Origin of the sequence: Actinomyces radicidentis (assembly GCF_001553565.1) — a bacterium.
Lineage (GTDB): Bacteria > Actinomycetota > Actinomycetes > Actinomycetales > Actinomycetaceae > Actinomyces > Actinomyces radicidentis.
On the sequence record NZ_CP014228.1, the window covers coordinates 2,989,429 to 3,046,915 of the forward strand.

The following is a 57,487-nucleotide window of genomic DNA, read 5'->3' on the forward strand; positions in this document are numbered from 1 at the left end:
CTCGGTTGCTGCTCGCAGACCTGCGCCGTCACGCCTCCTCGTGGGCCTGGACGGTGGTCGTCGCTCTCATGGCGGGTGCCTGCGTGGCCGGTGAGCTGCAGGTCCTGCACGGCTCGCTGGCCTCCGCGGCCGGGGCTACGGGGACGACCTCCCAGGGCGCACCGGTGTCCGCTGACCTCACGGACGCGGCCCGGACCGTCTTCGGCTTCATCGTCACCGGGGTCGTCCTCGCCGCGGCGAGCGTGCTCACGGCGACGGCTTCGCTCGTCATCGAGTCCCGCGGCCGCGACCACGGGCTGTGGCGCGCGCTCGGGATGCGCCCCGGCGCGCTGCGCGCCCTCCTCCTGGGGCAGCTCGCGCTCGTCGGGGCCGTGGGCTCCCTCGGCGGGGTCGCGCTCGGTCGGCCGGTCGCGTCCCTCATGCTGCCGCTGCTCGTCGACCAGCAGGTCGCGCTGCCAGGCACGACACCCGACTGGCAGCCGCTGGACCTGGCCTGGACGGCGCTCGTCGTCGCCGGCGCCGTCCTCCTGGGCGGCTGGAGCCCCGCGCGAAGGGCCTCCCGGGCCCCCGAGTCCGTGCTCCTCGCGGGCCGGTCCGGGCCCGTGGGCCGGGGCGCCGGCCGGGTGCTGGCGCTGCTCGCCCGGCTGGCGGTGGCAGCGGGCTGCGCGACGGGCCTCGTGGCCGCCGTCGTCGCCCTGCACCGCGGGACGCTCAGCGCCGAGAACACGGCGAACGCGGCCGTCGGCGGGGCCTTCACCGCGCTGACCCTCGTGTGCGTCCTCGCCCGCTGGCTCGTGCCCACCCTCGAGCGCCTGCTCGCGCTGCTGCCCGTCCCAGGGCCGTCCTGGCTCGTCGCGGCGAGGACGGCCGCGGTCGAGTCCCGGCGCTCCGCCGCCACGGTCCTGCCCTTCGTGGTCGCCATCGGGCTCGTCGCCGTCATGTTCGGCATCCGCTCGGCGGGAGTGGGCAACATGCGCCTGTCCGGCTTCGTGTCCATGTTCGGGCTCGCCTTCGCGACCGCCTGGACGGGCGGCGTCGCCGCCATCGCGATGAGCGCGAGCCGTCGACGTCGCGACGCGGCGCTCCTGCGGGCCGCCGGGGCGCAGGAGCGGGACGTGCTCACCGCCCAGGTCCTCGAGGGAGTGCTCCACTCGCTGTGCGCGGTGGTGCTGGGCCTGGTGGTGTCAGTGGCGACGAGCACGCTGCTCGCGGCGGCACTGGAACGACCGACGGGCGTCGTGGTCCGTCAGGGGCCGTGGGCCGCGCTCGGCGTCGTCGGGGCGATGACCGTCGTGACGACCTGCCTCGCCGTACTCCTCTCCGCGCGCGCCGGGGGCGGAGAGAGCGTCGGGGAGGTGCTGCGCGGCCGGGACTGAGGCCTCCCCGGCGCGAGCACGGTGCGCCGTCGACAGCCCGACCGCATACTGGGAGCACCAGACCGCGACCCGAGGAGGACGCCGTGCCCGCACCGCGCTGCGACAAGTGCCGCAGGAGGATCCGGGGGGGAAGGTCTACCGCTCCCCCATGGCGCAGCCCCTGTGCGCCGACTGCCACACGCGGGTCAACGGCCAGATCTCCGGCTACATGACCGGCGGCTACAAGGGCGCGCTCGCCGGCCCGGGCATCCTGTCCTGGATGCGCAAGGCCATAAGCTGCGACGATGCGAAGTGAGCGTCCTCCCGTGGCCTCCTTCCACCACGTCGAGATCTGGCTCGAGCACCCGGCCGCCGAGCTCCTCGCCTGGCGCTGGCTGCTGGACGCCATCGGGCTGACGCTCGAGGCGCGCTGGGACGAGGGCGAGTCCTGGGCGACCGCCGAGGACGGCTACCTCACGCTCACCGCGTCGCCGAACACGCGGCCCGGTGGTCACGACCGCCGTCGCCCCGGCGTCAACCACGTCGCCTTCGCCCTCGGGGAGGCGGACGCCGTCGACGCCGTCATGGAGGCGGCACCGGATCACGGTTGGCAGCCGCTCTACCAGGAGCGCTACCCGTGGGCGGGCGGCCCCGACCACTACGCCGGCTGGTTGGAGAACGCGCAGGGCTTCAAGATCGAGCTCGTCGCCAAGCGGGCTCCTCGCCATCATCGGAGCGGCGCTGCTGCCGCGCTGACCGGGGAGCCTCCGTCCGGCTGCGCAGGAGGCCCAGGAGCCGTCACAGCCTCACGGAGCGCAGCCGCGCTGCGTTGCTGATGACGCTCACGCTGGACAGCGCCATGGCGAGCGCGGCCAGCATCGGGGAGAGCAGGACCCCGAGCCACGGGTAGAGGACGCCCGCGGCCACCGGGATCCCGATCGCGTTGTAGATGAAGGCGAAGACGAGGTTCTGGCGGATGTTGCCCATCGTCGCCCGCGACAGGCGGCGGGCGCGCGCGATGCCGGTGAGCTCGCCGGACAGGAGGGTCACGCCGGCCGACTCCATGGCGACGTCGGTGCCGGTGCCCATGGCGAGGCCGACCGCGGCGGCGGCGAGCGCGGGGGCGTCGTTGACGCCGTCACCCGCCATGGCCACGACGTGCCCGGCACGGGTGAGCTCGGTGACGACGTCGGCCTTGTCCTGGGGACGGACGTCAGCGCGGACCTCGTCGATGCCGAGGCGCTCAGCGACGGCGCGGGCCGTGGCGGCGTTGTCGCCGGTGAGCATGACGACGTGGACGCCCTCGTCAGCGAGGTCCGAGAGGGCCTGCGGGGTGGACTCCTTGACCGGGTCGGCGATGGCGAGGATCGCGGCGGGGGCGTCGTCGACGGTGAGGAAGACCGCGGTGGCGCCGGAGGCGCGCAGGGCGTCGGCCCGCTCCTGCAGCTCGGCCCGCTGGGCGTCGTCGGAGGCGGCCAGAGCGAGTCCGGCGTTGCCGACGGTGACGGCACGACCCTCGACGGTGGCGGTGACGCCGCCGCCGGAGGTGGAGGCGAAGTCGGTCGAGGCGGGGACGTCGAGGCCGGCGTCGGCGGCCGCCTCGACGACGGCGCGGGCGAGCGGGTGCTCGGAGCCGCGCTCGACGGCGGCGGCCAGCCGCAGGGCATCATCGCGAGTCGTGTCACCGAGGGTGACGACCTCGGTGACGGTGGGGCGCCCCTCGGTGAGGGTGCCGGTCTTGTCGACGACGAGGGTGTCGACCTTCTCGAGGGTCTCGAGGGCCTCGGCGTCGCGGACGAGGACGCCCTCCTTCGCGCCGCGGCCCACGCCCACCATGATCGACATGGGGGTGGCGAGGCCCAGCGCGCAGGGGCAGGCGATGATGAGGACGGAGACGGCGACGACGAGGGCGTGGGCGAGGCGCGGCTCAGGCCCGACGGCGAGCCAGATCGCGAGGGCGAGGAGCGCGATGCCGATGACGACGGGGACGAAGACGGCCGAGACCTTGTCGACGAGGCCCTGGATGGGGGCGCGAGAGCGCTGCGCGGAGGCGACGAGGTCGACGATCTGGGAGAGCATCGAGTCGCTGCCGAGCTTCTCGGCGCGCACGAGCAGCGAGCCGGAGGCGTTGACGGTGCCGCCGACGACCGCGTCACCCTCCTCCTTGCTCACGGGCAGGGACTCGCCGGTCACCATGGACTCGTCGACGCTGGAGCGGCCCTCGGTGACGGTGCCGTCCACGGGGATCTTGTCCCCGGGGCGGACGCGGACGACGTCGCCGGGGACGAGCTGCTCGACGGGCACCTCGGACTCGGTGCCGTCCTCACCGACGCGGATCGCGGTGGCCGGGGCGAGGTCCATGAGGGCGCGGATGGCGCCGGAGGTGGTCTCGCGGGCGCGCAGCTCGAGGACCTGACCGAGGGCGACGAGGGCGACGATGACGGCGGCGGCCTCGAAGTAGACCTCGACGCGACCGTCCTCGCGCATCGACGCCGGGAAGAGGCCGGGGGCGAGGAGACCGACGAGGCTGTAGAGGTACGCGGCCGCGACACCGAGCGAGACGAGGGTGAACATGTTGAGCGAGCGGTGACGCACGCTGGCGACGCCGCGCTGGAAGAAGGGCAGCGCGGCCCACAGGACCACGGGGGTCGCGAGGGCGAACTGGATCCACTGCGAGACGGCGGCCGGGATGGCGGCGTCCCAGGCCGGGACGAAGGGCACGAGCATCGTGAGGACGAGGATCGGGACCGCGAGGGCCGCGGAGATCCACATGCGGCGGCGCATGTCGGCGAGCTCGGGGTTGGGGCCGTCGTCCGAGCTGGGGGCGATGGGCTCCAGCGCCATGCCGCACTTCGGGCAGGAGCCCGGGTGGTCCTCACGGATCTCGGGGTGCATGGGGCACGTGTAGACGACGCCCTCCACGGCCGGCGTGGCGACTGTGGGCTCCCCCGTGCCGGTGTCGTGCTGGTGGGCATGGTGGTGAGCGTGGTCGTCACCGGGGTGGTCGTGGTGGGCGTGCTCACCGTGCGAGTGCGAGCCGGGGGCGGCGGCCTCGTCAGCGGGAGCCAGGTTCATGCCGCACTCGGGGCACTGCCCGGGGCCGTCCTGCCGCACCTCCGGGTGCATCGGGCAGGTCCACACCTCCGGCGTCGGTTCGTGGTGGGCGTGCGAGTGGGTGCTCATGCGGTACTCCTTCGGTCGTTGGACAACCACTATAACCCCTACCCCCTACGGGTATATTCCCGAGCGATCCGCCTGACGCGACGGCGGCGTCGTCACCCGGCGCGGGTGGCGGCGCCGCCGTCGAAGGACCCGTACTCAGCCGATGGCGTCGACCTCGTGACAGCCGTTGGCGCGGAAGATCGCGCGCATCGCCTCGTTGCGAGGGTCGGTGGAGTCGACGTAGCGCTCGGCCTTGACGGCGCGCAGGCGCCCCATGCCCCAGCGGTGAAGACGGCGCCCAGCGCCCTGCCCGCGCCGCTCGGGGACGACGCCGAGGTAGAAGATCGTGCCGGTCTCGGGATGCCCCGGGAAGGTCTGAGGCAGGACGACGCCGATCTCGCCGTCGTCGTCGGAGAGGACGACCCAGCGCTCGGCGACGAAGGCCGGCCCGGCCGCCTCGATGAGCTCGCGCAGGTCCGAGACCGCGGACTCCGGCGTGCTCGTCTCGAAGGGGTCTCCCTCGCTCGCGCGGAGCATCACGCCGGAGAATGCCTCCTCGCCGAGCTCGGCGAGGCTGGTCGTGCGCCAGCCCGCGGGAAGCGGCTCGAAGTCGGGCAGGTGGGCGATGGAGCGCTCGACGCGGATCTTCTCAGTCATCGCACCCATCGTCGGCGGGGGCGCGAGCCCGGTCAAGCCGGGCGCAGCAGGACCGTCAGAGGATGCCCGTGCGCGCGAGGTGGGCGCGGGTCGCGGCGAGCGCCGTCGCGAGGTCGGTGGCGTGGAAGCCGTGCTGGGCGCCGTTGACGCGCAGGAGCCGCGCGTCCGGGATGACGTCCGCGGCCCGCTCGGACCACGTGAGCGGGACGAGCGGGTCGTGCGTGCCGTGGACGAGGAGCGTGGGCGCGGTGACGCGGGCGAGCTCGGCGTCGACGTCGAGGTCCCAGACGTCCGCGGCGTAGCGGCGTCCGAGGAGCTGCCCCATCCAGGTGAAGGTCTCGCCGACGGCGTCGAGGGAGCCCAGGCCCCGGTGGAGGTCGTCGGTGATGCACAGGGCCGGGTACCAGGCGACGACCGAGGCGACGGACTCGGGCCGCCGCGCGGCCGTGTACAGGCTGACGGCGCCGCCCTGCGACTGACCGACCAGCGCGAGCCGGGTCGCGTCGACGGCGCCCCACTCACCCTCGCCGGAGGCGGAGCCGGCGAGCGCGGCGTCGATGACGTCCGCGAGGTCGGCGATCTCGGTGAGGACGGACATGCCGGTCATGTCACCCGCGGCGGAGCCGCCGCGGAAGGTGAAGCGGTAGGTGGCGGCGCCGGCCTCCGCGAGGTCGTCGGCGACCGGCTGGGTGCGGGTGAGGTCGGAGCGGAAGCCGTGGCTGACGACGACGAGCGGCGGGCGTGCGCCCGACGGCGCGGCCACCGCGTCCTCGCCGGTGAGCGCCAGCTCGGCCGGGCGGCTGAGGACGCCGTCGAGGACGCCGCCCTCGCGGGTGGGGACGGTGAGCGGGACGCGGAGGACGGGCACGGAGGGTCTCCTCCGCGCTCAGATGGTGCGGGGCTCGGACAGGGCGGTGCGTCCGCCCATGTCCGGGGCGCCGACGCGCAGGGTCGGCAGGCCCAGGCTCACCGGGGCGGAGTCGGGCTCCGGGGTCGCGCAGGCCTCGGCCTGGTGGCGTTCCCAGGCGTCGCCGGCGCGGGTGCGGCGCACCTCGAACAGGGCCGGGCCGTCGTCGTACCAGACGCGGTCGCCGGCCTTGAGGGCCTCGTTCGCTGCGCGCTCCTCCTCGCTCAGCGCGGTGCCGCACAGGGCGGAGTCGGCGATGAGATTGTGCGGGGCGCCGTGCGTGACGCGCACGGTCACCATGTCGCCGGGGCGCGGGGCGCCGCCTGCGTAGTCCTCGGCGTCGAGTCCGGCCGGAAGGGCGACGTGGACGAGGCGGTTGTCGGCGGCGCGGCCCGAGACGCGCGCGGTCGTGGCGTCACGGCGGCCCTCGCCCTCGGCGACGAGCACCTCGACGACCTTGCCCTCCTGCTTGACGTTCTCCTCGTGCGTGATGCGGCGGACGAGCTCGTCGAGACGGCGGTAGCGGTCCTTGACGACGTCGACGGGGACGGGCGGCAGGTCGGCGGCGGGAGTGCCGGGGCGCGGGGAGTACTCGAAGGTGAAGGCGGAGGCGAAGCGGGCCTTCTCGACGACGTCGAGCGTGGCCTGGAAGTCCTCCTCGGTCTCGCCGGGGAAGCCGACGATGATGTCGGTCGTGATGGCGGCGTCGGGCATGGCAGCGCGGACGTCGTCGAGGATCCGCAGGAACTTGGCGGAGCGGTAGGAGCGGCGCATGGCGCGCAGGACCCGGTCCGAGCCGGACTGCAGCGGCATGTGCAGGCTCGGCATGACCTCCGGGGTCTCGGCCATGGCGTCGATGACGTCCTGGGTGAAGGCGGCCGGGTGGGGGCTGGTGAAGCGGACGCGCTCGATGCCCTCGACGCCGCCGGCGGCGCGCAGGAGCTTGGCGAAGGCGCCGCGGTCGCCGAAGCCGACGCCGTAGGAGTTGACGTTCTGGCCGAGCAGGGTGACCTCGACGGCGCCCTGGTCCGCGACGGCCTCGATCTCGGCGAGGACGTCGCCGGGGCGGCGGTCGCGCTGCTTGCCGCGCAGCGAGGGCACGATGCAGAAGGTGCAGGTGTTGTTGCAGCCCACGGCGATGGAGATCCAGGCGGCGTAGACGGACTCGCGGCGGGTCGGCAGCGTGGACGGGAAGACCTTGAGGGACTCCGCAAGCTCGACGGCGGCCTCCGCGTTGTGGCGGGCGCGCTCGAGGAGCGCGGGCAGGACGTCGAGGTTGTGGGTGCCGAAGACGACGTCGACCCACGGGGCCTTCTCGACGATCCCCTCGCCCATCTGCTGGGCGAGGCAGCCGGCGACGGCGATCTGCATGCCGGGGCGCTCGCGTTTGACCGCGGCGAGCTGACCGAGGTTGCCGAAGAGGCGGGTGGCGGCGTTCTCGCGCACGGAGCAGGTGTTGATGATGACGACGTCGGCGCCGCTGTCACCGGCCTCGGTGGCTCGGGCGGCCGCGGCGGGCACGTCCTCGACGCGGCTGTAGCCGGCACCCTCGAGGAGACCGGCCATGTGCTCGGAGTCGTGGACGTTCATCTGGCAGCCCAGCGTGCGCACGTGGTACGTGCGGGGCAGGGCGCCGGCGGTCCCCGCGGCGGCGCCGTCCGTCGTCGCGGGGAGAGTCTCGGTCAGCGCGGTCGGAATCGTCTCAACGGTCGTCATCGCTAGGCAGTCTAGGGTTCGCGCCCCGGCGCCCCGAAGTCCCGGGGCACGAGACCTCGCCCACGCGGTCCCGCGGGCACGATCGGGGGGGCGGCCGCGGGCGCTCCGCCCTAGGATCGGAGCATGAGCAAAGACGCTTCCCTCATCCTCATCGACGACCCGGTGCGGCACGGCGACGGCGAGGACGCGCGCTGCCCGGAGGGCCGCCGCCTTCGCCACGTCCCCTTCACGGAGCCGGCCCTCACCGTCCTCAACCTCGGCCTCGTCCGCGGCGACGGGATCTTCGAGACCGTGAGCGTCGTCGACGGGGCCATCCAGGCCGCCGACGCCCACCAGGCGCGGTTCCTTCGCTCGGCGCGGATGCTCGACCTGCCCGAGCCGGACATCGAGGTCTTCCACAGCGCCGTCCTCACGGCCGCGGAGGACCTCGAGCACGTCACCGCCGACACGCAGGTGCTCGTCAAGGTCGTCATGACCCGCGGCCTGGAGCCCCTCGACCCGGCCGGCCCTCCCCCGGCGCCGGTCGGCTGGGTGCTCGCGTGGGTCCCCGAGGGGCTCGAGGGGCCACGTGTGAGCGGACGCGACCTCGTCACCCTCAACCGGGGCCTCCCGCTCGGCGTCGGCGAGTCCGCGCCGTGGCTCCTCGTGGGCGCGAAGACCCTCTCCTACGCCGTCAACCAGGCGGTCACGCGCGAGGCCCGGCGCCGCGGCGCCGACGACGCCCTCCTCGTCACCTCCGACGGCTACGTCCTCGAGGGGCCGACGTGGAACGTCGTCCTCCTCATCGACGGCGTCGCCGTGACGCCCCGCCCCGAGGGCGGCCTCCTGCCGGGCACCACCCAGCGGGACCTGTTCCGGGTGCTCGAGGCGCGCGGGCTGCGCACCGAGCAGCGTGACGTACGCGTCGAGGAGCTCGAGCGGGCGAGCTCGGCGTGGATGACGGGCTCGGGGATCTACGCCGTCCCGGTGCGGCACCTCGACGGGCGCGAGCTCGTCGTCGACGACGCGCTGACGGCGGGGCTCAACACGGCCCTCGCGGCGCGGCGCTCCTGAGCGCTCGGGACAGGCGGGGCGCCGCCCCGGGGCCCGGGCCGATGACGGCCCCGGTGGGGGCCAGGACGGGTCCGCCGGGGCCGTCCCGGCCCAGCCCGGAGGCCGGCGACGGGCGCCTGCGGAGCCTTGCACGGGACCCCGCAGGTGATTAGTTTTGCCCCGGAAAGAACTCGGCGGAGCCCGCCGACACCCCACGGAGGAACACCGATGCCCCTCGCCCACCTGCGTGCCGCCGGCACCTCCCTCGTCCTCGACCTCCTCGAGGACCGCCTCCCCGTCGTGCGCCACTGGGGCGCCGACCTCGGGGACCTCAGCGCCGAGGCCCTCGCCGACGTCGCCACCGCCTCCCGCACCGCCCTGGACGGCAACGCCCAGTGGATGGCCAACGACCTGCCCGTCCTCCCCCTCGCCTCCCTCGGCTGGTCCGCCCGCCCCGCCGTCGCCGTCGCCCGCGAGGACGGGTCCGGCACCTCCCCGCACCTCGGCGCCGTCACCCACGAGGTCACCGCCGAGGAGGGCCCGGCCGGCACCGTCCAGATCGTCCGCTCCTCCGGCACCGACGAGGCCGACGCCATCACCCTGTCCACCGAGATCCGCCTCGAGCCTGGCGGCCTCGTCCGCGTGCGCGCCGCCGTCACCGACGAGCGCCCCAGCACCGACGCCGCCACCCCCTTCGGCGGGCACGGCGACCTCCTCGTCACCGAGCTCACCCCCTACCTGCCGGTCCCCGACGCCGCCGACGAGCTCCTCGACATGGCCGGGCACCACATCTACGAGCGCCACCTCGTGCGCTCCGCCTTCGTCTCCGGCACGCACCTGCGCGAGTCCTGGGAGGGCCGCCCCGGGCACGACGCCGCCACCTGGCTCGCCGCCGGCCGCACCGGCTTCGGCTTCCGCACCGGCACCGTCCACGCCGTCCACCCCGCCTGGAGCGGCAACACCCGCTTCGCCGCCCTCAACCCCATGCAGGGCCGCCGCCTCCTCGGCGCCGGCGAGGCGCTCCTGCCCGGCGAGATCGTCCTCGGCCCCGGCGAGACCTACGAGACCCCCTGGGTCGCCTTCTCCTGGGGCGAGGGCCTCGACGCCGTCTCCCACCGCTCCCACGACTACCTGCGCAGCCTCCCCGCGCACCCGACCACCCCGCGGCCCGTCATCCTCAACACCTGGGAGGCCGTGTACTTCGACCACGACCTCGACAAGCTCAAGGCCCTCGCCCACCGCGCCGCCAGGGTCGGCATCGAGCGCTTCGTCCTCGACGACGGCTGGTTCGGCTCCCGCCGCGACGACACCTCGGGCCTGGGTGACTGGCAGGTCTCGGAGGAGATGTGGCCCCAGGGCCTGGAGCCCATCGCCTCCTACGTGCGCGACCTCGGCATGGAGTTCGGCCTCTGGTTCGAGCCCGAGTCCATCAACGTCGACTCCGAGCTCGCCCGCCGCCATCCCGAGTGGATCCTCTCCGACGGCGGCGAGGGCACCCCCGAGCACCGCCAGCAGCGCATCCTCGACCTCAACGCCCCCGGCGCCCTCGACTACCTCCTGGGCGAGATCTCCGACCTCGTCGAGCGGGTCGGCATCGACTACATCAAGTGGGACCACAACTCCCCCGCCGTCGGCGTCTCCCACATGGTCGAGCCGCGCTCGGTGCGCCACGGCCGCAGCGGCGCCTCCGCCGTCCACGAGCAGACCCTCGCCCTCTACGAGCTCATGGACGCCCTGCGCGAGCGCCACCCCGGCCTCGAGATCGAGTCCTGCGCGGGCGGCGGCGGCCGCATCGACATGGGCGTCCTCGAGCACAGCCAGCGCGTGTGGACCTCGGACTCCATCGACGCCCACGACCGCCAGGACATCCAGCGCGGCACCGTCCTCCTCATCCCGCCGGAGGTCATGGGCACCCACGTCGGCACCGCCCGCGCCCACACGACCCTGCGCGACCTCGACGTCACCTTCCGCGCCGGCACCGCCCTGTGGGGCCACATGGGCGTCGAGTGGGACCTCACGAGCGCCGACGACGCCACGCTCGACCTGCTCACCTCGATCATCGCCCTGCACAAGGAGCACCGCGACCTCCTGCACTCCGGGCGCACCGTCCACGCGGACACCGCCGTCGACGACGCGCTGCGCGTCGAGGGCGTCGTCGCCACCGACGGCTCGGAGGCGCTCTACGAGCTCGCGGCCATCGGCCAGACGGTCGCCTGGCCGGCCTCGCCGCAGCCCCTGCCCGGCCTCGACCCCGAGCGCAGCTACCGCGTCGAGCTCGCAACCCCGGCCTACCCGGAGCTGAACAGGCCCGCCGGATGGATGGCCGAGGGCGTCACGCTGCCGGGCGCCTACCTCACGACGGTCGGCATCGGCCTGCCCGGTCTGCACCCGGACCACCTCGTCCTCGTCCGCGCGACCGCGGTCTGACCCCGCCTGCGGGGACCGCTCCGAAGGCGGGGCGCCGGTGCCGCCGTCGGGTCGGGCCCGCGAGCGCCGCGGCCTCACCGCCGGTCCCGCCCTGCCTGGCCACGCCGGGACGGCGCGCATCCTTATGCGCGCCGTCGCAGCGTTTCCCAGGTGCGTCACCTGTCACACGGAGGACATGTCCGACCTTAGGATGTGACCCGGTTCATCCCCGACCGGAGGTCACGATGGCACACCCCGCCACCCCGCACGCCCCGTTCGCCAGCCGCCACGTCGGAGCCCACCAGGCCCTCCACGACGCGTCCGGCGCCGGTGCCGGCACCCGCTCAGCCTCGCCGATCCTCGGTGTCCTCGGCGTCGGCTCCCTCGAGGAGCTCGCCGACGCCGTCGTCCCGGCCGGCCTGCCCCGTCTGGATCCCGCCGCGCACGAGACGCCCGAGGAGCGCCGGGCCCCCACCGGCGGGCTCTCCGAGGCGCAGGCCATCGAGACCCTGCGCCGCCTCGCCGCACTCAACGACCCCCACACCGAGATGATCGGCCGCGGCTACCACCCGACCGTCACCCCGGCCGTCATCGTCCGCGACGTCCTGTCCGACCCCGCCTGGACCACCGCCTACACCCCCTACCAGGCCGAGATCAGCCAGGGCCGCCTCGAGGCGCAGCTCCTCTTCCAGACGGTCGTCTCCGACCTCACCGGCCTGCCGGTGGCCTGCACCTCGCTGCTCGACGAGGCCACCGCCGTCGCCGAGGCCGTCCTCCTCATCCACCGCGGCGTGCGCAGGCCCGAGGGCCGCGCCATCGTCCTCGACGAGGGCCTCCACCCCCAGTGCCTCCAGGTCGCCGAGGCGCGCTGCGAGAGCCTCGGCCTGCCGACCGTCCGCGCGAGCGCCCAGGCCGTCGCCGCCGGCACCGCCCTGCCCGAGGGCTCCGCCCCGGTCCTGGGCGCCGTCCTCGCCCACACCACCACGCGCGGCGCCGTCCAGGACCTCGCCGCCGCCGTCGCCGCCGTCCACGAGGCCGGCGGACTCGTCGCCGTCGACGCCGACCCGCTCGCCCTCACGCTCCTCACCGAGCCGGGCGCGATCGGCGCGGACATCGCCGTCGGCTCCGCCCAGCGCCTCGGCGTCCCTCTGTTCTTCGGCGGCCCGCACCCCGGCTTCATGACCGTCACCACGACGCTCCAGCGCCAGATCCCCGGTCGCATCGTCGGCGTCTCCCACGACGCCGAGGGCCACGAGGCCTACCGCCTCGCCCTCCAGACCCGCGAGCAGCACATCCGCCGCGAGAAGGCCACCTCCAACATCTGCACCGCGCAGGCGCTCCTCGCCGTCGTCGCCGCCTTCACGTGCGTCCACCACGGCCCCGAGGGCCTCACCGCCATCGCCGAGCACGTCCACCGCCAGGCCGCGAGGATCGCCGTCGGCGCGAAGGACGCCGGGCTCGCCCTCGAGCACGAGTCCTTCTTCGACACCCTCAGCGTCGTCGTCCCCGGCGGGGCCGAGGCCGCCGTCGCCCGCGCCGCCGAGCGCGGGCTCAACCTGCGTCTCCTCGACGCCGACCACGTCGGCCTGTCCACGAACGAGACGACGACGGGCACCGACGTCACCACCGTCATCGAGGCCCTGGCCGGCCTGCGCCCCGGCGAGCTCGAGTGGGAGCCCACCGACGAGCAGGCCGAGAACCTCCCCCTCCCGGCCGGACTGGCCCGCACGAGCGGGTTCCTCACCCACCCGTCCTTCCACGCCTACCGCTCCGAGCCCGCCCTCGTGCGCTACATCCGGCGCCTCGGGGACCGCGACCTCGCCCTGGACCGCACGATGATCCCGCTGGGCTCGTGCACCCTCAAGCTCAACGCGGCGGCCCAGTCCGCCGTCTGGCTCGAGCCGGCGCTCGCCGGGATCCACCCCTACGCCCCCGCCGAGCAGACCATCGGCTGGCGGCTCATCCTCACCCAGCTCTCCGAGCGCCTCGCCGCCCTCGCCGGCTACGACCGCGTCACCCTGCAGCCGGCCTCCGGCGCCCAGGGCGAGCTCACCGGCCTGCTCGCCATCAAGCACTACCTGCACGAGAACGGCCAGGGCCGGCGCGACGTCTGCCTCGTGCCCGCGAGCGCGCACGGCACCAACGCCGCCTCCGCCGCCGGCGCGGGCCTCGCCGTCAAGGTCGTCGCCACCGCCGAGGACGGCTCCATCGACGTCGAGGACCTCAAGGCCACGCTGGCCGAGCTCGGGGACCGCGTCGCCGCCATCATGCTCACCTACCCCTCGACCCACGGCGTCTTCGAGCCGCAGGTCACCGAGGTGACGCGCCTCGTCCACGAGGCCGGCGGCCAGGTCTACATCGACGGCGCCAACCTCAACGCGCTGACCGGGCTGCTGCGCCCGGGCGACCTCGGTGGCGACTGCTCCCACCTCAACCTGCACAAGACCTTCGCCGTCCCGCACGGCGGCGGCGGCCCGGGCGTCGGCCCGGTCGCAGTCAAGGAGCACCTGGCCCCCTACCTGCCCGCCGGCCCCGAGGGCTCGGCCCTCCCCGACGAGGACGACCCCGACGCCGGCTTCGGCGGCGCCCCCGTCATGGGCACCCGCTTCGGGTCGGCCGGCGTCATGCCCCTGTCCTGGACCTACCTGGCCCTGCTCGACGACGCCGACCTGCGCGAGGTCTCCCTGTCCGCGATCGCCAACGCGAACTACGTCTCGCGCGAGCTGGCGGAGGCCTTCCCGACCCTCTACACGGGTCCGGGCGGCTTCGTCGCCCACGAGTGCATCCTCGACCTGCGCGAGCTCACCGCCGCCACCGGGGTGACCGCCGAGGACGTCGCCAAGAGGCTCATCGACTACGGCTTCCACGCCCCGACGCTCTCCTTCCCGGTGCCCGGCACCCTCATGGTGGAGCCCACCGAGTCCGAGCCCCTCGAGGAGCTCGACCGCTTCATCGCCGCCATGCGCGCCATCCGCGCCGAGATCGACGAGGTCGCGGACGGCCTCGACCTCGAGCAGTCCGTGCTGCGCCGCGCCCCGCACACGCTCGCGCAGGTCGCCGGCGACGAGTGGGACCGCGTCTACCCGCGCTCCAAGGCGGCCTTCCCGTTGCCGGGGATGGATCGCGACAAGTACTTCGCCCCGGTCGGCCGCATCGACAACGCCTGGGGCGACCGCAACCTCATGTGCACCTGCCCCGCCCCGAACGCCTTCGAGGACGCCGAGGCAACGACCACCACCAGCGCGAAGGAGAGCTGAGATGACCACCGCCGACACGATCACCGCCGTTGAGAACGCACCGCGCCGCACCGCCCTCCACGTCGTCCACGAGGCCCTCGGCGCCTCCTTCACGGACTTCGGCGGCTGGGACATGCCGCTGCGCTACGCTTCCGACCTCGCCGAGCACCACGCCGTGCGCCGCTCCGCCGGCATCTTCGACCTCTCCCACATGGGCGAGGTCAAGGTGACCGGCCCGGGCGCCGCCGCCGCGCTCGACCACGCGCTCGTCGGCACGATCTCCAAGGTCGGCCTCGGACGGGCCCGCTACACCATGATCGTCGCCGAGGACGGCGGGATCCTCGACGACCTCATCGTCTACCGCGTCGGCGACGAGGAGTACCTCGTCGTCCCCAACGCCGGCAACCGCGAGCGCGTCGCCGCCGCCCTCGCCGAGCGCTGCGCCGGCTTCGAGTGCGAGGTCGAGGAGATCTCCCTGCGCACGAGCCTCATCGCCGTCCAGGGGCCGCGCGCCGAGGAGATCCTGCGCGGCGTCGTCGAGTCCGGCGCCGCCATCCCGGCCGCCCTGCGGCCCGTCGAGGGCGGGGACGCCGACGGCGACTGCGGCCCCGACGTCCTGTGCGGGGACGGGATCCTGGCGCGCCTGCGCTACTACGCCGCGGTGCGCGCCACGGCCGCCGGCCACTCGATCCTCCTGGCCCGCACCGGGTACACCGGTGAGGACGGCTTCGAGCTCTTCTGCGGCTCCGAGGACGCCGAGGACCTCTGGCGCGTCATCACCGAGCACGCCGCCACCCTCCCGCCCACCCCGGGCGAGGAGGGCGCCGGCCCCGACGCCGCCGAGCTGCCGGCGCTCACGCCCTGCGGACTGGCCGCCCGAGACTCCCTGCGCCTCGAGGCCGGGATGCCGCTCTACGGCCACGAGCTCACCGAGGGCATCACGCCCTTCGACGCCTCGCTCGGCGCCGTCGTCAAGCTCGACAAGCCCGAGTTCGTCGGCCGCGAGGCCCTGGCCGCCCGCGCCGAGCGCGAGGGCGAGCCGGGCACGCGCGTCCTCGTGGCCCTGACCGGCGAGGGCCGCCGCGCCGCCCGCGCGGGCTCCACGATCCTCGTCGAGGACGGCGAGGCCGGGACCCGCGAGCTCGGCGCCGTCACCTCGGGCCTGCTCTCCCCCACGCTCGGCCACCCGGTCGCCCTGGCTCTCCTCGCCCCGTACTCGGGCGACGAGCCGACCTGGCCGGTCGGCACGGTCCTCGCCGCGGACGTGCGCGGGAAGCGCCTGCCGATGACCGTCGTCGCCACCCCGTTCTACAAGCGGGCGCGCTGAGCGCACCGCCCCCTCCACCAGCCCCACGAGAGAAGGACACCACCCATGGCACAGCCCATCCGCCCCGACCTGCGCTACTCCGTCGACCACGAGTGGCTCTCCGCCGAGCAGCCGCCGCGCGTCGGCATCACCGCCGTCGCCTCCGACGCGCTCGGCGAGATCGTCTTCGTCGACCTGCCCGAGGTGGGCGCCGAGGTCGAGGCGGGCGAGCCCTGCGGCGAGCTCGAGTCCACGAAGTCCGTCTCCGACCTCGTCTCCCCGGTGACGGGCACCGTCGTCGAGGTCAACGAGGCCGTCGTGGACGAGCCCGGCACGATCAACGCCGACCCGTACGGCGCCGGCTGGCTCTTCACCGTCCAGGTCGCCTCCGAGGGCGAGCTCCTCTCCCCCGAAGACTACGCCGCGAAGTTCGACGCGGAGATCGTCGCGGGCTGAGCCTGCGGCCCCGGGGCCCGCCGACGAGGTGGTCACCCGCGGGCTCCCGAGCACGACGCAACGCGGGCGGGGCCCGCACGGATCGCTCCGTGCGGGCCCCGCCCGTCGTCGTGCCGTCCCGGGCGCTCCCGGGACCGCCTCAGTGGTCCGAGCCGAGGTCCGGCTCGATGGTGGGCTCGGGGTCGACGAGGACCCGGCCGTCGCTCACCTGCGCGGTGAAGACGGCGATCGGGTGCTCTCCTCGGCCGGCGGTGTCGATGACGGCGCCGGTGTCGAGGTTCCAGACCTGCTTGTAGATCGGCGAGGTGAGGATGAGGACCTCCGTGCCCTCGCCCTCGGTCTCGCCGGGCAGCCAGTGGGTGCCGACGATCCCGCGGGAGAGCACGTTGGCGCCCGCGTAGGGGTCGTGGAGCTGGACGACGCGGACCGAGTCGTCGGAGAGCCGGAAGACGGCCACCTGGTGGGGTCCGACGAGGGCCCCGGCGCCGCGCTCGACGCCGAGGTCGGTGAGGGCGCAGACGTTGACGAGGCCGTCGGCGGTCGGCGTGGCGTAGGTGTAGGTCGTCGTGGGGGCGGTCATGTCTCAGTCCTCCTGGGCGCCGGCGAGCGCGGGGGCGGGGACGCGCACGTCGGGGCGTCCAGGGGCGGGGTAGGAGCCGTCGGCGAGGCCGAGGGCGCGGGCGCGGCGCAGGTCGTGGTCGACCGCGGCGTCGCCGTCCTGGGCGGGGCGGACCTGCCCGCGCTCGGGGGCGAAGGCGAGGTCGGGGTCGGCCAGGCCGGGGGCGTTGACGTAGGCGACGAAGCGGGAGAGCTTCTCCGGGTCGGCGAGGGTGTCGGCCCACTCGTCGGAGTAGTTGACGACGTGCTCGTCCATCTGCTTCTCGAAGCCCTCGGCCAGTCCCAGGGAGTCGTTGACGATGACCTCCCGCAGGGCGTCCATGCCGCCGGGGTACTCCTCGACCCAGCGGGCCGTGCGCTGCAGGCGGTCGGCCTCCTGGATGTAGTACATGACGAAGCGGTCGATGTAGCGCACGAGGGTCTCGTCGTCGAGGTCGGAGGCGAGGAGCTGAGCGTGGGCGGGGGTCATGCCGCCGTTGCCGCCGACGTAGAGGTTCCAGCCCTTGTTCGTCGCGATGACGCCGATGTCCTTGCCCTGGGCCTCCGCGCACTCGCGCGCGCAACCGGAGACGCCGAACTTGAACTTGTGGGGGCTGCGCAGGCCGCGGTAGCGCATCTCGAGGCGCACGGCCATCGAGGTGGAGTCCTGAACGCCGTAGCGGCACCAGGTGCGTCCCACGCAGGTCTTGACCGTGCGCAGGGACTTGCCGTAGCCCTGGCCGGACTCGAGTCCGACGGCGATGAGCCGCTTCCAGATCTCGGGGAGCTGGTCGAGGCGGGCGCCGAAGAGCGCGAGGCGCTGGCCGCCGGTGACGCGCAGGTACAGGCCGTACTCCTGCGCCACCCTGCCGATCTCGATGAGCTGCTCGGGCAGGACCTCGCCGCCGGGCATGCGCGGGATGACGGAGTAGGTGCCGTTCTTCTGCAGGTTCGCCATGACGTGGTCGTTGGTGTCCTGCAGGGAGCCGGTCTCGCCATCGAGGACGTGTCCGCGGCCGAGGGTGGCGAGCACGGAGGCGATGGTCGGGCGGCAGATGGCGCAGCCGCGGCCCTTGCCGTGCTTGGCGATGATCTCGGAGAAGGCGGTGAGGCCCTCGTCGCGGATCGTCTTGTAGAGCTCGGAGCGGGTCATCTCGAAGTGCTCGCACAGCGCGGAGGAGACCTCGATGCCGGCCTTGGTGAGCTCGGTGTTGAGGGTCTTGGTGACGCTGGTGACGCAGGAGCCGCAGACGGTGCCGGCCTTCGTCGTGGCCTTGATGTCGCCGACGGTGTGGGCGCCGCCCGCGATGGCCTCGCGGATGGTGCCGGCGGTGACGTTGTTGCAGGAGCAGATGACGGCGTCGTCGGGGGCCTCGAGGTCGACCGCGCCGGCGCCCTCCGGGGCGATGAGGGCCGAGGGGTCGGCGCCGAGCGGGCGGCCGAGGAGCGGGCGCAGCTGCGGGTAGAGGTCGATGTCGCCGACGAAGACGCCGCCCAGGAGGGTCTTGGCGTCGTCGGAGACGACGAGCTTGCGGTAGAGGTTGTGGACCGGGTCGACGAAGGTGACCTCGAGGGCGCCGGGGGCGACGGCGTTGACGTCGCCGAAGGCCGCGGCATCGACGCCCACGCCCTTGAGCTTGGTGGAGGCGTCGGAGGGCTTGTGGACGCGGGACGAGCCGAGCCAGCGGGCGACGACCGTGCCCGCCATGTCGTTGCCGGGCGCGATGAGGCCGGCGCAGCGGCCCTCGTAGGAGGCGCACTCGCCGATGGCCCACACGAGCGGGTCGGAGGTGTGACAGGTGTCGCCGACGACGACGCCGCCGCGCTCGGCGATGGCCAGGCCGGCCTCGCGGGCGAGGCGGTCCCGGGGGCGGATGCCGGTGGAGAAGATGACGACGTCGATGGGCAGCTCGGAGTCGTCGGAGAGGTGGGCGCGGCCGATGGCGCCGTCGCCGGCGGGCGTGAAGCGGGTGGCGCCGACGCCGGTGCGCACCTCGATCCCCATGCCCTCGATGAGGCGGCGCAGGACCTCGCCGCCGCCCTGGTCGAGCTGCACGCTCATGAGACGGTCGGCGAACTCGACGACGGTGGTCTCGGCGCCGAGGTCCCTCAGGGCCGCGGCGGCCTCGAGGCCGAGGACGCCGCCGCCCACGACCATGCCGCGCACGGGGCGGCCGAGGACCTTGCCGCGCAGCTCGACCCACTCGGCGATGGCCTCGACGTCGGCGAGGGTGCGGTAGGAGAACGAGCCCGGCAGGTCCTTGCCCTCGGCGCGCGGCGCCCAGGCCCAGGAGCCGGTGGCGAGGACGAGGCGGTCGTAGCCGACCTGGCGCCCGGAGGCGAGGGTGATCTGCTGGTTCTCGCGGTCGAGGGTCTCGGCGGCGTCGCCGGTCACGAGCGTGAGGCGCGGGTCGTCCCAGACGGTGGGGTCCATCTCGAGGGCGGCCGGGTCGCGGTGCTCGAACCACTCGGAGAGGTGGACGCGGTCGTAGGGGCGCTCGGGCTCGTCCCCGATGACGGTGAGGGACCAGGCGCCCTCGGGGTCCTGCTCGATGAGTCGGGAGGCGAACCGGTGCCCGGTCATGCCTCCTCCGACGACGACGATGTGCTGTCCCGTCAGGTCCTGCCTGGTGCGGACTGGCATCGTGAGTGGCATCGTTCCTCCGCGGCTGCGACGTCTTGTCACGGTAGGTTCCGTGAAAGCTCCGGGGCCCATCCTCCGGGTCCCGGGACTGCTCGCGGAGGACGATAGTCCCGGGGGATGACGGGACAACGCGAGGGCGGTGCGACGCCGCCGCGGATCGCGCGATCGCGCCCCTGCGGGGCGACGGCGCCGCCCGCCTCGCCCACCGCGGGCGACGCGCATTCCGTCGCGCTCCCCTCACTGATTCCCGCCCTGCGACGGGGAGGACCCCGTCGGCTCCCCGGGACGACGCGACGGGGCTCCCGCGGCAGCGCCGAGGGAGCCCCGTCGACCGTGAGGAACCGGTCCGCTCAGCCCTGCTGCGCGGCGCGGTGGCGCTCGGCGAGGCGGGCGTCGTTGCTGGCGGCCTTGGCGAAGGCGGCGCCGGGCTCGGCGACCGATCCGAAGGAGGCGAGGTCGCGGCCGAAGACGACGGCCGCGAACCAGTCCATCATGATGCGGGTCTTCCGCTCGAGTGTCGGCATCGCGTAGACGTGGTAGCCGCGGTGCGCGGTCCAGGCGGCGAAGCCGCGCAGGTTGACGCCCATGATGTGGGCGACGCCCTTGGAGATGCCGAGGGAGGCGACCGTCCCCATGTTCTCGTGCTCGTAGCTCGTCAGCGCCGGGGCGGCGCCGTCGGCGGTGAGGACGGCGGCGAGGTTGTCGGCGAGGACCTTCGCCTGGCGCACGGCGTGCTGGGCGGTCGGGGCGCAGGTGGCGTCGGCGTCCTCGCTCGTGAGGTCCGGGACGGCGGCGTTGTCGCCGGCGGCCCAGGCGTTCTCGACGACCTCGCCGTCGCGGGCGACCTGGAGGGTGGCGAGCGTGGTGACGCGGCCGCGGCCCTCGATGGGCAGGTCGGAGTCGGCGAGGACGGGGGCAGCCTTGACGCCGGCGGTCCACACGATGGTGTCGGCGTCGAGCTCGGTGCCGTCGGAGAGGACGACGTGCCCGTCGACGCAGGAGTTGAGGAAGGTGTTGAGGCGGACGTCGATGCCGCGCTCGCGCAGCTGCTCGAGGCCGTAGCCGGAGAGCTCCTCGGTGAGCTCGGGCAGGATGCGGCGCGAGCCCTCAACGAGGATGAAGCGGACGTCCTCCTGGTCGACCGAGGGCATCCTGGTGACCTCGGCGCGGGCCATGTCCTCGAGCTCGGCGATGGCCTCGACGCCGGCGAAGCCGCCTCCGACGAAGACGAAGGTGAGGAGGCGGCGACGGCGCTCGGCGTCCCAGGTGGAGGCCGCGTCCTCGATGCGGGTGAGGACGCGGTTGCGCAGGGCGAGGGCCTCCTCGACGTTCTTGAAGCCCATGGCCTGCTCGGCCAGTCCCGGGATCGGCAGGGTACGGGCCTCGGCGCCGAGGGCGAGGACGATGTGGTCGTAGCTGAGCTCGTAGGGCTCGGGGACCTCGTGCGTGGACTCGGGGACGGGCGGCGTGATGGTGAGGGTGCGCGCGGCGTGGTCGATGCCGGTGACGGAGCCGGTGAGGACGGTGACGCCCTCGAGGTTGCGGCGGTGCGAGGCGATGACGTGGCGCGGGTCGATGGAGCCGGCGGCGACCTCGGGCAGGAAGGGCTGGTAGGTCATGTAGGGCCGCGGGTCGACGACGGCGATCTCGACCTCGTCGGTGTCGAGGCGGGCGCGCAGGGCGCGGGCCGTGCAGAAGCCGACGTAGCCGCCGCCGACGATGACGACGCGCGGGGGCCGGGTGCCGCCGAACTCGGAGGACACGGCGGGCACGTGGCGGTGGGCGGGGCGCGACGCCAGGGCGAGCGCGGCGCCGGCGGCGGTGAGGCCGGCGGTCGTGAGGGCGATGGCGTTCTTGCGAGTCATGGCGCCATCGTATTGGGACCTCAGTCCCGGGTCACGCGGGGTTCCGCCGGTCGGGCGCGGCGTCCCTCACAGAGCTCCGGGCTCTCAGCGCAGGTTGAGGATCTCGCCGGTGTCGACGTCGACGTCGATGCGCTCGGCGGCCGGGCGGCTCGGCAGGCCGGGCATCGTCGAGATGGACCCGCAGACCGCGTAGACGTACCCGGCTCCGGCGGCCAGGCGCACCTCCCTCACGGGCAGCCGCCAGCCGGTGGGCACGCCCTTGAGGGCGGGGTCGGCGGACAGCGACAGCGGCGTCTTGGCCACCACGACGGCGAGGCCGCCGTAGCCGTCGGCCTCGAGCCGGTCGAGGAAGCGGGCGGCGGCGGGCGCGTAGTCGACGCCGTCGGCGCCGTACATCGCGGCCACCTTCCCGATCTTGGTGCGCAGGTCGTCCTCGGGCTCGTAGAGGGGGCGCCCCACCGCCGACGGGGAGCCGCTGCCCCGCCGCACCCCGGTGCAGGCGGCGACGACGGCGTCGGCGAGCCCGGTGCAGCCGGGGCCACCGTCGGTGACGGGGCGGACGGCGGCGACCTTGGCACCGGCCGCGCGGGCGATGCGCTCGACCTCGGCGACCTCGGAATCGTGGTCCGTGGGGAAGACGTTAACGGCGACGACGGGCTCGAGGCCGAAGCCGCGCACGATCTCGAGGTGCCGGAGCATGTTGCCGGCGCCGGCGCGGACGTCGTCGAGGTTCTCCTCGAGCATCCCGGCGGGCAGGTCCTTGCCGGAGACGACGCGGTAGCGGCCGGAGTGGGCCTTGAGGGCGCGGACGGTGACGACGAGGACGGCCGCCTCGGGGCGCATGCCGGAGACGCCGCACTTGAGGTCGAAGAAGCGCTCGAGTCCCATGTCGGCGCCGAAGCCCGCCTCGGTGAGGACGTAGCCGGGCCCGGTCGCGCGCCCGTCGGCGTCGGAGCGGGGCGTGTCGGGATCGGCGGTGCCGCCGGTGCCGCCGGCGAGCCCCCGGGCGGCGACGAGGTCGGCGATGACGGAGGAGCAGCCGGTGGCGATGTTGCCGAAGGGGCCCGTGTGGATGAGGGCCGGGGCACCCTCCCCGGTGCGCAGGAGGTTGGGCTCGAGGGCGTCCCGAAGGACGGCCGCCATGGCACCGGCGGCCCGGAGGTCCTCGGCGGTGACCCACCGGCCGTCGAGGTCGCGGGCGACGACGATGCGCCCGAGGCGGGCGCGGAGGTCGGCGAGGGAGGTGGCGAGCGACATGATGACCATGACCTCGCTGGCCGGGGTGATGTCGAAGGTGGACTGCCGGGTGACGCCGTCGGTGGCGCCGCCCAGCCCGATGATGACGTGCCGCAGAGCGCGGTCGTTGACGTCGAGCACGCGGGGCCAGGTGATGGTGCGCTCGTCGATGCGCAGGGCGTTGCCGTGGTGGAGGTGGTTGTCGAGGACGGCGGCGAGGAGGTTGTGGGCGGCGGTGATCGCGTGGAAGTCGCCGGTGAGGTGGAGGTTCATGCGCTCCGCGGGCAGGATCCGGGCGCGACCGGAGCCGCCGGCGCCGCCCTTGATGCCGAAGGTGGGGCCCATGGCGGACTGGCGCAGGGTGAGCAGGGGGCGTTCGCCGCGCACGGCGAGGCCCTGGGCGAGGCCGATGGCGACGGTGGACTTGCCCTCGCCGAAGGAGGTGGGGGTCATCGCGGTGATGACGACGTAGTGGGCGGGCTCCCCGGTGGGAGGCGGCCCGTCGAGGGCGGTGAGGTCGATCTTGGCGACGTCGCGGCCGTAGGGGATGACGTGCTCGGCGGCGATGCCGGCGCGTGCGGCGAGGGCTGCGAGGTCGACGTGCTCGTCCTGCTCGGGCGACGGGGGCCGACTCGGCGCCTCCTCGGAGGCGGGCGGCTCCGCTGAGACGTGCGACGGCGTGGTGGGAAGGGCCGACTCTCCGTTGAGCTCACTCATGGGAGAAGCCTAGGCCGGGCGCAGCGCCCCCGCCGGGCTTCTGAGGGCTGCCCGGGGCTCGGCTCCTGCGCGCCGCGGCGCCGTGGTGCCACCGGCCGAGGCGGTCCCTCAGGCGCCGTCGGCCTCCTCGCCTCGCTCCTCGGCGAGGGCGCGCTCGATGGCGCGCATGGCGACGCCGCTGGAGTAGCCCTTGCGGCCGAGCATCGCGGCGGTGCGGCGCTTGCGGACGAGCGGGTCGAGCCGCCGCGTCGAGGCGAGCTTCTTCCTGGCGAGGGCGAGGGCGGCGGCGTCCTCGTCCTCGGCGTCGATCTGGTCGAGCGCGGAGGCGATGGCGGCCTCCCCCAGCCCCTTGCGGCGCAGCTCGTCGGCGATGGCCCGGCGGGCGGCGCCCTTCTCGGCGAAGCGGGTCCGGGCGACGACGGCGGCGTAGGCGGCGTCATCGATGAGGCCCGCGGACTCGAGGCGGTCGAGGACCTCCTCGGCGACGCGGGGGTCGACCTCCTTGCGGGCGAGGAGCTCGGCGAGGGCGGCGCGCGGCGCCGCCGACCGGTCGAGGCGGCGCAGGACGATGTCCCTCGCCGCCTCGACCTCGGCCTGGTGCTCGTCGGGCGTGAGCCAGGGCATCAGAAGCCGCCGGCCTCCTCGCCGAAGGCGGCGTCGATCTCCTCGTCACCGGCCTTCTTGCGGCCCTTGGCCGCCTTGAGGGCGCCGGTGGCCGCGCCGTCGGAGGCGCCGGAGGCGGCCTTGTTCGCCTTCGCGGCGGCCTCGGCCTCCGCGGCCTCCGCCTCCTCGCGGGCCTTGCGGCCGGGCTCGCCGATGCCGAGGGCGGCGAGGATCTTGTTCTCGATCTCGTCGGCCAGCTCGGGGTTGTCCTTGAGGAACTGGCGGGAGTTCTCCTTGCCCTGGCCGAGCTGATCCGTGCCGTAGGTGAACCAGGCGCCGGACTTGCGGACGATGCCGTTCTCGACGCCGAGGTCGAGCAGGCCGCCCTCGCGGGAGATGCCCTGGCCGTAGAGGATGTCGAACTCGGCCTGCTTGAAGGGCGGGGCCATCTTGTTCTTGACGACCTTGGCGCGGGTGCGGTTGCCGACGGGCTGGTCCCCGTCCTTGAGGGTCTGGATGCGGCGGACGTCGATGCGCACCGAGGCGTAGAACTTGAGGGCCTTGCCGCCGGTGGTGGTCTCGGGGCTGCCGAAGAAGACGCCGATCTTCTCGCGGAGCTGGTTGATGAAGATGGCGGTGGTGCCGGTGGCGGACAGGGCGCCGGTGATCTTGCGCAGGGCCTGGCTCATGAGGCGGGCCTGGAGGCCGACGTGGGAGTCGCCCATCTCGCCCTCGATCTCCGCCTTGGGCACGAGGGCCGCGACGGAGTCGATGACGATGATGTCGAGGCCGCCGGAGCGGATGAGCATGTCCGCGATCTCGAGAGCCTGCTCGCCGGTGTCCGGCTGGGAGACGAGGAGGTTGTCCGTGTCCACGCCGAGGGCCTTGGCGTAGACCGGGTCGAGGGCGTGCTCGGCGTCGATGAAGGCCGCGTTGCCGCCGGCCTTCTGGGCGTTGGCGACGGCGTGCAGGGCGACGGTGGTCTTACCGGAGGACTCGGGGCCGTAGATCTCCACGACGCGGCCGCGGGGCAGACCGCCGATGCCGAGGGCGACGTCGAGCGCCGTCGACCCGGTGGGGATGACGGAAACCGGCGGGCGGGTGTCGTCGCCCAGACGCATGACGGAGCCCTTGCCGAAGGACTTGTCGATCTGGGCGAGGGCGGTGGCCAGGGCCTTGGAGCGGTCCTGGGTCTGGCTGGCTGCGGGCATGTGTCTACCTCGGTGCTCGGGCGGCTCTCGGCCGCGACGGATGGACTGGTCCTGTCGGCGAGGTCCCCTCTCCGGGGCTCGCGGACGACGCTATGCCGGACCACCGACACGAACTCGAGTCCCTTGCGCCCCTGTGGAGGAGGGGGCGCAGGAGCGTCGTCCGTGGAGCACTGTATCCGAACACCTGTTCGACGCCCAATCGGCTCACGGCGTGTCCCGGCCGGTCGATCGGCGGTCCCCGTCGGCGGTTCACCCGGGCTCGCGGGCCCGCCACGGGCGCCGGCGCGAGGACCGGCAGCCCTCAACGACACGGAGTCAGCGGCGCCGACGGGTGTCGTCGCGGAAGACCCAGCGGTCGGCGTCGGAGCGGTCGGTCTCGTCGCACAGGGCGCCCCAGACGTCGCGGGGCGCGACGCCGGCCTCGAGCGCGTCGACGCTCGTCATCCCGATGCCGGGCAGGACGAGGTCCTGGGTGAGGGAGCGGCCGTAGCCGGAGCCGAAGACGGTGTCGACGGCGCTCCAGAACTCCGAGTGCTTCACGGCGCCCCTCCTCTGCTCGGCTCCTCGCGGCTGGGTCCGCAGCCGCCGGGGCGCGCCGCGCGCCCTCGGGGCGAGGGTGCCCCGATCCGTCCGGGAAAGCAAAGGCCCCGGCCCGCACGTCGCGGAGCCGGGGCCGGAGCCTGGTGGCCGGTGCGCGTCAGCGCTGCGGCATGCGCTGCTGACGGACCAGCTCGTCCGGGACGGTGTCCGGGACGGTGACACCCTCGGTGAGGGCGATGCGGTCGGAGACCTCGCGCAGGACCGCGGAGAGCGGCGCGTCGAGGGCCTGGCAGATCGAGGCGAGGAGCTCGGAGGAGGCCTCCTTCTGGCCCCGCTCGACCTCGGAGAGGTAGCCCAGGGAGACGCGGGCCTGCGAGGAGACCTCGCGGAGCGTCCGACCCTGGTGCTGACGGACGGAACGGAGCACCTCGCCGATCTCGCGGCGCAGGAGGACGTTCTCGGGCTTGGTCGTGGTGTCCACGGTCGCACGGTACCCCTCCGCGGATGCCTGGCGCATCGGGGTCCGGTTCGCCGGACGTGCGGGGCGGGTGGTGCGGGGGTGAGTCGCGTTGTTCATCGTTCGCCACAACCATTCACTACGAGGATTCATTCCCGCGATCGGTCGTCTCCGTCCGATCACGTGAGGTGATCCTCACCCGGAAGTCTGGGAGGAACCTTGGAACCGCCCCATCACGGGCGCTGAGCCCGCCCACCGTGGCCGGATCGTGAGGTGGGCGCGGGCCGGTCACCGGGTCCGCCGCCGCTCCCGCAGACCGGCGCGTCGAGCACCCCGCACCGGGTCAGCGCGCCGAGGCTGCGTCGAGGACGGCGACGGCGAGGGCCACGACCGCCGTCGTCGTGGCCTCGCGCACCGCCTCGCGGTCACCCTCGAGGTGCAGCTCGCGCTCGACGGTCCCCCACGGGGAGGCCACGGCGACGTGCACGGTGCCGGCCGGGTGGCCGTCGGCCGGTCCGGGGCCGGCGACGCCGGTGGTCGCCAGGCCGAGGTCGGCGCCGAGCAGACGGGCGACGCCCTGGGCCATCGCGCGCGCGACCTCGCCGTCCACGGGCCCGGTGCGCTCGAGGCGGGCGGCGTCGACGCCGAGGACCTCCGCCTTGACGCGGGTCGCGTAGGCGACCACTCCCCCGACGACGACGGCCGAGGCGCCCGGGACGCTCACGAGCGTGGAACAGACCTCGCCACCCGTGAGGGACTCGGCGACGGCGAGGGTGAGGCCGCGCTCCTCGGCGGCGGACAGGAGGAAGCGGGCGGCGTCGACCTGGGTCGAGGCGGCGGGGACCTCCTGGGCCTCCGCCTGCGGGCTCTGCTCGGCCATGCGTGTCTCCTCAGCGGTTCTCGCGCGCGATGCGTCGCGCCTGCAGGCAGTAGTCGACGCCGGTGACGACCGTGACGACGAGGGCCGCGCCGATGACGGCCCAGCCGAGCCAGGTCAGTGCCGTGCCGACGGCGCCGGGCAGGAACATCGTCCACGGGATGAGCATGAGGACCAGGCCGGAGATCTGGAGGACCGTCTTGAGCTTCCCACCGCGGGAGGCCGCCATGACGGCCCGGCGCAGCATGACGAAGCGCAGGAGCGTGATGTCGAGCTCGCGCACGAGGATGACGATGGTGACCCACCACCACAGCCGTCCGGCGACCGACAGGAGGATGAACGCGGACAGCGTGAGCGCCTTGTCGGCGATGGGGTCGGCGATCTTGCCGAAGCTCGTGATGAGGTTGCGCGATCGCGCGAGCTGTCCGTCGAGGCGGTCGGTGATGGCGGCCACGATGAAGACGAGCGCGGCGGCCAGGCGCGCGGGATCGCCGTCGCGCAGCATGAGCCCGATGAAGACGGGCACGAGGACGAGGCGCAGGACCGTCAGCGCGTTCGCGATGTTGAGCAGCGGCGCCTCCTGCTCGGGGGCCCCGGGGGCGCTCCCGCCGTCGGGGACCGGGTCGGGGCGGGTGTCGGACACTGCGTTCATCCCGGCAAGCCTAACTGTACTGATCGGGGAGGTTGGTTGAAGGACTGCGATCGGCTCGTGTGAGGTGAGGAGAGCACCGGGTGCTGGCAGGGTGGGGCTTGCGACAGTCTCACCGAGCAGTACGAGAGGTGCTCTCCTAATGTCCCACGCTAACGCAGCCCTGACCCCACACGCCCGGCAGCGGGTGGCCCGCCTTGTCGTTGAGGAGGGCTACCCCATCAGCGAGGTCGCCGCCCGATTCCAATGCTCATGGCCCACCGTCAAACGCTGGGTGGACCGCTACCGCGCCGGGGAGGCGATGACCGACCGCTCCAGCCGCCCCCACTCCAGCCCCAACCGCACCCCCAACGCCGTGGTACGCCGGGTGGTCAGCCTGCGCAGCCGCCTGCGGGAGGGCCCCGTCCAGCTCGCCGCCCGCACCGGCATCGCACCCTCGACGGTGCACCGCATCCTCAACACGGCCAGGCTGAACCGCCTCTCCTACCTCGACCGCGCCACCGGGCAGGTCGTACGCCGCTACGAGCACGAGAGCCCCGGTTCCCTGGTCCACGTCGACGTCAAGAAGGTCGGCAACATCCCCGACGGCGGTGGCTGGAGGTACGTGGGACGCACCCAGGGTGACCACAACCGCCAGACCACCGACGGCGCCAGGCGCAGGCACGGTCAGCCTCGTCTGGGGTGGGCCTACGTCCACTCCGTGCTCGATGACCACTCGCGCGTGGTCTACTCCGAGGTCCACGACGACGAGAAGGCTGCCACCGCCGTGGGTGTCCTGCAGCGGGCGGTGGCGTGGTTCGCCGCCCGCGGGGTGGTCGTTCAGCGGGTGCTGTCCGACAATGGGGCCGCCTACAGGTCACGGGCCTGGACCCAGGCCTGCGAGCGCCTGGGGGTCAAGGCCCGCTACACCAGGCCCTACCGGCCTCAGACCAACGGGAAGATCGAGCGGTACCACAGGACCCTGGCTGATGGGTGGGCCTACGCCCGCCACTACGCCAGTGAGGCCGAGCGCCGCGCCGCACTGCCGGCATGGACCCACTTCTACAATCACCACCGCCCCCACACCGCCACCGGCGCCCTCCCACCGATCACGAGGTTGACCAACCTCCCCGATCAGTACACCTAACGGTGCCGTCACGGTGACGCGCCCGACTCGTGCCCCCCGGGCTCCTGCGACCGCCTGCCACGTTAGATTGCCCGGCATGAGCGCCGGTTCCCCCCGCCCCCCGCACGATCCCAGGCACCGCCGCCCGGACCGCCCGACCTCGCACCGCCAGGCCGCGAGCCGGGTCGAGCTCCGCAGGCGCGCGGCGCGCCGGCGCCGGACCCGATTCATCGCCCTCGGCGCCGCCTTCGTCGTCACCGTGGGCGCCGGTACCGGGGTCGCCGCCCTCATGGGTCGTGACGACGGGGTGGCGGCCGCGGTCGCCACCGGGTCGTCCGCCGCCTCCGGGGCGATGACCGAGGCCGCTACGGCCACGGCCGGCCCGACGGCCACGCCCAGCGCCACCGACGACGGCACCGCCGAGACGAGCGTCGCCCCCGGCGCCCCGGTCACCCTCACGATCGGCTACGCGGGCGACGTCCTCATGCACGACTCCGTCTACAAGAAGACTCCCGGCGGCGACGGCGACATCTCCTCGATGGTGGCGGCCGAGAACCCGTGGGTGCAGGGCGTCGACCTCGCCCTGTGCGGCATGGAGGTGCCCGTCTCGCCCGACGGCGTCTACTCCTCCTACCCCGTCTTCGGCTCCCCGGCCGGCGTCGTCCCGGCGCTCAAGGAGGTCGGCTGGGACGGGTGCACGACGGCGTCCAACCACTCCCTCGACCGCGGCATGGCCGGGCTCGACGCCACCCTCGACGCCTTCGACGCCGCCGGACTCGGCCACGCCGGCACCTACCGCAGCGCGCAGGGCGCCGAGCAGGGCTACCAGCTCTACGACCTGGAGCGCTCGGGCCGGACCATCACCGTCGCCCAGATCGCCTCGACCTACAACCTCAACGGCTTCACCGACGCCCAGCCGTACACGGGCGACAACGTCGAGATCAACGACGCCGAGCGCATCACCGAGCAGGCCCGCGCCACGCGGCGGGCGGGGGCCGACGTCGTCGTCGTCCAGGCGCACCTGGGCACCGAGTACACCGACGAGCCGACCGCCGAGCAGGAGGACTTCGCCCGGGCGATCGCCGACGGCGGCCAGGTCGACCTCCTCCTCGACGGCCACCCTCACGTGCCCCAGACCGACGAGCACCTCGACGGAGGGCCCAACGGGCAGGGGATGTGGGTCTCGCACTGCGCCGGCAACTACATCTCCGCCCAGTCCGAGAGCGTCCAGGGGACCCTGTCCACCGTCGGCACCTTCGTGTGGGCCGACGTCGCCGTCGACGCCGAGGGCGCCGTCTCCGTGACGGGCCTGCACTGGCACCCCTTCACGATGGACACGACGGCCGGCAGCATCGTCCGCGACCTCACGGCCCTCCACGACGGCGATGAGCCGGACGGCCTCGAGCTCACGGAAGCGACGATCGAGCGGCGCTGGGACACGCTCATGAGCGTCATGGACCAGAGCACCTACGACGCCGACGCTCCGAAGACGACGGGCGACGCCCCGAAGGTCGTCGCCTACGAGGACCCGGAGGACGCGGCGAACGCGACAGCCTCCGCGCGCCCCGAGGCCACGGGCACCCCGTCGACCACCGCGGGCGCGACGGCCACGGCGTCCGCGACGGCGAGCGCCACGGCCCGCTGAGCCGCGGCGCCGGCGCGCGACCGCGTCGCCGGGGAGGGCCTCAGCGGAGGGCGCTCACCAGGAGGCGCCGCGACCGGTGAGGCTCCAGGCGTCCTCGGAGTCCTCCTCGGCGTCGAGGTCCTCCCAGGACTCCGACTCCGGGATCCCGCGGTCGGCCTCGAGCGGGTCGGTCGCGTAGCGGTCGGTGACGGCGGCGGCCGGCGCGGCGGCGTCCTCGGGCGTGCCCGCCGAGGAGGCGGAGCCGGGGGCCGCGCCGTCGCCCTTGATCCAGGCGAGGGTCTCCTCGAGCTGCTCGGGCTGGACGAGGACCTCACGGGCCTTGGAGCCCTCGGAGGGGCCGACGACCTCACGGGTCTCGAGCAGGTCCATGAGACGTCCCGCCTTGGCGAAGCCGACGCGGAGCTTGCGCTGGAGCATCGAGGTGGAGCCGAACTGGCTGGAGATGATGAGCTCGGCGGCCTGCAGGAGCAGGTCCATGTCGTCGCCGATCTCCTCGTCGATCTGCTTCTTGACCTCGGGGACGATGACGTCCTCGCGGTACTCGGGCTCGAGCTGGCCCTTGACGTGGGCGACGACCTGGCGGATCTCGGACTCGGTGACCCACGAGCCCTGGACGCGGACCGGGGCGGAGGCGCCGGGGCCGAGGTAGAGGGCGTCGCCCTGGCCGGTGAGGGTCTCGGCGCCGTTCTGGTCGAGGATGACGCGGGAGTCGAGCTGCGAGGCCGTGGCGAAGGCGAGGCGCGAGGGGACGTTGGACTTGATGAGTCCGGTGACCACCTGCGCGACCGGCCGCTGGGTGGCCAGGACCAGGTGGATGCCGGCGGCGCGGGCCAGCTGCGTGATGCGCTGGATGGAGGCCTCGACGTCCTTGGGGGCCGTCATCATGAGGTCGGCGAGCTCGTCGACGACCACCAGGAGGTAGGGGTACGGGGCGAGGACCCGCTGGGAGCCCTCGAGGGGCTGGACCTCACCCGCGCGCACGGCCTTGTTGAAGTCGTCGATGTGCTTGAAGCCGAAGGAGGCGAGGTCGTCGTAGCGGGCGTCCATCTCGCGCACGACCCACTCGAGGGCCTCGGCGGCCTTCTTGGGACTCGTGATGATGGGCGTGATGAGGTGCGGGATGCCCTCGTAGATGGTGAGCTCGACGCGCTTGGGGTCGACGAGGACCATGCGGACCTCCTCCGGCGTCGCCCGCATCATGATCGAGGTGATCATGGAGTTGACGAAGGAGGACTTACCGGAACCGGTCTGACCGGCGACGAGCATGTGCGGGGTCTTGGCGAGGTTGGTGACGACGTAGTCGCCCTCGACGTTCTTGCCCAGGCCCACCACCAGCGGGTGCGTCTGCTTCTTGGCGGCGCCGGACCGCAGGACGTCGCCGAGCTTGACCATCTCGCGGTCGGAGTTCGGGATCTCGACGCCGATGGCGCTCTTGCCGGGGATCGGGGTGAGGAGGCGGATCTCGTCGGAGCCCACCGCGTAGGCGATGTTCTTCTCCTGGCTCGTCACGCGCGAGACGTTGACGCCGCGGCCCAGGTGGACCTCGTAGCGGGTGACCTGCGGGCCGCGCGTGTAGCCGGTGACGGTGGCGTCGACGTTGAACTCGGTGAAGACGTCCTGGAGCTTGTCGACGATCGCGTCGTTGGCCTCGGTGCGGGTGGCGTGGCCGGGGCCGGGCTCGAGGAGGTTCTCGGGAGGCAGGGAGTAGCTGGAGCCGTCGGGCAGCTCCATCGCGCGCATGGCGATCTCGTCGTCGAGGTCGGGCCCGGCGTCGAGGGCCGGGGTCTCCTCGGTGACGGCGTCGGGCTCGGTCGGCGGGACGGGGCGCTCGTCCTCGGCGAGCGGCGTCGTGGCGCCTCGCCTGCCCTGCTTGGAGGACTTGCGCGGGCGCACGGCCGGCGGCTCGAGCTCCTCGTCGGGGGCCGAGGCGGACAGGGACTCGTCGACTGCCATCGGGTCGTCGAGGGAGAGCTGCTCGGTGGCGAGCTCGTTGCCGTCGGGGCCGATCGGGATGTCGACCTCGTCCGCGCTGGGACGGCGCGAGCCGCGGCCCCGGCCGCGCCTGGAGGAGGCGGGCTCGAGGACGGTGGTGGCGGAGTCGTCGCCCTCGCCGGCGAGCTCGGCGTCGACGGCGGACATGTCCGAGGTGTCGTAGGAGGGGGTGGTCGAGCGACGGCGGCGACCGTTGCCGCGCGGGCGCTCGTCGGTCTCGATGGCGGAGCGGAAGGCCTCGTCGCCGTCGTAGGAGTCGATGCCGGACTCCTCGTCCCAGTCCGCGTCGCGGCCGCCGATCTGGCGGGCGCGCCCGAGGAGGCGGGTCGCGAGGGTGTCGCCGGGCTCCCCCGGCTCGCGCCCGGCCTCGGCGTCGGCGCGCTCGCGCCGCTCGGCGAGGGAGTCGCGCATGTCGGCGACGGTCCGCCCGGAGATGACGATGACGGAGAAGACGATGAGGAGGACGAAGAGGATGACGGCGCCGACCGGGCTGAAGAGCGCGGCGAGCGGGTAGCCGATGACCCAGCCGAGCAGGCCGCCGGCGCGTTCGAGGACGTCGATGCCGTCGCCGAAGGCCGGGTTGCCCTCGACGACCTGGATGATGCCCGTGACCCCTGCGAGGACGCCGAGGCTGCCGACCGTGATGCGGGCGTGGACGCCGTCGGCCTCGTGGACGCGCAGCATGAGGACGCCGGCCGCGGCGAGGAGGAGCGGCACGAGGACGCCGAGGACGCCGACGGGGCCGGCGGCGAGGTGGTGGAGCAGGGCGCCGGCGGCGCCGGAGACCCCGAACCACTCGCGCAGTCCGGTGACGACGGCGAGGGCGAGGAGGACGAAGGCCCAGCCGGTGCGCCGGTAGCGACCGCCGCGGGGCGTCTCGACGACGTCGGCGCCGCGCGGGGCGCGGCCGCCCTGGGACCCGCCGGATCGTGACCGGGAGGAGCCCTGGGTGCGGGTGCTGGTGGAGGTACGACGGTTGGGCATGATGTCTTCGACGCTACCGGCCAGACCCTGCCGAACCCGCGGCGCCACGCCGGAAAGCGCGGGCGGCGTGGGCCACGCCTCAGGGTCCCGAGCGGCGTTCGGGGCTCCCTGGAGGAGCGCTCCCCCGTCCCGGTCGGGCGGCCCGCGAGGGCTGGCGCCGGCCCGCCGCCGCCCATGGCACAAGGAACCATGCGCGCCGGTCGCTGCGCGCGAGGCGGTGCGGGATCAGTCCCGGGGGCCGGCGTCCTGGGTGAGGAGCGCGTCGATCTCGTCGCGGCGCGGTGCGCGGGCGGGCCCGAGACGGGAGACGGCCTCGGCGGCGGCGGCGTTCGCGCGCCGCGCCGCGGTGACGGGGTCGAGCCCCTCCATGAGGCCGGCGACGAGGACGCCGGTGTGGGTGTCCCCCGCGCCCGTCGTGTCGACGACGCCGCGGGCGAAGCCGGGCACCTCGATCCGCTCGCCGGTCGCGAGCCAGAGCACGCAGCCGTGGACGCCGGTGCGGCGCACGATGAGCGCGTCCGGGCAGGCCTCGCGCAGGGCGACGGGGCTGCCGAGCCGGGCGTGGAGCTGCGTGATCTCGAGATGGTTCCCGGTCAGGAGCGTCGTCCGGCGCAGGATCGCGGAGAGGACGTCGTCCTGGACCTCGGTCTGCACGGGGCCGAGGTCGATGACGAGGCCGACGCCCTCGGGCAGCGAGAGCAGCCAGTCCGGGATGATGGCGCGGCTGGCCGGGTGGACGAGGTCGTAGCCGGTGGCGTAGACCCAGTCCCCCTCCAGGAGGTCGAGGCTCTCGAGGTCCTCGAGCTGGGGCTCGGCCTCGACGCCCTGGGTGGTGATGAAGGTGCGTCGGCCCGAGGGCTCGATGAGGGTCGTGCAGGTGCCGATGTCGCCGACGAGCTCCTCGACGAGGACCTGGACGCCGTCGAGCGCCATCTGGTCGCGGACCTGACGGGAGTTCGGGCCGGTGCCGAGCGTCGCGGCGAGCGCCGCGGCCTGCCCCTGGCGGGCGACCGCGGAGACCACCGTGTAGCCGCCGCCGACGGTCGGCCCGGAGGAGACGGCCGTGACGGCGCCGCCGGGCTGGGGCACGCGGCCCACGCGCAGCGGCAGGTCCATGAGGACGGACCCGGTGGAGATGAAGCAGGCCGGCCGACGGGTCATCGCGCGGTCCCTCAGGCCTCGATGACCACCGGGACGATCATCGGGCGGCGCTTGAGGCGGCGGCCGACGAAGCGTCCGACGGTGCGGCGCATGACCTGCTGGAGGGAGTGGGCGTCCTGGTTGCCCTTGTCGAGGGCCTCCTGGAGGGCCTTGGTGACGTCGGGGAGGATCTCGCCGAGCACCTCGTCGTCCTCGGCGACGCCGCGGGCCTGGATGTCCGGGCCGGCGAGGATCGTGCCGGTCTTGGTCTCGACGACGGCGTAGACGGAGATGAAGCCCTCCTCGGAGAGGATGCGGCGGTCCTTGAGCTCGGTCTCGTCGATCTCGCCGACGGAGGAGCCGTCGACGTAGACGTAGCCGCAGGGCACGGCGCCGGCGATGCGGGCGCGGCCGTCGACGAGGTCGACGACGACGCCGTCCTCGGCGAGAACGACGTTCTTCGGGTTGACGCCGGTCTTGACGGCCAGCGCCCCGTTGGCGACGAGGTGGCGGATCTCGCCGTGGATCGGCATGACGTTCTCAGGGGCCACGATGTTGTAGACGTGGAGGAGCTCCTCGGAGGAGGCGTGCCCGGAGACGTGGACCTTGGCGTTGCCCTGGTGGACGACGCGGGCGCCGAGGCGCATGAGCTGGTTGATGACGCGGTAGACGCTGTTCTCGTTGCCCGGGATGAGGGAGGAGGCGAAGATGACGGTGTCCCCCGGCTCGACCGTGACGGAGCGGTGCTCGCCGTGGGCCATGCGGGACAGGGCGGCCATCGGCTCGCCCTGGGAGCCGGTCACCATGAGGACGCGCTCGTCGTCGGGGACGGAGTTGACGTCGCGGGCGTCGATGAGGACGCCGTCGGGGACCTTGAGGTAGCCGCGCTCGGCGGCGATGCCCATGTTGCGGACCATGGAGCGGCCGACGAGGGCGACCTTGCGGCCGTGGAGGGCGGCGGCGTCGAGGACCTGCTGGACGCGGTGCACGTGGCTCGAGAACGACGCGACGATGATCTGCTGGTCGGACTCGGCGAAGACGTTGTCGAGGACGGGGCCGATCTGGGCCTCGTGGCCGATCATGCCGGGGACCTCGGCGTTGGTGGAGTCGACGAGGAAGAGGTCGACGCCCTCGTCGGCGAAGCGCGCGAAGGAGCGCAGGTCGGTGATGCGGCCGTCGATCGGCAGGGAGTCGATCTTGAAGTCGCCCGTGATGAGCGCCTTGCCGGCCGCGGTGCGGATGAAGCAGGCCATCGCGTCCGGGATGGAGTGGTTGACGGCGACGAACTCGAGGTCGAAGGGGCCGTAGGAGACGCGCTCGTGCTCGCGGACGACGCGCAGGCTGGGGCGGATGCGGTGCTCCTTGAGCTTGGCCTCGACGAAGGCGAGAGTGAGCTGGGAGCCGACGATCGGGATGTCGTCGCGCAGTCGCAGGAGGTAGGGGACGCCGCCGATGTGGTCCTCGTGCCCGTGGGTGAGGACGAGGCCGACGACGTCGTCGATGCGGTCCTCGATGGAGGAGAAGTCCGGGAGGATGAGGTCGACGCCGGGCTGGTCCTCCTCGGGGAAGAGGACGCCGCAGTCGACGACGAGGAGCTTGCCGTCGACCTCGAAGACGGTCATGTTGCGCCCGACCTCGCCGAGGCCACCCAGCGGGGTGATGCGCATCGCGCCGTCGGGGATCGGACCGGGGGCCTTGAGCGTGGGGAAGTTCGTCACGCGGGCAGTGTAGCCAGTGGGGCCGACCGCGGCGCCGCGGCTCCGCTGGGCGCGAGCGCGGGTGGGGCAGGCCCGCAGCGGGGAACGAGAAGAGCCCGACCGCTGGCGCGGTCGGGCTCCTGGTGGTGGTACCCCGTGCCGGATTTGAACCGGCGCTGCCGCCGTGAGAGGCGGTGTCCTGGGCCGCTAGACGAACGGGGCTCAGAGGCTCTGAATGAGCAGAGGCTGTGTTCAGTTTCTCCTGGACCGGACGAGCCGGAACCGTACCCCGTACCGGATTTGAACCGGTGCTGCCGCCGTGAGAGGGCGGTGTCCTGGGCCGCTAGACGAACGGGGCCTTGAACCAGCATCCGCCTGAGACGGTGCTGCTCGTACCCCGTACCGGATTTGAACCGGTGCTGCCGCCGTGAGAGGGCGGTGTCCTGGGCCGCTAGACGAACGGGGCTCCCAAGTGGATTCACTTGTGGCGGGCAAAGAAATCATGCAGATCGAATTCGGGAGAATGTCGTCCGAATTCCTTCGCTCTCCGCTGGGGTACCAGGACTCGAACCTAGAATGGATGAACCAGAATCACCTGTGTTGCCAATTACACCATACCCCAAATGAATGGTGCGTCCCCGGCCAGCAGTGCCGTCCGGATCAGCGGGTAGTAACTTACACGCCCCCACCCGCGCTGCCAAATCCACGGCGCGTGAGTGCGGACACAAGCCTGCGCCACCACGGCCCCGCGCCCCCGAGGAGGACCCGCCCGCGCTCGTCCAGCCGGGAGCACGACGGCGCCCACCGCCCCGCCGCAGTGGGCGGGAGGCGGCGGGCGCCGTCGTCGGAGGCTCAGGCCAGGCGCGCTCGCAGCGAGCGCAGGCGGGCCAGGGAGGACTCGGCGCCGAGGATCTCCATGGACTCGAAGAGCGGCGGGGAGACCTGGCGGCCGGTGACGGCGACGCGCAGCGGGCCGAAGGCGAGGCGCGGCTTGATGTCGAGGCCCTCGACGATGGCCTCGCGGAGGACCTCCTCGAGGCGCTCGTGCTGCCACTCGCCCACACCGAGGGCGGCCAGGGACTCGATGGCGGCGTCGAGGACGGCCGGGGCGGAGTCCTTCAGCTTCGCCACGGCCTTCTCGTCGAGCTCGAGGGCGTCGTCGGAGACGAAGAGGAAGCCGAGCATGTCGCGGGACTCGCGCAGCAGCTGGACGCGGGTCTGGATGAGCGGGGCGGCGGCGGTGAGCACGTCCTGCTCGCGCTCGGAGAGCTCCGCGAAGGAGTCGGCGGAGACGAGGGGCTGCGCGGTCCACTCGAGGTCGGCCGGGTCGGCGAAGGCGTCGGCGAGGTAGGGCACGAGGCGGTCGCGGAAGTCCTCGGGGGCGAGGAGGCGGACGTGCTCGGCGTTGATGGCCTCGCACTTCTTGGGGTCGAAGCGCGCCGGGTTCGGGTTGACGTCGTGGACGTCGAAGGCGGCGAGCATCTCCGCGGCGGAGAAGACGTCCTCGTCCTTCGACAGGGACCAGCCGAGCAGCGCGAGGTAGTTGAGGAGGCCCTCCGGGATCATGCCGCGGTAACGGTGGATAAGGAGGTTGGACTCGGGGTCGCGCTTGGAGAGCTTCTTGTTGCCCTCGCCCATGACGTAGGGCAGGTGGCCGAACTCGGGGATGAAGTCGGCGCGCCCGATGGCGACGAGGGCGCGGTAGAGGACGACCTGGCGCGGGGTGGAGGACAGGAGGTCCTCACCGCGCAGGACGTGGGTGATGCCCATGGCGGCATCGTCGACGGGGTTGACGAGCGGGTAGAGCGGGTCCCCGTTGGCGCGCACGACGACGTAGTCGGGCACGGAGCCGGCCTTGAAGGTGATGGGTCCGCGGACGAGGTCGGTGAAGGTGACGTCCTCGTCGGGCATGCGCAGGCGCAGGACGGGCTTGCGGCCCTCGGCCTCGTAGGCGGCCTTCTGCTCGGCGGTGAGCTCGCGGTCGTAGCCGTCGTAGCCGAGCTTGGGGTCCTCGCCCTTGGCGCGGTGGCGCTCCTCGACCTCCTCCGGGGTGGAGTAGGACTCGTAGAGGTAGCCGGCCTCGAGGAGCTCGGCGGCGACCCGCCTGTAGAGGTCCATGCGCTCGGACTGGCGGTAGGGCTCGTGCGGGCCGCCCTTGCCGACGCCCTCGTCCCAGTCCATGCCGAGCCAGCGCAGGGAGTCGAGGATGTCGTTGAATGACTCCTCGGAGTCGCGGGCGGCGTCGGTGTCCTCGATGCGGAAGACGAAGGTGCCGCCGGTGTGGCGCGCGTAGGCGTAGTTGAAGAGGCAGGTGCGGACCATGCCGACGTGGGGGGTGCCGGTCGGCGAGGGGCAGAAGCGGACGCGGACGTCGGCGGAGCCGACGGCGGGCAGGGCCGACGCGGGGGTCGAGGCGTTCTCAGTCATGATGGGGCAAGCGTAGCGCCCAGCCCTTCGGGCGCCGCGGCGCCGTCGTACCCCCTTCGTAGAGTGTGCCCATGACCACCAGCACGCGTCTCCTCACTCCCCTGCCCGACGACCTGCGCGCCGCCTACGACGCCCTCACGCCCGAGGCACTCCGCGCTCGGGGCTCCCTCAAGTGGTCGCAGTACGGGGACGCGATCGGAGCCTGGGTGGCGGAGATGGATCTCGGCACCGCGCCCGCCGTGACGCGGGCGCTGCGCGGCGCCGTCGACGACGCCGCCTTCGGCTACATGCCGCCCGCCTTCGCCCAGTCGGCCCGAAAGGCCACCGCCGCCTACCAGGCCGACTCCTTCGGCTGGGACGTGCCCGTCGAGGACGTCTCCCTCCTGCCGGACGTGCTCTCCTCGCTGCGCGCCGTCATTCAGCACTTCACGGCGCCGGGCAGCACCGTCATCGTGCCGACGCCCGCCTACATGCCCTTCCTGTCCATCCCCGGCGAGTACGGGCGCGAGCTCCTCGAGGTCCCGGCGCTGCGCGCGGAGGCCGACGCCATCGCGGCCGGGGCACCCGAGTGGTCCCTCGACCTGGGCGCCATCGAGACTGCCATGGCGAACGGGGCCGGGCTGCTGGTCCTGTGCAACCCGTGGAACCCGGTCGGCCGGGTCCTCACCGCCGACGAGCTCGACGCCGTCGCCGCCCTGTCCTCCCGCTACGGCGTCCCTGTCTTCGCCGACGAGATCCACTCCTGCCTCGTCCTCGAGGAGGGGCTCACGCACGTCCCCTATGCCTCGCGCCCGGGTGCGGACCCCGCGCTCACGTGGACGGCGACCGCCGCCTCCAAGGGCTGGAACCTGCCCGGGCTGCGCTGCGCGCAGCTCATCGCCTCCGGCCCGGCCCGTGAGGCCTGGGAGGCGCAGCCCCTGTGCCAGCACCTCGCCTTCGAGGCCGCAGGCATCGGTGCGCTCGCCACCGCTGCGGCGCTCAGCCCTGAGGGGCGGGCGTGGAACGAGGGGGTGCGCGCCTACGTCCGAGGCAACCGCGACCTGGTGGCGGCGCGGCTCGCAGACGTCAAGGGCATGCGCTTCACGGCTCCGGCCGGCACCTACCTGTCCTGGCTCGACTGCTCCGGGCGTGCCTTCCCCGGGGGCGTCTCCCCCATGAAGCACCTCCTGCGCGAGGCGGGCGTCGCCACGAACGACGGCGCGAGCTTCGGCGCGGGCTACGAGTCCTTCGTGCGCCTCAACCTGGCGACCGGACGGGGCGTCGAGCAGGAGACGGTCTCCTGCATCGCGACGGCGCTGGAGGCGCTGCCACTTCGATGAGCGCGGGCCCGCCCCGGTGATGGGGCGGGCCCGCGGGCCGTTCGAACGGCTGGGATCAGCGGCGCACGACGGGGTTGCCGAAGCCGCCGATGCCCTCGACCTCGACCTCGACGCGCTGACCGGCCTTGATCTCGCCGACGCCGGCGGGCATGCCGGTGAGGATGACGTCGCCGGGCAGGAGCGTGAAGATCCGCGAGACGTAGGCGATGAGCTCGGGGACGCCGCGGATCATGTCCGCCGTCGTGCCCTCCTGGACGACGACGCCGTCCAGGTGCGTGCGCACGACCGCGTCGGAGTGGTCGAAGGCGCCCTCCTTGCCGGGCTCGGGGACCTCGATCCACGGGCCGATGGGGCAGGAGGTGTCGAAGGCCTTCGCGCGGACCCAGCCGACGTCGTTGCGCTGGGCGTCGCGGGCGGAGACGTCGTTGGCGACGGTGTAGCCGAAGACGACGGACTCGGCCTCGCGGGCGGGCACGTCCTTCGCGAGGGTCTTGATGACGACGGCAAGCTCGCCCTCGTAGTGGACCTCCTGCGTCCACTCGGGAAGGACGATCGGGGCGTCAGGGCCGATGACGGCGGTGTTGGGCTTGAGGAAGATGATCGGCTCGGCAGGCGGCTCGCCCCCCATCTCGCGGGCGTGGGCGCCGTAGTTCTTGCCGATGCCGATGACCTTGGAGCGCGGGATGACAGGCGAGAGGAGGCGGGCGTCGGCCAGGTCGACGACCTCGCCGGTCGCCTCGGGGACGGAGTACAGGGGGTCGCCCTTGAGGACGAGGATGTGGCCGGAGGACTCGCCCGACGGGGCGGCCTCGCCCTCCGGGAGGCCCTGGACGATGCCGTAACGGGGCTCGTCCCCCGTGGAGAAGCGTGCGATCTTCATGCCCCGAGCCTAGCCACTCCCCCGCCGCGCCCAGGCACTCGCAGCGCCGCTACCGCACCAGCGGCGCGGGCCGGGACCGTCCCCGGTCCCGGCCCGCGCCGGTGGTGCTGCCCCGCTCGGGGACGTGGGAGCGCGCCGCGTCAGCGCTGCTCGACGGCGACGCCGCCGTTCGTGGCGGAGGCGGAGCCGTCCCAGACGTCGCCGGGGACGTCGCGGGGAAGGTTCGGGTTGCCGGTCCCGACGAAGCGGATGACGTCGATCTCACCGCGCTTCTGCGCCTCGCGCTGCTGCTCCCAGTCGCGCAGGGCGCCGAAGGCCCACTTGCCGAGCAGCGCGATGGAGACGATGTTGATCGTCGCCATGCAGCCCATCGCGACGTCGGAGAGGTTCCAGACGAAGGTCAGCGAGGCGACCGAGCCGATGAAGGTCGCCACGAGGATCATCGTGCGCAGCAGGTAGTGCTTCGACTGGCCCTTGCGGATGAAGTCCATGTTGACCTCGGCGTACGTGAAGTTACCCAGCAGCGAGGAGTAGGCGAAGACGAAGAGGATGAAGGCCATGAGGTACTGAGACCACGAGCCGAGCTGCGAGGTCACGGAGGCGGTCGTGAGGACGCCGGCGGTGTCCGCGTCCGCGCCAGCCGGGGTGTAGACGCCTGAGAGCAGGACGATGAGCGCGGTCGCGGTGCACACGACGATGGTGTCGACGAAGACGCCCATGGACTGGATGAAGCCCTGGTTGACCGGGTGCGAGGTGGTCGCGGTGGCGGCGGCGTTCGGGACGGATCCCTCACCGGCCTCGTTGGAGAACAGGCCTCGCTTGATGCCGTTGATAGCGGCGGCGTAGAGACCGCCGGACAGGCCGGCGAAGGCCTGGTTGAGGCCGAAGGCGCCCTCGAAGATCTCCTTGATCGCCAACGGGATGGCGCCGAGGTTCATGACGAGGATGACGATCGCGATGAGCGCGTACAGCAGGGCCATGAAGGGGGCCATCCACTCGGCGACGCCGGCGACGCGCTTGATGCCCTTGAAGATGATGGGCGCGGTGATGACGACGAGGACGATCGCGGTGACCCACGGCTCGACGCCGAAGGTGTCGTGCGCGGTGGCGGCGATGGTGTTGGCCTGGGTGGCCTCGTAGGCGAAGCCGAAGACGAAGGTGATGACGACGGCGAAGACGGAGCCCCAGGTCCGCGAGCCGAGGCCGCGGGTGATGTAGTAGGCGGGGCCTCCGCGGAAGGTGCCGTCGTGGTGGCGGACCTTGAAGATCTGGGCGAGCGTGGACTCGATGAAGCCGGTGGCCATGCCGACGGTGGCGACGAGCCACATCCAGAAGACGGCGCCGGGTCCGCCCATGGTGATGGCGATGGCGACGCCGACGATGTTGCCGGTGCCGACGCGCGAGGCCAGGCCGATCGCGAAGGCCTGGAAGGAGGAGATGCCGCCCTCGTGCTCGTCGGCGGAGGATCGCGAGCCGGTGATCTCCTTGACCATGTCGCCGAAGTGGCGGAACTGGACGCCGCGGGAACGGATCGTGAAGTACAGGCCGGCGGCGATGAGCACCCAGGCGAGGAACTGACCGTAGAGGTGGTCCGAGACGTTGGCGAGCGAGTCCGCCGCCGAGTCGAGGACCGAGCTCGGGGCCGCGGCTGCGGCGAGCACGGAGGCGCTGAGGAGTGTGGACATGTCGACCTCCAGGGCCGGGGCGGCGTCGACGGCGCGCGCCGTCGACGTTCCGCCGGGTCGGGACGCGGTCTGGCCGGGGGTCGAGCGGGGTCTGCTCGGGCAGGGCGCGCCATGGTAACGCTGCACCTTAAGGAGCGGATGTGGCGACGAGGTACTGCCTATGTTTCCGACGTGTGACAGCGGGGTGCGGGGCACGTCACGTCCAGCTGCCTGCCGTCGCCCCGGCAGGGCCACGCGCTGCGCCGTCCTGCCCCGGCCGCCCGCCGCGGGATCGCGGCGGGCGGCCGGGGCAGCCGGGACCTCACCGCACGGGGGCGGTCTCCCGGGAGTCCGTCCGCTCCCCGGCCCAGACGTCGCCCTCGAGCTCGCCGGGCAGGTAGCGGTTGCCGGTGGCGACGAAGCGCGGTGCCTCGACGCCGGCGGCCCGCTGGGCCTCCCAGTCCCGCAGCGCCCCGCCCACCCAGCGCGACAGGGCGACGATGGCGATGAGGTTGAGGATCGCGCCGGCGCCCAGGAGCACGTCGGCGAGGGTCCACACGGTGGTGAGGGCCGCACCACCGCCCACGAAGGAGCAGACGACGGCGGCCGCGCGCAGCGCCGTCGGCGCCCAGGAGCGCTTCGTGAGGTAGTCGAGGCTGACCTCGGCGTAGGAGAAGGCCCCGAGGATCGTCGAGTAGGCGAGGACGAGGATGAGGAGGGTCATCGGCCAGCTCGTCCAGCTCCCGAGCAGGTGCGCGATGGCCCGCTGGGTGAGGGTGCCGGAGACGTCGACGCCGTCGGCTCCCGTGACGCCGGGCGTGTAGACGGTGCCGTCGTCGGCGCTGGCGATGAGGATGGCCAGCGCCGTCGCCGTGCACACGAGCATGGTGTCGACGAAGACGCCGAAGGCCTGGATGAAGCCCTGCTGCGCCGGGTGGGCGACAGTGGCCGAGCCCGAGGCGCAGGCGGCTCCGCCCAGACCGGCCTCGTTGGAGAAGAGGCCGCGGCGCACGCCGTTGAGGACGGCGGCGGCCACTCCCCCGGCGGCTCCGGCCAGCCCGGCCCGCAGGCCGAAGGCGCCGGCGACGATCTGCCCCAGGGCGGTACCCGCCTGCTCGGGGTGGGTGACGATGATGAGCAGGACGAGGACGATGTAGGCGATCGCCATGATCGGCGCCATCCACTCGGTGACGCTCGCGATGGAGCGCAGGCCGCCGAGGAGCACCGGTGCCACGAGCACCGCGACGATCGCGGCGCCCCACCAGGGGTTGAGCCCGGCGGAGGACTCGAGGGCCGCGGTCATGGCGTTGGCCTGCACCATGGGCATCGCGAGCCCGTTGGCGACCATGAAGACGACGGCGAAGACCGCGCCGATGACGGGCCAGTGCAGGCCGCGGGCGAGGTAGTAGGCGGGGCCGCCGCGGAAGGTGCCGTCGCCGCGGCGCACCTTGAAGACCTGGCCGAGGGTGGCCTCGCAGAAGGCGGTCGCCATGCCGACGAGGGCGACGACCCACATCCAGAACACGGCGCCCGGCCCGCCGAGGACGAGGGCGAGGGCGACGCCGACGACGTTGCCCGTGCCGACGCGGCAGGCGAGACCGACGGCGAAGGCCTGGAAGGAGGAGATCCCGCCCTCCGCCCCGGATCGCGAGCCGGCGACGGCGCGCAGCACGGAGCGGACGTGACGGAGCTGGACGGCGCGGGTGCGCCAGGTGACGAAGGCGCCGACTCCGAGGAGGAGCCAGACGAGGACCGTGCCGAAGAGCCAGTTGGACAGGGTGGACAGGACGGTGTCGACGATGCTCACGGCTCAGGCCTCCCCACCGGCGGCGGGCGCCTGGGACGACGTCGTGGCGGCGCGCTCGGGGCGGGGCTCCCAGACGCCGTCGGCGGTGTCTCCGGGCAGGAGCGGGTTGCCGTGCCCGACGAAGACCGGGTCGGCGACGCCGACGGCCCGCTGCGCCTCGAAGTCGCGCAGGGCGCCGAGGGCCCAGGGGGCGAGGCGCACGATGGCGACGAGATTGAGCAATCCCATGAGGCCCAGGGCGATGTCCGTGAGGGCCCAGACGATGGGCAGGGTGAGGACGGTTCCGGCGAAGGCCGCTGCGGTGAGCAGGACGCCGAGGACCTGCTCGGCACGGAGCTCCCCGCCCAGGAAGTTCACGTTGACCTGTGAGTACGAGTAGCAGCCGAGCACGGTGGAGAAGACGAGGATGAAGATGAGGACGACCATCGGCCAGGTGGTCCACTCCCCCAGGTGCTCGACGACGGCCTGCTGGGTGAGGACGGCGCCCACGAGGCCCTGCTTGCCGGGCTGGTAGGTGTCCGTGGCGAGCAGGATGAGGAGTCCGGTCGCGGTGCACACGAGGATCGTGTCGACGAAGACGCCGAAGGACTGGATGAGGCCCTGCCTCACGGGGTGCGTCGTCGTCGCGGTGCCCGCGGCGTTCGGAGCGGTGCCGAGACCGGCCTCGTTGGAGAACAGGCCTCGGCGCACGCCGTTAAGGACGGCGGCGAAGAGGCCGCCGGCGACGCCGTAGAGCGCCTGGTCGGCACCGAAGGCGCCGCGGAGGATCTCGGCCAGGACGTGCGGGAGCTGACCGAGGTGCATGCAGATGACGACGATCGTCATGACGACGTAGACGAGCGCCATGAGGGGTGCCATCCACTCGGCCGCGCGGGCCACGGCGTGGAGACCGCCGAGCACGATCGGGAGGGTGAGGACGATGAGGACGACGCCGACCATCCACGGCTGGACGCTGGGGACGGTCGCGTTGATGATGCCGGCCAGGGAGTTCGTCTGGACCATGACGACCGTGAGGCCGACGGCAACGATGCACAGGACGGCGAAGACGCCCGACCAGAAGCGCGAGCCGAGCCCGTGCCGGATGTAGTACGCGGGGCCGCCGTGGAAGGTGAGGCCGCGGCCGCGGACCTTGAAGACCTGGGCGAGGGTGGACTCGATGAAGGCGGTCGCCATGCCGAGGACCGCGACGACCCACATCCAGAACAGGGCGCCCGGTCCGCCGGCGACGACGGCGAGGGCGACGCCGGCGACGTTGCCGATGCCCACGCGGGCGGCGAGCCCGACGGCGAAGGCCTGGAAGGAGGAGATCCCGCCCTCCGCGCCGGAGCGGGAGGAGGTGATGGTCCGCAGCATCGTGCCGAGGTGGCGCAGCTGGACGCCGCGGGTGCGGACGGTGAAGTACAGGCCGCAGGCGATGAGGAGGACCGCGAGGACGTAGGTGTAGAGGCGGTCGTCGATGGTGTTGAGGGCAGCCTCGACGTCGGCGGCGCTGAGGGCCGGGAGGGCGGCGGCCGTGAGGATCGTGCTCATCGCTCGGCCCCCGTCGCGGCGGCGGGCTGGGTGGTCTCGGGGACGCCGCTCCAGACGTCGCCGGGCACGTCGGCCGGGAGGAAGCGGTTGCCGGTGCCGCGGAAGACGGGCTCGGCCACTCCGGCGGCGCGCTGGGCCTCGTAGTCCTTGAGGACGCCGACGCCCCAGCGGGACAGGGCGATGAGGGCGACGAGGTTGGTGAGGGTCATGATCGCCATGGCGATGTCGACGGCGTTCCAGACGACGTCGAGGGACAGGACGGCGCCCGCGGTGGCGGACAGGGCGCTCACCCAGCGCACGATCCAGCTCGCCCACTTCCTGCCGCCCGTCAGGAAGGACATGTTGACGTCGGAGTAGACGTAGGCGGCGATGATCGAGGAGTAGGCGAGGACGAAGATGAGGACGGCCATGGGGGCCACGGTCCAGCCGCCGAGCTCGTGGGAGATGGCGAGGGTCGTGAGGTTGGCGGGGTTGGCGCCCTCCGCGGTCCAGGTCTCGGGGCCGGCGATGAGGATGACGAAGGCGGTCGCGGTGCACACGACGATGGTGTCGATGAAGACGCCGAGCGACTGGATGAAGCCCTGCTGGACGGGGTGCGTGACGGTGGCGGTGGCGGCGGCGTTGGGGGCGGTGCCCTGGCCGGCCTCGTTGGAGAACAGGCCGCGCTTCGTGCCGTTGACGACGGCGGCCATGATCCCGCCGCCGAGGCCTCCGAGGATCGGCTGCGGGGCGAAGGCGCCGCGGACGATCTGGCCGAGCACGTCGACGAAGGAGGCGAGGTTGGTGAGGCAGATGAAGAGGACGAGGGCGACGTAGATGAGCGCCATGATCGGCGCCATCCACTCGGTCACGCGGGCCACGGAGCGGATCCCGCCGAAGACGACGACGGCGGTGAGGACGAAGGTGAGCGCCGCGACGACGAGCTGGGCGGCGGTGAGACCGCCGAAGCCGGGCAGGGCGGACTCGCCGGAGCCGAAGGCCTCGACGAGGGTGCCGGCGAAGGCGTTGGACTGCACCGAGGTGATGACGAAGCCGCAGGTGAGGACCGTGATGACGGCGAAGGTGCCGCCGAGGGCCTTGGAGCGCATGCCGCCGGCCATGTAGAAGGCGGGGCCGCCGCGGAAGGTGCCGTCGGCGGCGCGCGCCTTGAAGACCTGGGCGAGAGTGGCCTCGAAGAAGGCGGTCGCCATGCCGACCAGGGCGACGACCCACATCCAGAAGATGGCGCCGGGCCCGCCCATGAGGAGGGCGGCGGCGACGCCGAAGACGTTGCCGACGCCGACGCGGGCGGCGAGCGAGATCGCGAAGGCCTGGAAGGAGGAGATCCCGCCCTCAGCGCCCGAGCGCGAGCCGGCGACCTGCCGGACCATGTCGGGCAGGTGGCGGACCTGGACCGCGCGGGTGATGACCGTGAGGAAGAGACCGGTGGCGATGAGGACCCACATGGTGACGTGGGCCGTGATCCAGTCGGCGACCGTGAGGAGGTTGGCTGCGAGGGCGTCCATGGGAAGAGGACCTTCGGGGCTCGTCGGGGCGGGGAACGGCGGGATCGTCTCATAACCCGTGTGTCATGACCCTTACCGTTCGTCCCATGGCCTGGGACCGAGGTCCGTTCCGACGGCGTGCTCGCCGGTCATCGGGGCGCTGCGCGACGCGGCCCTCCAGGTCCCGGACGGCTGCCAGGCGTGCGGGCCGGTCCCCTTCACGGACGGCACGTACCAGTCGGAGAACGGCGCCGGCTACCTCGGCATGATGATGAGGGACGCCGGGAAGGCCATCGACCCGAGCGCCGTCGACGCGCTCACGAGCCAGGACCTGCCCATCGAGGGCACGTCCTCCGCGGGCCGCCTCTCCACGATGAGCGTCACGGACACCTCGACCTGCCAGTCCGTGGAGGACTCGGCGGCCGCCGCCTCGAGCGACCCGGCGGCGACGACGACCTTCGTCTGCACGATCTCGGGCGGGGACCACGGCCGGCTCGGGGTCTCGGCGACCGCGCGCCGTGACGCCCCCGGCGAGTACGTCCTCACCTACCTCCATCAATCACCGGGTGACCGGGTCGGCCGTGCCCGTGCCCGGGCCGACGGCGTCGGCGTCGGCGTCGGCGTCGGGCTGAGGCGCCCCGCGAGGGCGTCGTGGTCGTGTGGGAGCATGACGCCATGCCCTCCACCTCCGGTTCCTCCGCGACCCCGGCGCTCAACGCCCTGCTCGACTCGCTCATCCCGGTCGACGACCCCGAGCGCGTCCCGGAGCCCGAGGAGGTCTACCTCGCCTTCACCGAGTGGGCCGAGTCGACGGGCCGTTCCCTCTACCCCCACCAGGACGAGGCTCTCTCCGAGATCCTCGCCGGGCACCACGTCATCGCCGCCACCCCGACCGGCTCGGGCAAGTCGATGATCGCGCTCGCGGCGCACACAGCCTCGCTCGCCCGCGGCGGGCGCTCCTACTACACGGCGCCCCTCAAAGCCCTCGTGAGCGAGAAGTTCTTCGAGCTCGTGCGTCTCTTCGGCGCGGAGAACGTCGGCATGGTCACCGGCGACACCTCGATCAACGGCGGCGCCCCCATCATCTGCTGCACGCAGGAGATCCTCGCCAATCAGTCGCTGCGCGAGGGCGAGGACATGGACGTCGACTCCGTCGTCATGGACGAGTTCCACTACTACGCGGACCCGCAGCGGGGCTGGGCCTGGCAGGTGCCGCTCCTCGAGCTCCCCCAGGCGCAGATGGTCCTGCTCTCGGCGACCCTCGGAGACGTGTCCTTCTTCGTGCGCGATATCGAGGAGCGCACGGGTCGGGAGGTCGCCGTCGTCGACGACGCCGTCCGCCCGGTCCCCCTGGAGATGGAGTACGTCGTCGAGCCGATCGCCGAGCTCCTCAAGCGTCTCGTCCAGCAGGACAAGGCCCCGGTGTACGTCGTCCACTTCTCCCAGAAGGAGGCCGTCGAGCGGGCGACCTCCCTGCTCTCCGTGGACCTCGTGAGCAAGGAGCGCAAGGCCGCCGTCGCCGAGGCGCTCGGCTCCTTCCGCTTCGGCAGCGGCTTCGGCGCGACGCTCTCGCGGCTCCTGCGCGCGGGCATCGGCGTCCACCACGCCGGGATGCTGCCGCGCTACCGGCGCCTCGTCGAGCGACTCGCCCGCGCCGGGCTCCTCGCCGTCATCTGCGGCACGGACACCCTCGGCGTCGGCATCAACGTGCCGATCCGCTCCGTCGTGCTGACCAGTCTCGTCAAGTTCGACGGTGCCAAGGAGCGCCACCTCACGGCCCGTGAGTTCCACCAGATCGCGGGGCGCGCGGGCCGCGCCGGCTTCGACACCCGCGGCTACGTCTCCGTCCAGGCGCCGGAGCACGTCATCGAGAACGCCAAGGCACTGGCCAAGGCGGGCGACGACGAGCGCAAGCGCCGCAAGATCGTGCGGAAGAAGGCTCCCGAGGGCCGCGTCAACTGGACGGACAAGACCTTTGAGCGCCTGCGCGACGCCGCCCCGGAGACCCTCACGAGCCAGTTCCAGGTGACGACCACGATGGTGCTCAACCTCATGGAGCGCGGCGGGGACCCGGTGGCCGCCATGAGCGACCTCCTCGACCGCGTCCACGAGCCCGCCGCCCAGCGCCGGCTCCACGTGCGCCGCGCCGTCAAGATCTACCAGTCCCTGCGCACCGCCGGCGTCCTCGAGCACGTCTCCTCCGCGCAGGCGGCGCAGGACGGTCGTCCGCGCCTGCGCCTCGCCGTCGACCTGCCCGACGACTTCGCCCTCAACCAGCCGCTCGCCCCCTTCGGCCTGGCGGCCATGGACCTGCTCAACCTCGAGTCCCCGGAGCACACGGTCGACGTCGTCAGCGTCATTGAGTCCACCCTCGACGACCCGCGCCCGCTCCTCTACGCCCAGCAGCGCCAGGCACGCGGCGAGGCCATCGCCGCGATGAAGGCCGAGGGCCTCGACTACGACCAGCGCATGGAGGCCCTCGAGGAGGTCACCTGGCCCCAGCCGCTGCGCGAGCTCCTCGAACCGGCCCTCGAGATGTACAAGAAGTCGAACCCGTGGATCGCGGAGTACGAGCTGCGACCGAAGTCGGTCGTGCGCGACATGGTGGAGTCCGCCATGACCTTCTCCGACCTCGTCTCCCGCTACGAGCTGGGGCGCAGCGAGGGCGTCGTCCTGCGCTACCTCACCGACGCCTACCGGGCGCTGCGTCAGGTGGTCCCCGAGGAGCACCGCACCGAGGACGTCGAGGCCGTCATCGAGTGGCTGGGCGCCCTCGTGCGCGCCGTCGACTCCTCGCTCCTGGACGAGTGGGAGGCGCTCGGCGCCGCCCAGAACGGCGACGCCGAGGCCGGGGCCGCGCTCCTGGAGGGTGACCGTCCCAGCGAGGACGACTCGGCGGGCGTCGAGCGGGCGTTCGGCGCGGACGCCGACGGGCACGTCGCCTTCTCACGCAACCTCCACCGCTTCCGGGTCGCCGTGCGCCGCGAGATGTTCCGGCGCGTCGAGCTCATGGCGCTCGACGACGTCGAGGGCCTGGGTCGGCTGGACGCCTCGTCCGGCTGGAGCGAGGACCGCTGGGACGAGGCGCTGGGCCGGTACTGGGACGAGTACGACTGGGTCGGCACCGATCAGGCCGCGCACTCGACGTCCCTCGCGCCGCTCGACGAGTCCCCGGACGCCACCGCGCTGGCCGCCGCCGGCGTCTCCGAGCGCCTCATCGAGGGCCTGGAGAGGTCCGGACGCAAGGTCTGGCTCGCCACCCAGGTCATCGAGGACCCGGACGGGGACCACGACTGGCGGCTCGTCGCGCTCGTCGACCTCGCCGAGTGCGACAAGGCGGACAAGGCCGTCGTCCACCTCCTCCAGGTCGGCCCGCAGGGCTGAGGGCTTCGCCCGGCCCGGTGGACGGGTGTCCGCGCAGGAGCCGCGAAACACGCTCCTGAGGGCGCGCCGCTAGCCTGCCTGCGTGGTCCCCGTCCTCCTTCCCCACGCCCTCAGCGCCGACGTCGGCGGGCTCCTGGGCGTCCCCTCCCTGACCCCGGGCACGGCGCTGCTGATCCTGGCCTCGGCGACCCTCGCCGGCTGGGTCGACGCGATCGTCGGCGGCGGCGGACTCATCCAGCTCCCGGCGATCCTCCTCGTCCCGGGTCTCGCCCCGGTCCACGCGATCGCGACGAACAAGGCCTCCTCGGCCATGGGCACGGCCGCCGCCGCGGCCGCCTACCGCCGCCGGGTCGGCTTCCCGAGCGGGGTGGCGCCGGCCGCGGCGCTCGCCTTCGTCGGCTCGATGGCGGGCGCGATCGTCGCGACCCGCCTGCCGACCGAGGTCTTCACCACGATCATCATCGTGGCGCTGGCGGTGGTCCTCCTCATCACGGTCCTCAAGCCCTCGGCCTTCGCCGCCGACCGCGAGCGCACGCTCCTCCCCCACCGCACCGCCGTCCTGCGGGGCTGCGCCATCGGCGCCGTCGTCGGCTTCTACGACGGTGTCATGGGTCCGGGCACCGGATCCTTCCTGGTGCTCGGCTTCATCCTGCTCGTCGGCCTGGACGCCCTGCGGGCCACGGCGATGACGAAGGCCGTCAACCTGGCGACGAACGTCGGGGCGCTCGTCCTCTTCGCCGTGGCGGGCGCGGTGCAGTGGCGCCTCGGCATCCTCATGGGCTGCTTCAACATGCTCGGCGGCTGGCTCGGTGCCCGCACCGCGACCCGCTTCGGCGCCGGCTTCGTGCGGGTCGTCCTCATCGTCGTGGTCGTGGCGCTGCTCGTGAAGCTCGTGCTCCAGGTCCTCGGCTGACGGAGCGCACTGCGCGACCGGGCCGAGTTCCCAACGCTCAGCGTCGCGCGGCGACCACCGCTGAGAGGGCGCGCGTATCCGCAGGCGTCGTGCGGCAGCAGCCGCCCAGCAGTCCCACGCCGGAGTCGAGCCATGAGTCGGCGGAGGCCGTGAAGCGCTCGTGGGCGCTCGCCTCCACCCAGGTCTTGGTGACCGGGTCGTAGGCGTCGCCGGAGTTGGGATAGGCGACGAGCGGCTTCGAGGTCGCCGAGCGCAGCACCTCGAGCGCCGGGGCGACGACCTCCGGCGCGACGCAGTTGAGCCCGACGGCGAGGACCACGTCCTCCCCCTCGGCCCAGGCGGCCGCCTCAGCGAGCGGGGTCCCGTCGGCGAGGTGAGCGCCGTCGGGTCGCACCTGGAAGGAGACCCAGCAGCGGGCACCCGGCACGGCCTCCCGCATCCAGGCGGCAACGGCGACGGCCTCGTCGAGCCGCGGCATCGTCTCCAGAGCGAAGTCGGTGAGGCCCTCGCCCGCGAGCGCCTCGAGGCGCGGACGGTGCACGGCCGCCAGCTCGGCCTCCGTGGGGTGGTAGTCGCCGGTGTACTCCGAGCCGTCGGCGAGGTAGGCGCCGTAGGGACCGATCCCGCCGGCCACGGTGACGCGGTCCCCGGGGTACCGACGCTCCCAGTCCTCCGCGGCGTCGAGCGCGAGCCGGGCGGAGGCCGCGATCGCGAGCCGGGCGTCCTCGGAGCTCATGCCGGCGGTCTCGAAGGCGGGCACGCTGGCCTGGTAGGAGGCGGTGGTGAGCACCCGGGCTCCGGCGGCGAGGTAGTCGCGGTGGACGGCGGCGACGGCGTCCGGCTCGGCGAGGAGGGCGAGAGCCGACCACAGGGAGTGGCGGGTGTCGACGCCGCGGGCGTCGAGCTCGGTGCCCATGGCGCCGTCGAGGACGACGGGGCCGTGGGCGAGAACATCGGCCAGGGAGGACACGGAGCGACGCATGCCGGAACCGTACCGAGCCCGGCCGCCCACCCGTCTAGCGTGACCGCACATGGAACCCACGTCCGCGGAGCGCCCTGGCTCCGTCTCCCCGGTCTCCCCCGACGTGCCCGCCCAGGAGGGCCGCGCCCTCGAGCGCCGCATGACGAGCCGCCACCTCATGATGATCTCCTTCGGAGGCGTCATCGGCACCGGCCTGTTCCTCTCAAGCGGATACACGGTGAGCCAGACCGGGCCGGTCGGCACGATTCTCGCCTACGCCGTCGGTGCCGTCATCGTCTACCTCGTCATGCTCTGCCTGGGCCAGCTGAGCGTCGCCATGCCCTTCACGGGCGCCTTCCACGTCTACGCGACCCGTTTCCTCGGCCCCGCGACGGGCTTCGTCACAGCGGTCCTGTACTGGCTCACCTGGACCGTCGCCCTGGGCAGCGAGTTCACGGGCGCGGCGATGATCATGAAGGGCTGGTTCCCCACGACCCCGACGTGGATGTGGGCCGCGATCTTCATCGCGCTCGTCCTCGCGCTCGACGTGACGAGCGTGCGCGTCTTCGCGGAGGCGGAGACCCTCCTGTCCTCGATCAAGGTGGCGGCGATCCTCGTCTTCATCGTCACGGGGACGCTCGCCATCGTCGGGGTGATCCCCTACGAGGGCTACTCCTCGGCGCCCGGCCTGCACAACCTCACCGCCGACGGGCTCTTCCCCAAGGGCCTCGGCGCCGTCTTCACGACCATGCTGGCGGTCAACTTCGCCTTCTCGGGCACCGAGCTCATCGGGATCACCGCCGGAGAGACGGCGGAGCCCGGTCGGACGATCCCCAAGGCGATCCGGGCGACGCTCGCGCGCCTCGTCCTGTTCTTCATCGGCTCCATCACCGTCATGTCCTGCCTCATCCCGTGGCGCAGCGCCGGTGTGGAGCAGAGCCCCTTCGTCACGGTCTTCGACGCGATGGGCGTGCCCTACGCGGGCACGATCATGAACGTCGTCATCCTCACCGCGATCCTGTCAGCGGCGAACTCGGGCCTCTACGCCTCGACGCGCATGCTCTGGTCGCTCGCGAACGAGGGGACGGTGCCGCGTTCCCTCGCCGCCACGAACCGCTTCGGGGTCCCCGCCCGGGCGATGGCCCTGTCCATGGTCGGTGGGCTCGCCGCGCTCCTCACGAGCGTCGTCGCCGCCTCGACCGTCTACATCGTCCTCGTGTCCGTCTCCGGGCTGGCGGTCGTGCTCGTCTGGGTGGCGATCGCCGCCTCCCACCTGTCCTTCCGACGGCAGTGGCGCGTCGAGGGGCACTCCGACGACGAGCTCGGCTACCGCGCTCCCGGCTACCCCGTGGTGTCGATCGCGGCGCTCGTCGCCTCAGCGCTGTCCTGCGTCCTCATCATCTTCGACCCCACCCAGCGCCCGGCCCTGTGGATGACGGCGGTCTTCCTCGTCCTGTGCTACGTCGTCGCCTGGGTGCGTCAGGGCCGCGTCTCCGCCTGACGACGGTGGGACGCCCGGTACCCGCGCGTAGGCTCGGCGGCATGGGGAAGAAGAAGGCCTCCAAGGACAGGCACGCGGGCGCAACGCCCGCCATCGCCGCGCTCGACGCAGCCGGCGTCGTCTACGAGACGGTCACCTACGAGCACGACGACCGCTCCGATCTCGGCTTCGGGATGGAGGCCGCCGAGAAGCTCGGCGAGGACCCCGCCCACCTGCTCAAGACGCTCCTCGTCGGCGAGGGCGGCGAGGCGAAGGAGGTCGGCGTCTGCGTCCTGCCCGCCGACCACCGCCTCGATCTCAAGGCGGCAGCCCACGCCCTGGGCATGAAGAAGGTCGCCCTCATCGAGCCGGCCGCCGCCGAGCGGATCACCGGCTACGTCGTCGGCGGCATCTCCCCGCTCGGACAGAAGAAGCACCTGCCCACCGTCGTCGACGCGAGCGTCGAGGGCGCCGAGCACGTCCTCGTCTCCGGGGGCCGCCGAGGCATGAGCGTCCGGGTCGCCCCCGCGGACCTCGTCGCCGTCACCGGCGGCTCCTTAGCCCCCGTCACCGTCTGACCGGCTCGTAGACTGAGGCCGTGCAACGGCGCATCGACCTCGAGGTCGACCAGGACGACGTGCTCCCGGTGGTGACGGCGCTGATCACAGGAACCGGTGTCTACCTCGAGCCCGTCGAGACTCGGCCCACCGATCGGTGGCCGCTGCTGCGCAGGACCGTGGTGCTAGGCGACGTCGTCGTCCGCCTGCCGCACCGCGACTACCGCGCGAGCGTGCCGACGCAGACCGGCGTCTTCGGCGCGGGCGAAGGAGGGCACTTCGCCTGGGCGACGTCGCTGCCCCTCCTCGACGCCTCCGACGACGTGCGGCGTCCGCCGACCGATCGCTGAGCCGTCGGCCCGGCGTGCGCCGGGCCCGGAACCGACCGGCTCAGAGGATGCCGCGGCCGGGGACGACGACCTTGCCGAAGGGGAAGCAGGTCACGGGGACCATCTTGAGGTTCGCGATGGCGAGCGGGATCCCGATGATGGTGACGGCCTGGACGGCCGCCGTCGTCACGTGACCTATCGCGAGCCACAGACCCGCCACGAGGAACCATACGACGTTCGCCAGCCCGCTCATGCCACCGGCGTCGGGACGCTCGACGACGTCGCGTCCGAAGGGCCACAGCGCGTAGCCGGCGATGCGGAAGCAGGCGACCCCGGCGGGGATCGTCACGACGAGCAGGCAGGCGATGACCCCGGCGAGCAGGTAGCCCAGCCAGAGCCACAGGCCGCCCGTGACGACCCAGATGAGGTTGAGCAGGGTGCGCACAGGCGCCTCACCAGAAGACGCGCTGGGCGATGGCGTCGGCGAAGTTGTCGAGGGCCTGCGGGGCGGAGCCCAGGTACAGGCCGGCGTCGATGAGCGAGACCTCCATGAGGTAGAAGCCCCCGTTGCCGTCCTCGACGACGTCGACCCGGTTGAAGAGGAGCTGGATGTCGCGGCCCGCGTGCTCCTTGACGACGCCGTGGATCGCCTTGCGGACCTTCTCGCCCCAGAGCCACTCCTGCTCGGAGGGCTCGCGGGCGGTGACGATCTCCTCGTGGACCTCGTCGGTGGAGCGGAAGGAGGGGTGCAGCATCGGCGCCTTCTCGACGGCGTGGGAGAGCACGCCGTTGAAGTAGACGAGGGAAAGCTCGCCCTTGCGGTCGACCTCCTCGAGGTAGCGCTGCACCATGACGGTGCGGCCCCGGCCGAGGTGGTGCATGGCGTCGTTGATGGCCTCGGAGCGCGAGCGCGCGTCCGTGGCGGTGTAGCGGCCGGTGCCGCGGCCGCCGGAGGAGACCGCCGGCTTGACGACGAAGTCGCCGTGGGCGGGGAAGCGCGTGTGGACCTGGTGCTTGGAGTAGCCGGCCTCGGGCTCGAGCCAGGTCGTGGGGATCATGGGGGCGCCGAGCTCGGCCATGCGCTTGAGGTAGTGCTTGTCCGAGTTCCACTCGACGACGTCGGGGTGGTTGACGAGCCGCGGCACGGAGCGGGTCCAGGCGAGGAAGCTCTCGTAGTTGCGCTTCTTGGCGTAGTCGCGCACGGAGCGCAGGACGACGACCCCGGCGTCGTCCCAGTTGACGGAGGGGTCGTTCCACACGGCGATCCGGGGCTCGATGCCGCGCTCTCGCAGCGCGTCGGGCAGGCCCTGGTCGTCGTCGTCCAGGTTCGGGTAGTCGGCGGAGGTCGCCAGCGTCACGATCGGCATGGTCACCCGGCACACGCTACCGTCCCGCGCCGCCCGGCACGCCCTGCGGTGCCAGAATGCGCCCATGACCACGTCCCGGAGCATCCCCCTCAACGACGGCGAGCCGCTGCGCGGCTTCTACCCCGCGATCGAGCCCTACGCGACGCGCATGCTCGAGGTCGGCGACGGCCAGAGCGTCTACGTCGAGGAGTGCGGCAACCCCGAGGGGATCCCCGCGGTCTTCGTCCACGGCGGCCCGGGCGGCGGCTGCTCGCCCGCGCACCGCCGCGTCTTCGACCCCGAGCGCTACCGGATCATCCTGTTCGACCAGCGCGGCTGCGGGCGCTCCCTCCCCCACGCCTGGGAGCCCGAGGCGGACCTGTCAACCAACACCACCTGGAACCTCGTGGCGGACATGGAGACCATCCGGGAGGCCCTCGACGTGGACCGCTGGCTCGTCTTCGGCGGCTCGTGGGGCTCCACCCTGGGGCTCGCCTACGCGGAGACGCACCCGGAGCGGGTCCTCGCCCTCGTGCTGCGCGGTATCTTCACGCTGAGGAAGCGGGAGCTCGACTGGTACTACGAGGCCGGCGGCGCGGACATGGTCTGGCCGGACGAGTGGGAGGCCTACGTGGCCGCGGCCGGCGAGGGAGTCGGTCCCGGCGGCTACATCGAGCGCTACCACGAGCTCCTCACCGACCCCGACCCCGCCGTCCACGGCCCCGCCGGGATCGCCTGGACCACGTGGGAGGCCGCCACCTCCACGCTGCTGCGCGGCCAGGAGCACGTCGCCGAGGTGCAGGACCCCGCCTACGCCGTCACCTTCGCGCGCATCGAGAACCACTTCTTCTTCCACCACGGGTGGATGGAGGACGGGCAGCTGCTCGACGGCGCCGGCGTCCTCGCCGAGCACGGGATCCCGGGCGTCATCGCGCAGGGCCGCTACGACATGTGCTGCCCGATCGGCACGGCCTGGGCGCTGCACCGCGCCTGGCCGGAGGCGGAGCTGCGGATCTCGCCGACGGCGGGCCACTCCTTCGCCGAGCCCGAGACCCTCTCGACCCTCATCGAGGCGACCGACCTCTTCGCGGAGGAGCTGGCGCGGTGACGACGGGGCGGAGATGAGACTTCCCGCACACCGGGGCGTTTTCGGCCCTTCCCGATTGGACGGACTCCGATCGAGGACGTAGAGTCTTCCTCCGTCGCCGGGCGGG

General features: G+C 73.0%; 44 protein-coding genes and 4 tRNA genes (1 of these 48 cut by a window edge). 17 read left to right on the forward strand and 31 right to left on the reverse strand.

Annotation, left to right across the window (positions count from 1 at the left end):
- The 3 genes from AXF14_RS12665 to AXF14_RS12670 all read left to right on the forward strand — a co-directional run.
- Nucleotides 1–1,376 carry the 3' portion of an ABC transporter permease gene (locus tag AXF14_RS12665; RefSeq protein WP_067943730.1) on the forward strand. Its footprint begins 4 nt before the window's first position, so only the last 1,376 of its 1,380 coding nucleotides appear in the window; the start codon falls outside the window, past its left edge; the stop codon is at nt 1,374–1,376.
- 148 nt (nt 1,377–1,524) lie between these two features.
- A complete protein-coding gene (locus tag AXF14_RS14045; protein WP_169798274.1) occupies nt 1,525–1,671 on the forward strand; it encodes a hypothetical protein in 147 nt (48 codons plus the stop codon).
- 10 nt (nt 1,672–1,681) lie between these two features.
- Nucleotides 1,682–2,191, forward strand: a complete 510-nt coding sequence (locus AXF14_RS12670; RefSeq protein WP_150118494.1) for a VOC family protein — start codon at nt 1,682–1,684, stop codon at nt 2,189–2,191.
- Here the strand turns inward: AXF14_RS12670 and AXF14_RS12675 are convergent.
- The 4 genes from AXF14_RS12675 to miaB form a co-directional block, all read right to left on the reverse strand.
- Nucleotides 2,154–4,538, reverse strand: a complete 2,385-nt coding sequence (locus AXF14_RS12675) for a copper-transporting P-type ATPase (protein WP_067943732.1) — start codon at nt 4,536–4,538, stop codon at nt 2,154–2,156. The two genes, AXF14_RS12670 and AXF14_RS12675, sit on opposite strands and share 38 nt — an antisense overlap.
- A 135-nt stretch (nt 4,539–4,673) precedes the next feature.
- The gene (locus AXF14_RS12680; RefSeq protein WP_067943734.1) at nt 4,674–5,174 is read right to left on the reverse strand and encodes a GNAT family N-acetyltransferase; all 501 of its coding nucleotides are present in this window, start codon (nt 5,172–5,174) and stop codon (nt 4,674–4,676) included.
- 55 nt (nt 5,175–5,229) lie between these two features.
- Nucleotides 5,230–6,042, reverse strand: coding sequence for an alpha/beta hydrolase family protein (locus tag AXF14_RS12685; RefSeq protein WP_067943735.1), 813 nt, complete (start codon nt 6,040–6,042; stop codon nt 5,230–5,232).
- Nucleotides 6,043–6,060: 18 nt separating this feature from the next.
- Entirely contained in the window at nt 6,061–7,797 is a 1,737-nt protein-coding gene (miaB, locus tag AXF14_RS12690) for a tRNA (N6-isopentenyl adenosine(37)-C2)-methylthiotransferase MiaB (protein ID WP_084355580.1), read from the reverse strand.
- Nucleotides 7,798–7,920: 123 nt separating this feature from the next.
- On the opposite strand from miaB, the gene AXF14_RS12695 reads away from it, so the two are divergent.
- The 5 genes from AXF14_RS12695 to gcvH all read left to right on the forward strand — a co-directional run bounded on the left by AXF14_RS12695 (nt 7,921) and on the right by gcvH (nt 16,233).
- Complete coding sequence (locus AXF14_RS12695) at nt 7,921–8,850, forward strand: aminotransferase class IV (RefSeq protein ID WP_067943736.1); 930 nt, start codon at nt 7,921–7,923, stop codon at nt 8,848–8,850.
- A 207-nt stretch (nt 8,851–9,057) separates the two neighbouring features.
- Nucleotides 9,058–11,256: an alpha-galactosidase gene (locus AXF14_RS12700; protein ID WP_067943737.1), complete on the forward strand. Its 2,199-nt coding sequence runs from the start codon at nt 9,058–9,060 to the stop codon at nt 11,254–11,256.
- Nucleotides 11,257–11,480: 224 nt separating this feature from the next.
- A complete protein-coding gene (gene gcvP / locus AXF14_RS12705; RefSeq protein WP_067943738.1) occupies nt 11,481–14,492 on the forward strand; it encodes an aminomethyl-transferring glycine dehydrogenase in 3,012 nt (1,003 codons plus the stop codon).
- A gap of 1 nt (nt 14,493) precedes the next feature.
- Nucleotides 14,494–15,798, forward strand: a complete 1,305-nt coding sequence (locus AXF14_RS12710; protein ID WP_067943739.1) for a glycine cleavage system aminomethyltransferase GcvT — start codon at nt 14,494–14,496, stop codon at nt 15,796–15,798.
- Between the two features lie 45 nt (nt 15,799–15,843).
- Nucleotides 15,844–16,233: a glycine cleavage system protein GcvH gene (gcvH, locus tag AXF14_RS12715; protein WP_067943741.1), complete on the forward strand. Its 390-nt coding sequence runs from the start codon at nt 15,844–15,846 to the stop codon at nt 16,231–16,233.
- 139 nt (nt 16,234–16,372) lie between these two features.
- Here gcvH and AXF14_RS12720 read toward each other — a convergent pair whose 3' ends face one another.
- The 10 genes from AXF14_RS12720 to pgsA all read right to left on the reverse strand — a co-directional run bounded on the left by AXF14_RS12720 (nt 16,373) and on the right by pgsA (nt 27,632).
- Entirely contained in the window at nt 16,373–16,813 is a 441-nt protein-coding gene (locus AXF14_RS12720; RefSeq protein ID WP_067943743.1) for a nitrite reductase (NAD(P)H) small subunit, read from the reverse strand.
- Between the two features lie 3 nt (nt 16,814–16,816).
- Nucleotides 16,817–19,696, reverse strand: a complete 2,880-nt coding sequence (gene nirB / locus AXF14_RS12725; protein WP_335338917.1) for a nitrite reductase large subunit NirB — start codon at nt 19,694–19,696, stop codon at nt 16,817–16,819.
- Between the two features lie 128 nt (nt 19,697–19,824).
- Nucleotides 19,825–21,339 (reverse strand): NAD(P)/FAD-dependent oxidoreductase, encoded by a 1,515-nt coding sequence (locus AXF14_RS12730; RefSeq protein ID WP_067943745.1) that lies wholly within the window; start codon nt 21,337–21,339, stop codon nt 19,825–19,827.
- An 84-nt stretch (nt 21,340–21,423) separates the two neighbouring features.
- On the reverse strand, nt 21,424–23,292 hold the full coding sequence (locus tag AXF14_RS12735) for a formate--tetrahydrofolate ligase (protein WP_084355582.1): 1,869 nt from the start codon (nt 23,290–23,292) through the stop codon (nt 21,424–21,426).
- A 108-nt stretch (nt 23,293–23,400) separates the two neighbouring features.
- Nucleotides 23,401–23,916: a regulatory protein RecX gene (locus AXF14_RS12740; RefSeq protein WP_067943747.1), complete on the reverse strand. Its 516-nt coding sequence runs from the start codon at nt 23,914–23,916 to the stop codon at nt 23,401–23,403.
- Nucleotides 23,916–25,106, reverse strand: coding sequence for a recombinase RecA (gene recA / locus AXF14_RS12745; protein ID WP_067943749.1), 1,191 nt, complete (start codon nt 25,104–25,106; stop codon nt 23,916–23,918). The genes AXF14_RS12740 and recA overlap by 1 nt, the downstream gene beginning before the upstream one ends.
- Before the next feature lie 315 nt (nt 25,107–25,421).
- Entirely contained in the window at nt 25,422–25,646 is a 225-nt protein-coding gene (locus AXF14_RS12750; RefSeq protein ID WP_067943750.1) for a DUF3046 domain-containing protein, read from the reverse strand.
- A gap of 157 nt (nt 25,647–25,803) precedes the next feature.
- Nucleotides 25,804–26,223 carry a helix-turn-helix domain-containing protein gene (locus tag AXF14_RS12755; RefSeq protein WP_211260100.1) on the reverse strand — a complete coding sequence of 140 codons (420 nt, stop codon included), beginning with the start codon at nt 26,221–26,223 and terminating at the stop codon, nt 25,804–25,806.
- A 223-nt stretch (nt 26,224–26,446) separates the two neighbouring features.
- Nucleotides 26,447–26,983: a CinA family protein gene (locus AXF14_RS12760; RefSeq protein ID WP_067943752.1), complete on the reverse strand. Its 537-nt coding sequence runs from the start codon at nt 26,981–26,983 to the stop codon at nt 26,447–26,449.
- A 10-nt stretch (nt 26,984–26,993) separates the two neighbouring features.
- Nucleotides 26,994–27,632, reverse strand: a complete 639-nt coding sequence (gene pgsA, locus AXF14_RS12765; protein ID WP_067943753.1) for a CDP-diacylglycerol--glycerol-3-phosphate 3-phosphatidyltransferase — start codon at nt 27,630–27,632, stop codon at nt 26,994–26,996.
- Between the two features lie 139 nt (nt 27,633–27,771).
- On the opposite strand from pgsA, the gene AXF14_RS12770 reads away from it, so the two are divergent.
- Both AXF14_RS12770 and AXF14_RS12775 read left to right on the forward strand, forming a co-directional pair.
- A complete protein-coding gene (locus AXF14_RS12770) occupies nt 27,772–28,755 on the forward strand; it encodes an IS481 family transposase (protein WP_067943754.1) in 984 nt (327 codons plus the stop codon).
- 76 nt (nt 28,756–28,831) lie between these two features.
- On the forward strand, nt 28,832–30,379 hold the full coding sequence (locus AXF14_RS12775; RefSeq protein ID WP_067943755.1) for a CapA family protein: 1,548 nt from the start codon (nt 28,832–28,834) through the stop codon (nt 30,377–30,379).
- 54 nt (nt 30,380–30,433) lie between these two features.
- Here the strand turns inward: AXF14_RS12775 and AXF14_RS12780 are convergent, their stop codons facing one another.
- The 8 genes from AXF14_RS12780 to gltX form a co-directional block, all read right to left on the reverse strand.
- Complete coding sequence (locus tag AXF14_RS12780; protein ID WP_067943756.1) at nt 30,434–33,355, reverse strand: FtsK/SpoIIIE family DNA translocase; 2,922 nt, start codon at nt 33,353–33,355, stop codon at nt 30,434–30,436.
- Nucleotides 33,356–33,580: 225 nt separating this feature from the next.
- Nucleotides 33,581–34,516: a PfkB family carbohydrate kinase gene (locus AXF14_RS12785; RefSeq protein WP_067943757.1), complete on the reverse strand. Its 936-nt coding sequence runs from the start codon at nt 34,514–34,516 to the stop codon at nt 33,581–33,583.
- A gap of 11 nt (nt 34,517–34,527) precedes the next feature.
- Nucleotides 34,528–36,162, reverse strand: a complete 1,635-nt coding sequence (locus tag AXF14_RS12790; RefSeq protein ID WP_067944464.1) for a ribonuclease J — start codon at nt 36,160–36,162, stop codon at nt 34,528–34,530.
- Between the two features lie 177 nt (nt 36,163–36,339).
- Nucleotides 36,340–36,414: transfer RNA gene (locus tag AXF14_RS12795), tRNA-OTHER, on the reverse strand.
- A 63-nt stretch (nt 36,415–36,477) separates the two neighbouring features.
- Nucleotides 36,478–36,550 (reverse strand) — tRNA-Glu (locus tag AXF14_RS12800).
- A 35-nt stretch (nt 36,551–36,585) separates the two neighbouring features.
- Nucleotides 36,586–36,658, reverse strand: a tRNA-Glu gene (locus AXF14_RS12805).
- Between the two features lie 84 nt (nt 36,659–36,742).
- Nucleotides 36,743–36,814, reverse strand: a tRNA-Gln gene (locus AXF14_RS12810).
- A 230-nt stretch (nt 36,815–37,044) separates the two neighbouring features.
- Nucleotides 37,045–38,619, reverse strand: a complete 1,575-nt coding sequence (gene gltX, locus AXF14_RS12815; protein ID WP_067943759.1) for a glutamate--tRNA ligase — start codon at nt 38,617–38,619, stop codon at nt 37,045–37,047.
- Nucleotides 38,620–38,690: 71 nt separating this feature from the next.
- Between gltX and AXF14_RS12820 the strand changes: the two genes are divergently transcribed.
- Nucleotides 38,691–39,938 carry a MalY/PatB family protein gene (locus tag AXF14_RS12820; protein ID WP_067943761.1) on the forward strand — a complete coding sequence of 416 codons (1,248 nt, stop codon included), beginning with the start codon at nt 38,691–38,693 and terminating at the stop codon, nt 39,936–39,938.
- Between the two features lie 55 nt (nt 39,939–39,993).
- On the opposite strand, the gene AXF14_RS12825 is transcribed toward AXF14_RS12820, so the two are convergent.
- The 6 genes from AXF14_RS12825 to AXF14_RS12850 form a co-directional block, all read right to left on the reverse strand.
- A complete protein-coding gene (locus AXF14_RS12825; protein ID WP_067943763.1) occupies nt 39,994–40,818 on the reverse strand; it encodes a fumarylacetoacetate hydrolase family protein in 825 nt (274 codons plus the stop codon).
- A 140-nt stretch (nt 40,819–40,958) separates the two neighbouring features.
- Nucleotides 40,959–42,503, reverse strand: a complete 1,545-nt coding sequence (locus AXF14_RS12830) for an alanine/glycine:cation symporter family protein (protein WP_067943765.1) — start codon at nt 42,501–42,503, stop codon at nt 40,959–40,961.
- Between the two features lie 301 nt (nt 42,504–42,804).
- The gene (locus AXF14_RS12835; protein ID WP_067943767.1) at nt 42,805–44,289 is read right to left on the reverse strand and encodes an alanine/glycine:cation symporter family protein; all 1,485 of its coding nucleotides are present in this window, start codon (nt 44,287–44,289) and stop codon (nt 42,805–42,807) included.
- A 3-nt stretch (nt 44,290–44,292) separates the two neighbouring features.
- Nucleotides 44,293–45,819, reverse strand: a complete 1,527-nt coding sequence (locus AXF14_RS12840; protein WP_067943769.1) for an alanine/glycine:cation symporter family protein — start codon at nt 45,817–45,819, stop codon at nt 44,293–44,295.
- Nucleotides 45,816–47,324, reverse strand: coding sequence for an alanine/glycine:cation symporter family protein (locus AXF14_RS12845; RefSeq protein ID WP_067943771.1), 1,509 nt, complete (start codon nt 47,322–47,324; stop codon nt 45,816–45,818). The genes AXF14_RS12840 and AXF14_RS12845 overlap by 4 nt, the downstream gene beginning before the upstream one ends.
- Before the next feature lie 234 nt (nt 47,325–47,558).
- Complete coding sequence (locus AXF14_RS12850) at nt 47,559–47,849, reverse strand: hypothetical protein (RefSeq protein ID WP_067943773.1); 291 nt, start codon at nt 47,847–47,849, stop codon at nt 47,559–47,561.
- Between the two features lie 129 nt (nt 47,850–47,978).
- On the opposite strand from AXF14_RS12850, the gene AXF14_RS12855 reads away from it, so the two are divergent.
- Nucleotides 47,979–50,687 carry a DEAD/DEAH box helicase gene (locus AXF14_RS12855; RefSeq protein WP_067943775.1) on the forward strand — a complete coding sequence of 903 codons (2,709 nt, stop codon included), beginning with the start codon at nt 47,979–47,981 and terminating at the stop codon, nt 50,685–50,687.
- An 82-nt stretch (nt 50,688–50,769) separates the two neighbouring features.
- The gene (locus tag AXF14_RS12860; protein ID WP_067943777.1) at nt 50,770–51,600 is read left to right on the forward strand and encodes a TSUP family transporter; all 831 of its coding nucleotides are present in this window, start codon (nt 50,770–50,772) and stop codon (nt 51,598–51,600) included.
- Between the two features lie 37 nt (nt 51,601–51,637).
- Here the strand turns inward: AXF14_RS12860 and mmuM are convergent, their stop codons facing one another.
- Nucleotides 51,638–52,582: a homocysteine S-methyltransferase gene (gene mmuM, locus AXF14_RS12865; protein WP_067943779.1), complete on the reverse strand. Its 945-nt coding sequence runs from the start codon at nt 52,580–52,582 to the stop codon at nt 51,638–51,640.
- Between the two features lie 139 nt (nt 52,583–52,721).
- Here mmuM and AXF14_RS12870 point away from each other — a divergent pair, with 139 nt between their 5' ends.
- From AXF14_RS12870 to AXF14_RS12880, 3 genes are read left to right on the forward strand one after another with little or no spacing between them, the layout of a single operon-like run.
- On the forward strand, nt 52,722–54,062 hold the full coding sequence (locus AXF14_RS12870) for an amino acid permease (RefSeq protein WP_067944466.1): 1,341 nt from the start codon (nt 52,722–52,724) through the stop codon (nt 54,060–54,062).
- A 41-nt stretch (nt 54,063–54,103) separates the two neighbouring features.
- A complete protein-coding gene (gene ybaK, locus AXF14_RS12875; RefSeq protein ID WP_067943781.1) occupies nt 54,104–54,619 on the forward strand; it encodes a Cys-tRNA(Pro) deacylase in 516 nt (171 codons plus the stop codon).
- A 20-nt stretch (nt 54,620–54,639) separates the two neighbouring features.
- On the forward strand, nt 54,640–54,948 hold the full coding sequence (locus tag AXF14_RS12880) for a hypothetical protein (protein WP_067943783.1): 309 nt from the start codon (nt 54,640–54,642) through the stop codon (nt 54,946–54,948).
- A gap of 40 nt (nt 54,949–54,988) precedes the next feature.
- Here the strand turns inward: AXF14_RS12880 and AXF14_RS12885 are convergent, their stop codons facing one another.
- Nucleotides 54,989–55,372 carry a YccF domain-containing protein gene (locus AXF14_RS12885; RefSeq protein WP_067943785.1) on the reverse strand — a complete coding sequence of 128 codons (384 nt, stop codon included), beginning with the start codon at nt 55,370–55,372 and terminating at the stop codon, nt 54,989–54,991.
- A gap of 7 nt (nt 55,373–55,379) precedes the next feature.
- Nucleotides 55,380–56,300: an ATP-grasp domain-containing protein gene (locus tag AXF14_RS12890; RefSeq protein WP_067943787.1), complete on the reverse strand. Its 921-nt coding sequence runs from the start codon at nt 56,298–56,300 to the stop codon at nt 55,380–55,382.
- Nucleotides 56,301–56,358: 58 nt separating this feature from the next.
- On the opposite strand from AXF14_RS12890, the gene pip reads away from it, so the two are divergent.
- Nucleotides 56,359–57,381: a prolyl aminopeptidase gene (gene pip / locus AXF14_RS12895; protein ID WP_211260101.1), complete on the forward strand. Its 1,023-nt coding sequence runs from the start codon at nt 56,359–56,361 to the stop codon at nt 57,379–57,381.
- Nucleotides 57,382–57,487: the final 106 nt, after the last annotated feature.

What these genes read in the sequence shown, in the direction of transcription:
- AXF14_RS12695 (WP_067943736.1), top strand. Translation starts at nt 7,921, where the DNA reads ATGAGCAAAGACGCTTCCCTCATCCTCATCGACGACCCGGTGCGGCAC.
- AXF14_RS12845 (WP_067943771.1), bottom strand. Translation starts at nt 47,324, where the DNA reads ATGGACGCCCTCGCAGCCAACCTCCTCACGGTCGCCGACTGGATCACG.
- AXF14_RS12675 (WP_067943732.1), bottom strand. Translation starts at nt 4,538, where the DNA reads ATGAGCACCCACTCGCACGCCCACCACGAACCGACGCCGGAGGTGTGG.
- pgsA (WP_067943753.1), bottom strand. Translation starts at nt 27,632, where the DNA reads ATGAACGCAGTGTCCGACACCCGCCCCGACCCGGTCCCCGACGGCGGG.
- AXF14_RS12830 (WP_067943765.1), bottom strand. Translation starts at nt 42,503, where the DNA reads ATGTCCACACTCCTCAGCGCCTCCGTGCTCGCCGCAGCCGCGGCCCCG.
- AXF14_RS12760 (WP_067943752.1), bottom strand. Translation starts at nt 26,983, where the DNA reads ATGGCCGAGCAGAGCCCGCAGGCGGAGGCCCAGGAGGTCCCCGCCGCC.
- mmuM (WP_067943779.1), bottom strand. Translation starts at nt 52,582, where the DNA reads ATGCGTCGCTCCGTGTCCTCCCTGGCCGATGTTCTCGCCCACGGCCCC.
- AXF14_RS12775 (WP_067943755.1), top strand. Translation starts at nt 28,832, where the DNA reads ATGAGCGCCGGTTCCCCCCGCCCCCCGCACGATCCCAGGCACCGCCGC.
- pip (WP_211260101.1), top strand. Translation starts at nt 56,359, where the DNA reads ATGACCACGTCCCGGAGCATCCCCCTCAACGACGGCGAGCCGCTGCGC.
- gcvP (WP_067943738.1), top strand. Translation starts at nt 11,481, where the DNA reads ATGGCACACCCCGCCACCCCGCACGCCCCGTTCGCCAGCCGCCACGTC.
- AXF14_RS12740 (WP_067943747.1), bottom strand. Translation starts at nt 23,916, where the DNA reads ATGCCCTGGCTCACGCCCGACGAGCACCAGGCCGAGGTCGAGGCGGCG.
- AXF14_RS12755 (WP_211260100.1), bottom strand. Translation starts at nt 26,223, where the DNA reads ATGAACAACGCGACTCACCCCCGCACCACCCGCCCCGCACGTCCGGCG.
- AXF14_RS12700 (WP_067943737.1), top strand. Translation starts at nt 9,058, where the DNA reads ATGCCCCTCGCCCACCTGCGTGCCGCCGGCACCTCCCTCGTCCTCGAC.
- AXF14_RS12720 (WP_067943743.1), bottom strand. Translation starts at nt 16,813, where the DNA reads ATGACCGCCCCCACGACGACCTACACCTACGCCACGCCGACCGCCGAC.
- nirB (WP_335338917.1), bottom strand. Translation starts at nt 19,696, where the DNA reads ATGCGCGTCGCCCGCGGTGGGCGAGGCGGGCGGCGCCGTCGCCCCGCA.
- AXF14_RS12735 (WP_084355582.1), bottom strand. Translation starts at nt 23,292, where the DNA reads ATGAGTGAGCTCAACGGAGAGTCGGCCCTTCCCACCACGCCGTCGCAC.
- AXF14_RS12790 (WP_067944464.1), bottom strand. Translation starts at nt 36,162, where the DNA reads ATGCGCATCACCCCGCTGGGTGGCCTCGGCGAGGTCGGGCGCAACATG.
- AXF14_RS12820 (WP_067943761.1), top strand. Translation starts at nt 38,691, where the DNA reads ATGACCACCAGCACGCGTCTCCTCACTCCCCTGCCCGACGACCTGCGC.
- miaB (WP_084355580.1), bottom strand. Translation starts at nt 7,797, where the DNA reads ATGACGACCGTTGAGACGATTCCGACCGCGCTGACCGAGACTCTCCCC.
- AXF14_RS12710 (WP_067943739.1), top strand. Translation starts at nt 14,494, where the DNA reads ATGACCACCGCCGACACGATCACCGCCGTTGAGAACGCACCGCGCCGC.
- AXF14_RS12825 (WP_067943763.1), bottom strand. Translation starts at nt 40,818, where the DNA reads ATGAAGATCGCACGCTTCTCCACGGGGGACGAGCCCCGTTACGGCATC.
- gltX (WP_067943759.1), bottom strand. Translation starts at nt 38,619, where the DNA reads ATGACTGAGAACGCCTCGACCCCCGCGTCGGCCCTGCCCGCCGTCGGC.
- AXF14_RS12730 (WP_067943745.1), bottom strand. Translation starts at nt 21,339, where the DNA reads ATGACTCGCAAGAACGCCATCGCCCTCACGACCGCCGGCCTCACCGCC.
- AXF14_RS12855 (WP_067943775.1), top strand. Translation starts at nt 47,979, where the DNA reads ATGCCCTCCACCTCCGGTTCCTCCGCGACCCCGGCGCTCAACGCCCTG.
- AXF14_RS12770 (WP_067943754.1), top strand. Translation starts at nt 27,772, where the DNA reads ATGTCCCACGCTAACGCAGCCCTGACCCCACACGCCCGGCAGCGGGTG.
- AXF14_RS12680 (WP_067943734.1), bottom strand. Translation starts at nt 5,174, where the DNA reads ATGACTGAGAAGATCCGCGTCGAGCGCTCCATCGCCCACCTGCCCGAC.
- AXF14_RS12780 (WP_067943756.1), bottom strand. Translation starts at nt 33,355, where the DNA reads ATGCCCAACCGTCGTACCTCCACCAGCACCCGCACCCAGGGCTCCTCC.
- recA (WP_067943749.1), bottom strand. Translation starts at nt 25,106, where the DNA reads ATGCCCGCAGCCAGCCAGACCCAGGACCGCTCCAAGGCCCTGGCCACC.
- ybaK (WP_067943781.1), top strand. Translation starts at nt 54,104, where the DNA reads ATGGGGAAGAAGAAGGCCTCCAAGGACAGGCACGCGGGCGCAACGCCC.
- AXF14_RS12870 (WP_067944466.1), top strand. Translation starts at nt 52,722, where the DNA reads ATGACGAGCCGCCACCTCATGATGATCTCCTTCGGAGGCGTCATCGGC.
- gcvH (WP_067943741.1), top strand. Translation starts at nt 15,844, where the DNA reads ATGGCACAGCCCATCCGCCCCGACCTGCGCTACTCCGTCGACCACGAG.
- AXF14_RS14045 (WP_169798274.1), top strand. Translation starts at nt 1,525, where the DNA reads ATGGCGCAGCCCCTGTGCGCCGACTGCCACACGCGGGTCAACGGCCAG.
- AXF14_RS12840 (WP_067943769.1), bottom strand. Translation starts at nt 45,819, where the DNA reads ATGAGCACGATCCTCACGGCCGCCGCCCTCCCGGCCCTCAGCGCCGCC.
- AXF14_RS12785 (WP_067943757.1), bottom strand. Translation starts at nt 34,516, where the DNA reads ATGACCCGTCGGCCGGCCTGCTTCATCTCCACCGGGTCCGTCCTCATG.